Here is a 54,685-nt window from a genome sequence, read left to right on the forward strand (position 1 = left end):
ATGCGCTTGCTGCTCGACCAGCTGCCCGTCTTACTGGTGGAACAGCGACAAATTCCTTGGCCCGGCAATTCTGTTGCAGGCGTATCGCTGGCTCGCCGACAGCCGCGACGAGATGACCGGTGAGCGCCTCGACGACCTTGAAGATCCGTTCCGTCTCTATCGCTGCCACACCATCATGAACTGCGCCAATGCCTGCCCGAAGGGTCTGAGCCCGGCCAAGGCAATTGCCGAAACCAAGAAGATGATGGCGGAGCGCCAGATTTGAACGCCAAATCATGAACGATGGCATAGAGGAACCAAAGCGCGCCGAACATTTTGATGCCGAGGCATTGGATGGCGGTTGGCTGAGCTGGAACCTCAACGACCAAACCCGGTTCAACGCCTTCATCGAGCCGCTATCGGTGCGGCTTGAAGCACCGTTGCCCGATGGACGGCCGCGCGCGCGAATCCGCATGCACCCGACACGGAAGCACACCAACCTCGGCAACAATGTTCATGGCGCAGTGACGTTGGCTTTGATCGACGTCGCCTTGTTTGCCGCTTCGCACCAATTTGGTTCGCTCAACGCCGGATTCTCGGTGACGCTCGATCTGGGTACCCAATTTATCGGTGGTGGGCGCGTTGATGAACCGCTCGATGCAGTTGTCGAGCAAGTGCGCGAAACTGGCCGGCTGATTTTCCTGCGCGGCATGGTGGTGCAGGGGCCGAACGATGAACATATCGTCGCTTCTTTCTCGGGAACGATCCGCAAGGCATCCCAAGACAAGAAATGACCGGATTGCTCGCTGCCTATGACGCGCTGGTTGCTGCAGGCGAGCTGAAACCGGATCCGGACCAGGCGCGTGCTGCGGCCAAGCTGGCAGAAATCCAGCAACAACTCGAAAATGTTCCGACCAGCATCAATCCATTGAAGCGTTTGCTCGGCAAAAAACCCGAGCCTGTGCGCGGGCTCTATCTGTGGGGCGGGGTGGGTCGCGGCAAATCGATGTTGATGGACCTGTTTTTCGACAATGTCCGGTTCGACAGCAAACGCCGCGCGCATTTCCATGAGTTCATGCTCGATATCCATGCGCGGCTGAAGGTGGAGCGCGAAAAAGAAAAGGGCGATCCAATTCCGCCAGTCGTTGCGGCATTGGCGGCCGAGGCGCGCTTGCTGTGTTTCGACGAGATGGTGGTCAACAACATGGCCGATGCGGCTATCATGTCGCGGCTGTTTGTCGGGCTGTTCGATGCGGGCGTTACCGTAATCACCACATCGAACCGGCATCCAAATGATCTGTACAAGGATGGCCTCAACCGCCAGCTTTTTCTGCCTTTCATCGATTTGGTGAAGGTGCGGCTTGACGTCATGGCGCTCGATGGGCCGACCGATTATCGCCGTGACCGGCTTGGCCATGCCCGCACCTGGCTGGTGCCCAATGGCCCCGAAGCGACCAAAGAATTGTCAGAGACCTTCTTCCACCTGACCGACTATCCGCCCGAAGACCGGGCGCATGTGCCATCGGCAGAAATCGATGTTGGTACCGGGCGCACGATGCATGTCCCCAAGGCGCTGAAAGGTGTTGCGGTCTTCTCATTCAAACGCTTGTGCGCGGAAGCGCGCGGCGCCGCAGACTATCTGGCAATCGCCCGGCGATTCCACACCGTCATCATCGTCGGCATCCCAGTGCTCGGGCCGCACAACCGCAACGAGGCCGCACGTTTCGTGACGCTGATCGATGCGCTTTACGAATATAAGGTCAAACTGATCGCTGCCGCCGACGCTGCGCCTGATGAGCTATATCCGCAGGGCGATGGCCGGTTCGAATTTGAACGCACCGTATCCCGATTGATGGAAATGCAGTCAGAGGAATATCTGGCCGAAGGGCACGGTGCGCGTTAGGTTGCTGCAAAGGGAGAAAAGGATGATGAAGACCTTATCGGCAATTGGCGCAGCCTTGCTGGCCTGTGTTTCGAGCCAGGCACTTGGAGCAGAGACATCCAACCGGCAGTCAGAGCGCGACTTGTTCGCCAAGATCGTCGAAATTCCAACGGTCAAAGGCCGCACGACCGAGTTCAAGAAACTGACCGGGCTGTTGACCGCCGAATTCCGCAAGGTCGGAATTACCAATGTGGTGGTCAAGGACCATGACGGCACACAGACTTTGATCGCGCGCTGGCCCGCTTCCAAACCCAGCGGGAAGAAACCGATCCTGCTGATGGCGCATATGGATGTGGTTGAGGCCAAGGAGAGCGATTGGAAGTTTCCGCCTTTCCAGTTTCGTGAAGAGAATGGCTATTATCTCGGGCGCGGATCGAACGACAACAAAGCGGCGCTCACCGGCATCCTGATCGCCCTGCAATATCTGCGTGCAGAGGGATTTGCCCCCAGCCGCGACATCATCGTGCTGTACACCGGCGATGAAGAAACCAGCGGCGACGGTGCCCGGCGGGCAGCAACCGAGTGGCGTTCACTTATCGATGCCGAATATGCGCTCAACGGCGATGCAGGCGGCGGATCGGTTTACAAGGATGGCAGGCCCGATGTCTTTGCGATGCAGATCGCCGAGAAAACCTATGCCGATTACAAGCTGACGGCGATCAATCGCGGCGGGCACAGCAGTGCGCCCCGGCCGGACAACGCCATTTACGCCTTGGCGAATGCAATTACGGCACTGGAACACCACCGCTTTCCGCCGATGATCAACGATGCCACCCGCGCGGGTTATGAGCAAATCGCCAAACGCGATGGCGGACAGTTCGGCGAACTGGTGAAACGCTTCCTCGCCGATCCCAATGACCGGGAATCCGCCGACCTGCTCGAACAGTTTGATCCGGGCTACACCCGCACCCGCTGCGTTGCGACGATGCTGTCTGGCGGGCACGCGCCCAATGCATTGCCGCAAAAGGCCGAAGCCAATGTCAATTGCCGGATTTTCCCGGGTGTTTCGATAGAATCGGTACGCCAGCAGTTGCAGGACCTTTCGGGCCCAAACGTCTCCGTCACCGTGGTTCCCGGATCACCGACTCCTGAAACCTCTCCATCGCCGATGCGCGAGGACATATTGGAAGCCTATAAGGCGGCAGTCGCGACACGGTTCAAGGATACGCCTGTGATTCCGTTCCAGTCGGCGGGTGCAACCGATGGCGCCTTCCTGCGCGCAAACGGCATTCCGGTTTATGGCTTTAGCGGCCTGTGGGGCATAGTAGGAGAACCGGAGGGTGCACATGGGCTCAACGAACGGGTATATGCCGATGGGTTTCATGGCCAAATACCGATCTGGATGGACATGCTCAAGCGCTTGGCGGGCTAATATTCCCGCCACTAATGCTATTGCGAACTGTTATCACAAAAAGCCTTAACTATGGACTTTTATAGGGTTGCCGTAGGGTTCGAATCGGCCTAACGCGCCCCTAATTCCCTTAACGGCACGTTCCGTGCGGATGGCGCGTGCCTCAGGCCCAAAGGAAGGACACAGGTAATGGCCCGCAAGAAGATTGCGCTCATTGGCGCAGGCAATATCGGCGGCACGCTCGCCCACCTCGCAGCTCAAAAGGAATTGGGCGATATCGTCCTGTTCGACGTTGTCGAAGGCGTGCCACAGGGCAAAGCGCTCGACCTTTCGCAGTGCGGCCCGGTTGAAGGCTTTGATGCCAAAATCACCGGTTCGAACGATTACAAGGATATTGCCGGGGCCGATGTGATCATCGTCACCGCCGGTGTCGCCCGCAAGCCGGGCATGAGCCGCGACGATCTTCTCGGTATCAACCTCAAGGTGATGAAGGCTGTCGGCGAAGGCATTGCTGCCAACGCGCCGAACGCATTTGTCATCTGCATCACCAACCCGCTCGACGCGATGGTGTGGGCGCTGCGCGAATTCTCCGGCCTTCCGCACAACATGGTTGTCGGCATGGCGGGCGTTCTCGACTCTGCCCGCTTCAGCCACTTCATCGCCGATGAATTCGACGTGTCGGTGCGCGATGTGAACACCTTCGTCCTTGGCGGCCATGGCGACACGATGGTCCCTGTCGTGCGTTATTCGACGGTCAACGGCATTCCGGTGCCCGACCTCGTCAAGATGGGCCTTTCGACCCAGGAAAAGATCGACGCGATCGTCAAGCGCACCCGTGGTGGTGGTGGCGAAATCGTCGCGCTGCTCGGCACCGGCTCAGCCTTCTACGCGCCCGCAGCCAGCGGCATCGCAATGGCCGAAGCCTATCTTTCCAACCAGAAGCGCATTCTGCCCTGCGCCGCTTATGTTGATGGCCAATATGGCGTCGATGGCCTGTATGTCGGCGTCCCCGTGCTGATCGGTGCCGGCGGCGTTGAAAAGGTGATCGAAATCGAACTCGACGAAGCCGACAAGGCTGGCTTGCAGGTCTCGGTCGATGCGGTCAAGGAACTGCTGGACGCGTGCAAGGCACTGGATCCGTCGCTGAAATAAGAGGTGCGTTGCCGGTGCAAACCGGCAACTGCCATATGGCGCAGATATTTTAGGTTTGTCGGGAGCGGTTGGGATCGCCCTGTCGATTTGGAGGAATTTGAATGTCGATTTTGGTGAACAAGAACACGAAGGTCATCACCCAGGGCATGACCGGCGATACCGGTACCTTCCACACCCAGGCAGCGCTTGCCTATGGCACGCAGATGGTTGGCGGCGTTACCCCCGGCAAGGGCGGCACGACGCATATCGACCTGCCGGTGTTCGATACAGTGGCCGAGGCCGTGCACGTCACTGGCGCAGATGCCAGCGTTATCTATGTTCCGCCGCCATTCGCAGCTGACTCGATCCTTGAAGCCATCGATGCCGAAGTTCCGCTGATCGTCTGCATCACCGAAGGCATTCCGGTGCTCGACATGGTCAAGGTGAAGCGCGCACTTTCGGGCAGCAAATCGCGCCTGATCGGGCCCAACTGCCCCGGCGTCCTCACCCCCAATGAATGCAAGATCGGCATCATGCCGGGCAACATCTTCTCCAAGGGTTCGGTCGGCGTTGTCTCGCGTTCGGGCACGCTGACATATGAAGCCGTGTTCCAGACCACCAATGAAGGCCTTGGCCAGACCACTGCGGTCGGCATTGGTGGTGACCCGGTCAATGGCACCAACTTCATCGACGTGCTTGAGCTGTTCCTGGCGGACGAAGATACCAAGTCGATCATCATGATCGGCGAAATTGGTGGCGATGCAGAAGAGCAGGCCGCACAGTTCCTGATCGACGAAGCCAAGCGCGGACGCAAGAAACCGATGGCCGGCTTCATCGCCGGACGCACCGCACCTCCGGGCCGCCGCATGGGCCATGCCGGCGCGATCGTTTCGGGCGGCAAGGGTGATGCGGAATCGAAGATTGCAGCGATGGAAGCTGCAGGCATCCGCGTTGCCGCATCACCGAGCGAACTTGGCACCACGCTCGTCGAGGCGCTGAAAGGCTAAGAAAAGGGACGGCATTTTCCTCCTCCCCGGGAAAGGCAAGACCAATGGGTTTTGAAAATCATGAGTTTGAAGCGGAGCGCGGCCCCAGCTGGCAGCGCCCCAACTGGCGCTTTGGTGAAACCGACGAGCTGACCGGCGCACTCGACCCCACACAGATGGCGGTCGAGATCAAGGCGGCGGCAAAGGCAGCTGGCAAGCCGATGGCGCAGGGCGATGCGGTTGCAGCCGCGGGCGATTCGATCCGCGCGATGATGCTGGTGCGCACCTATCGTGTGCGCGGGCATCTGGCCGCCAATCTCGATCCGCTCGGTCTTTCCAAGCAGGACATCCCGGCCGACCTTGACCCGGCCTATCATGGTTTCACCGACGCCGACCTCGACCGTCAGGTCTATGTCGGCGGCACATTGGGCTTTGAATGGGTCAGTGTGCGCGAACTGGTTGCCACGCTGCGCGCAAATTACTGTGGCCCCGTTGGCCTCGAATATATGCACATCGCCGATGTAGAGGAACGGCGCTTCCTGCAGGAGCGGATGGAGGGCAGGGACGCCGCGATTTCGTTCACGCCCGAAGGCAAGAAGGCCATCCTCGCCAAGGTGATCGAGGCCGAGCAATACGAGAAGTTCCTCGCCAAGAAATATGTCGGCACCAAGCGTTTCGGCCTTGATGGTGGCGAGGCGATGATCCCCGCGCTCGAAGCAATCATCAAATATGGCGGCCATTTGGGCGTTCGCGAAATCGTCTATGGCATGCCGCATCGCGGTCGCCTCAACGTGCTCGCCAATGTGATGGCCAAGCCCTATCGCATCATCTTCCACGAATTTTCGGGCGGCTCTGCCAACCCCGAAGATGTCGGCGGGTCGGGCGATGTGAAATACCATCTCGGCACTTCAACCGACCGCGAGTTTGACGGCGTGAAGGTCCACATGTCGCTGGTTCCCAACCCGTCACACCTCGAAGCGGTGAACCCGGTGGTGCTCGGCAAGGTCCGCGCAAACCAGACGATCCGCGACGATCTTGGCAAGCACGAACAGGTGCTTCCGGTGCTGCTCCATGGCGATGCCGCCTTTGCCGGCCAGGGCATAGTCTGGGAATGCCTCGGCTTTTCGGGCATCCGCGGATACAATACCGGCGGCTGCATCCACTTCATCGTCAACAACCAGGTCGGTTTCACCACCAGCCCGCAATTTGCACGCTCCTCGCCCTATCCGAGCGATGTGGCGAAGGGCGTCCAGGCACCGATCTTCCACGTCAATGGCGACGATCCCGAAGCGGTGACCTTTGCCTGCAAGATGGCGATCGAGTTCCGCCAACGCTTCCACCGCGACATCGTGATCGACATGTGGTGCTATCGCCGCTTTGGCCACAATGAAGGCGACGAGCCCGGCTTCACCCAGCCGTTGATGTACAAGGTGATCAAGGGCAAGCCGGGCGTGAGCGAAGTCTATGCGCAGCGGCTGGTGCAGGAAGGCGTGATCGACGCCAACTGGGCCGCCGAACATGCCATGCGATTCACCCAGATCCTAGAGCAGGAGTTTGAGGCTGGCCAGACCTACAAGGCCAATGATGCCGATTGGTTTGGCGGTCGCTGGGCTGGTTTCAACAAGCCTGCCGATCCCGAAACGTCCCGCCGCAACGTGCCGACGGGCATCGCCAAGAAACTGATGGACGGCCTTGGCCGCATCCTGACGACGGTTCCCGAAGGCCATGCGCTGCACCCGACACTCGGCCGCGTGATCGATGCCAAGAAGAACATGTTCACCAGCGGTGAAAATTTCGACTGGGCAACCGGCGAAGCTCTCGCATTCGGTTCACTGTTGTCGGAAGGCTTTGGCGTCCGCCTATCAGGGCAGGATTCGGGTCGCGGTACCTTCAGCCAGCGCCATGCTGTCTGGGTGGACCAGACCAACGAGAACAAATATGTGCCGCTATCGACCGTGCCGCATGGCCGGTTCGAGGTATATGACAGCCCGCTCTCCGAGTTCGGCGTGCTCGGCTATGAATATGGCTTTGCCGGCGCCGATCCGAAAACATTGGTGATGTGGGAAGGCCAGTTTGGCGACTTCGTCAACGGCGCGCAGACCATCATCGACCAGTTCATCGCGAGCGGCGAATCCAAATGGCTGCGCGCCAACGGCCTTGTGATGCTGTTGCCGCATGGTTTCGAAGGGCAGGGACCCGAGCATAGTTCGGCGCGGCTTGAGCGCTTCCTGCAACTGTGCGCCGAAGACAATATCCAGGTCGCAAACTGCACGACCCCGGCCAATTTCTTCCACTTGCTGCGTCGCCAGATGCACCGCACCTTCCGCAAACCGCTTATCGTCATGACGCCAAAATCGCTTTTGCGTCACAAAATGGCGGTTTCGAAAGCCGAGGATTTCCTTGGCGAAAGCCACTTCATGCGCATCCTTTCGGACCCATGGGCTCCGGCAGACAAGGATGTAAAGCGCCTCGTTCTCTGCTCAGGCAAGGTTGCCTATGACCTGATGGAAGCACGCAACGCGGCAGGTGACAAGAATACCGCGATCGTCCGGCTTGAGCAGCTTTACCCCTTCCCGGGTGAACCGCTGGTCGTCCGCCTGAAGCGTATGGTGAACCTCGAAGAAGTCGTCTGGGCGCAAGAAGAGCCGCAGAATAACGGCGCTTGGTTCTTTGTCGAACCGCTGATCGAGGAGTGTCTTGCGCAAGCCAAGGTCGGCCCTGCGCGTGCACGCTATGCCGGCCGCAAGGCCAGCGCTTCGCCCGCAACCGGTCTGATGAAACGGCACCAGGCGGAGCAGGCAGCGTTGATCGCCCATGCCCTGAGCCATGGGGTGCGCGACGAAATCCGCCGCCAGCGCACCACAAAAAAGAAATAATCTCCCCCCAAAGGAGCGATGATATGAGCACCGAAGTCAAAGTCCCCACATTGGGCGAGTCGATCACCGAAGCGACGCTGGGCCAGTGGCTGAAAAAGCCGGGTGAAGCGGTTGCGGCTGACGAGCCGATTGCCAGCCTTGAAACAGACAAAGTTGCGGTTGAGGTCCCGGCCCCTGCCGCCGGCGTGATGGGCGCGCTGCTCGTCAACGAGGGCGATACTGTCAATGTGGGCGCCGTGATTGCGATGATTGAGGCGGGTTCGGGCACGACCGTTGCCGCTCCTGTTGCTGCACCGACTCCTGCCGCAGCGCCCGCACCTGTAGCGTCCACGGTTGAAGCCACGCACGCTGCCTCGGCAGACCTGACGCTTTCTCCGGCAGTCCGCCGCCTGGTGCTTGAGCTCGGAATCGATCCGACCAAGGTCAAGGGAAGCGGCAAGGATGGCCGTCTGACCAAGGAAGATGTGCTCGCCGCTGCCAAGGGCGGTGCGCCGGCGGCACCCGCCACCGCTCCTGCTGCTTCACCCGCACCTGCAGCAGCCGCAACTGGCGAACGTCGCGAAGAGCGGGTCAAGATGACGCGCCTGCGCCAGACCATAGCCAAGCGTTTGAAGGATGCGCAGAACACCGCGGCGTTGCTGACAACTTTCAACGATGTCGACATGTCGGCGGTGATGGAAGCGCGCAACCGCTACAAAGACAGCTTTGAAAAGAAGCATGGCGTGAAGCTCGGCTTCATGAGCTTCTTCGCAAAGGCCGCGTGCCTCGCTCTCAAGGATTTCCCGGCGGTCAACGCCCAGATCCAGGGCGATGAAATCATCTACCATGACTATGTCGACCTGTCGGTCGCGGTCTCGGCGCCCAATGGCCTTGTCGTTCCCGTTGTCCGCAATGTCGAACAGATGGGTTTTGCCGATATCGAAAAGGCAATTGGCGATCTGGGCAAGCGCGCCAAGGACGGCGCCCTCACCATGGAAGACATGGCGGGTGGTACCTTCACCATTTCGAATGGCGGCATTTTCGGTGGCCTGATGTCGACCCCGATCATCAACCCGCCGCAGTCAGCCGTGCTCGGCCTGCACCGCATCGAGGATCGCCCGGTCGTGCGCGATGGCCAGATCGTCATCCGTCCGATGATGTATCTCGCACTCAGCTATGACCATCGCATCATCGATGGCCGCGAAGCAGTGACCGCGCTGAAGACGATCAAGGAAGCGATCGAAGATCCCACCCGTTTGCTGATCGACCTGTAAGGAACAGACCATGGCAGATTTTGACCTGATCGTTATCGGTGCCGGCCCCGGCGGCTATGTTGCCGCGATCCGCGCAGCGCAGCTGGGCCTCAAGACCGCATGCGTCGAAAGCCGCGAAACGCTGGGTGGTACCTGCCTCAATGTCGGCTGCATCCCGTCCAAGGCGATGCTCCACGCATCCGAGCTGTACAGCGAAGCCGCCAGTGGCGCGCTCGCCAAACTCGGCGTCAAAATCGACAAGATAAGCCTCGACCTAGACACCATGCACGCCCAACGCCGCGATGCAGTGAAGGGGCTTACCGGTGGCATCGAGTTCCTGTTCAAAAAGAACAAGGTCGAATGGATCAAGGGCCATGCGGCCTTCACCTCAGCCAACGCCATTGAGGTCGCGGGCAAGAGCTATACGGCCGACAATTTCATCATCGCCACGGGTTCGTCCGTCACACCCCTGCCGGGTGTGGAAGTCGATAATGCCAAGGGCATTGTCGTCGATTCGACGGGCGCGCTGGAGCTGCCCAAGGTGCCGGACCATCTGGTCGTGATCGGCGGCGGGGTGATCGGTCTTGAACTAGGCTCGGTCTGGCGCCGTCTGGGGGCGAAGGTGACGGTGGTCGAATATCTCGACCAGATCCTGCCCGGCATGGATGGCGATGTTCGTAAGGAAGCGAACAAGATCTTCAAGAAGCAGGGTTTCGAATTCAAGCTTTCGACCAAGGTTACCGGTGTACAGGTGAAGGGCAAGAAAGCCATCTTGACTGTCGAACCCGCTGCTGGCGGTGCTGCCGAAACCATCGAAGCCGATTGCGTGTTGGTATCGATCGGGCGCAAGCCGAACACCGACGGCCTCGCACTCGACAAGGCGGGCCTTTCGGTCAACGCGCGCGAACAGATCGATATCGACCATGATTTCCGTACCTCGGTTCCCGGAATCTGGGCGGTTGGCGATGTTGTCCCCGGCCCGATGCTCGCCCACAAGGCGGAAGATGAAGGCATTGCCTGCGCGGAAAATGTCGCGGGCCTGACCGGTATCATCAACCATGACGTCATCCCTTCGGTGGTTTACACATGGCCCGAAATCGCCGGCGTTGGCCTGACCGAAGAAGCCGCCAAGGCGAAAGGCGAGGTCAAGGTTGGCAAATTCCCGATGCTCGCCAACAGCCGCGCCAAAACCAACCATGAGCCAGATGGTTTCGTAAAGGTCATCTCCGATGCTGCGACCGACCGCGTGCTCGGCGTGTGGTGCATTGCCAGCGTTGCCGGCACGATGATCGCGCAGGCCGCACAGGCGATGGAATTTGGCGCGACCTCTGAAGACATTGCCTATACCTGCCATGCGCACCCGACCCATTCGGAAGCGCTGAAGGAAGCGGCGATGGCGGTTCAAGGCAAACCGATCCACATGTAATGGAAGACGGCGTCGCCCAGATCGCCCCGGCGCTGATCGCCGCGCTCGACCTGTTTGGCATTGCCGTTTTTGCTGCGTCAGGTGCACTTGCTGCCGCCCGGTTGAAACAGACACTCGTTACTTTCGCCTTTTTCGCGCTGCTCACCGGCGTTGGTGGAGGGACTGTCCGCGACCTGTTGATTGGTGCGCCGGTTTTCTGGGTTCAGGATTGGCGCTTTCCGGCCACTTGCCTTGCGACTGCGCTGCTTGTCTGGGTTGCCCCTGTTCGCATCTGGAGCCCGCGTGCACTCGACTGGTTCGATGCCGTCGGCCTCGCCGTCTATTCGGTATTCGGTGCCTGGAAATCATTGAGCCTGGGAATCGACCTGTTGCCCGCAATGATGATGGGTGTGATTACCGCCTGTGTCGGCGGCGTGATCCGCGACATGCTCGCTGGCGTTCCTTCGATCATCCTTCGGCCTGAACTATATGTCACAGCATCGGCGTTGGCATCCGGCCTGTTTGTTGCGCTGATGGGATTTGGTACGCCCTTGGCCGCCGCAGCTTTGGTGAGCGTGATCGCTGGCTTTGGCCTGCGCGCCGCTGCTATCGCCAAAGGGTTGGCAATCCCGGCCTATAAAGGGTGACTCGATGAAATATCCCACACTCTATAAATGGCATGTCTGGCTGGGATGGCTGATTGGCGTACCGCTGATCATCTGGACGCTTTCGGGGCTGTTCATGGTCATCAGCCCGATTGAGGATGTTCGTGGTGAGCATTTGCGCACCGAACCCGCAGCGATCACGCCAGTGCAGCCAGTCGCGCCATTGCTTGAAGGGCGGGCAGTTGAGAAGCTGAGCCTTGAACAGCGTTCAACCGGCCCGGTCTGGATCATCCGTTACAAGGATGGGGGTGAACGGCGCGCCGACCCCGCAACGGGTCGTTTGCTGCCAAACCCTGGTGCGGCAGAAATCCGCGCATTGGCCGAAAGCTATTATAGCGGGAAATCACCAATCAGTTCGATCCGCCTCTATCCCGCCGAGCGCGAGCCATTGGAACTGCGCCGCGGCCGCCCGGCATGGCAAGTCGCCCTTGCCGATGACACCAATCTTTATCTCGACGCCGAAAGCGGTTCCTTGCTAGCCGTCCGCACGCCGCAGTGGCGGGTGTTCGATTTCATGTGGGGGCTGCATATCATGGACCTGCAAACGAGGGAGGATACGAGTCATCCGATCCTGATCGGATTTGCCGCGCTATCTTTGCTAAGCCTGCTAATGGCGTTCTGGCTGCTGATTGCCCGGCAAAAGCGCAAGAGCGCTTCCCGCGCACCTAGATAAACAAACGCCCGCGCCGGATTTTCTGGTCGCGGGCGAAGCAGCAACAAGGTTCGGGTCGCAGAAGCCTTATTGCATGGGGACTATGGAAGCAGACTGGTCCACCCCCCAGATCCAACGACTCGGATTTTATCGTCTTCAGACTTATCCACAAAGTAAAACCCGCACATCATGCAGCGCTGGCGCGCCATGCTTCAGGATTCAAAGGATATTATCTGGCTAAATTTCGTTAACGCCGAAGCGTGCAAAGGGTTGCAAATTAACGATTAAGCTCGATCGCCTGCGACTCGATGACCAAGGCCTTGGCCTCCTGCCGTTCGGTTTCAGCACTTGCAGGGCGCACCAAAGCAATACCCGCAATACCCAGCGCGAAGCCCCCAGCTAGGCTGAGGAACAATTCGGAACGGAAAAAGTTTATCAGTCGGGTCATTGCGAAACTTTGGTTCGAGTCGAAAATCTGGCGCCGCCGCTAGAGCAGCGCCGATACAATCTCAACCATGCAAGTGGTTAAGCAGGTCTTAACAACCTGCTGTTTGCGGTCAAACGAGTGCTGCGCACGCCGACTGGATTCGTGTGCACGCTTCGCGCAGCACTTCAGCCGAAGTTGCGTAGCTGATGCGGAAGCCCGGCGAGAGACCGAAGGCCGCGCCATGCACCGCCGCAACATTCCAATCTTCGAGGAAATAGTCGATCAGGTCGGCATCGGTTTCGATCTTCTTACCCTTCGGCGTCGTCTTACCCATCACGCCGCTGGCATCGGGATAAACATAGAAAGCGCCTTCGGGCGTCGGGCAGTTCAGCCCCGGCGCATCGTTGAGCATCGAAACGACAAGATCACGTCGTTCCTTGAACTTGGCGTTGCGTTCCTTCAGGAAATCCTGCGGGCCGTTGAGCGCAGCCGCAACCGCATATTGGCTGATCGAGCAGGGGTTGCTGGTCGATTGCGATTGCAGATCGCCCATGGCCTTGATCAGCCATTCGGGGCCACCGGCATAGCCGATACGCCAGCCGGTCATGGCATAGGCCTTGGACGCGCCATTCATGGTGAGCGTGCGGTCGTACAATTCCGGGCAGACCTGCAGCATCGTCGCAAAGGGCTGCTGCGCATACCAGATATGCTCATACATATCGTCGGTCAGCAGCATGACATGCGGATGCTTGAGCAAGACTTCGCCCAGTGCCTGAAGCTCGAGCGCAGTATAAGCGGCACCGGTCGGGTTCGACGGCGAGTTCAGGATCAGCCAGCGGGTCTTGGGCGTGATCGCAGCGTCAAGTTGCGCGGGGGTGATCTTGTACCCCTGATCGGCACCTGCCAGCAACACGACCGGCGTACCGCCTGCAAACTGGACGATGTCGGGGTAGCTCACCCAATAAGGTGCCGGGATGATAACCTCATCCCCATGGTCGACAGTGGCGACCAGCGCGTTGAACAAGGTGTGCTTGCCACCCGCATTCACAGTAATCTGCTTGGTGGTGTAGTCGATACCATTGTCCCGCTTGAACTTCGCCTGGATCGCAGCTTTCAACTCGGGGATGCCGTCCACTGCGGTGTATTTGGTCTTGCCCGAACGGATCGCTTCGATCGCCGCGTCCTTGACGAAATCGGGGGTATCGAAATCGGGTTCGCCTGCGGACAGACCAATCACATCCAGCCCGCGCGCTTTCATTTCCAAAACGCGGCCCGACATTGCGAGCGTGGGCGAGGGCGCGATGCGGCCCAGTGCGGCGGAAAGCCTGTCGATCATTTCTTATTCCCGAAGCTGTATAGGACGAAGCAAGATTGCGCGCTTGCCCCTAGAGCCAGCGTGGAAATTACGCAACCCTTCTGGCCGGAATCAGCCCACGCAAACTGTTGCCGAGGAAGAAACCCGCGTCGAGATCGGCTGGAGTCAGATCTGCCTCAATCGCGCGTCCGCTTTCCAGCAGCTCGCGGCGCAGAATTGATGGTAAAAGCCCGCGCGCAAGCGGCGGCGTCCGCAATTGACCATCGCGCTCGACAAATAGGCAAGTGAAGCTGCCTTCAGTGATTTCGCCCTGCTGATTGGTGAATAACACCTCGTCGGCACCAGCCGACTTGCGGGCAGCATCATAAAATGCGCGGTCGGTTGTCTTGTGCCGCAATCGGAAATCGCCGCTGTCAACTGGCAGGGGAACCACCGCGACGCGCCATGCCTTATCCGGCGCAACAGGCAAGGCGCCAATCTCTACCGAGAGGGTTCCGGTACGCGAGGCAAGCAAGCGTATCCGTGCATCCTGTTCCAGATGGAAAGTCGCCGCGTGGAGGCGGTTGCGCGCCTCGTGCCGATCAAATTCAAAACCCAGCGCCTGCGCGCTTGCCTTCATGCGCTCGAGATGCATTTCCAGCCGCAATATGCCCGCGGCTGTTTCAAAGCGCATCGTTTCAATCAGATCAAAATCGCGTCTTTGCACCCGCGCAAATTCCCCCTTGGCCAAGCATTCCGCCCATTCGGTTGCCGCTTCTGAATCCGCAACCACGCCTGAACCAAGCCCCAAGCTTGCCTGCTTGGTCATTTCATTCAAGTGAAATGTTCGAATGGCCACGTTGAACGCCGCATCGCCATTGGGATCGATCCTGCCGAAGGAACCGCAATAGATGCCGCGCGGCGCGGTTTCGAGTTCATCGATGATCTGCATGGCCCGGATTTTGGGCGCACCGGTAATCGAGCCGCAGGGATATATGGCACGCAGCAAATCGATGACATCTTTCCCGTCCGCCAACTCTGCGGTGACGGTCGATGTCATCTGATGCACCGTCGGATAGCTTTCGATATCGAACAGTTGCGGCACCTCGACCGATGCCGGCTTGGCAACGCGCGACAGATCGTTGCGCAGAAGATCGACAATCATCAAATTTTCTGCACGTTGTTTGGGATCGGTGCGCAGTTCATCGGCCAGGCCCGCATCGATGGCTGCGTCAGCATTTCGCAGAGCAGTTCCCTTCATCGGCTTTGCTGTCACACGGCCCGCGCGCAAAGCGAAGAATAGCTCTGGCGAAAAGGAGAGGAACCAATCCTTCCCCGTCCAGATCACGCCGCCATAGCCTGCAGCGGCGCGCGGGCGGATTGCTGCATAAAGCGCCAGCGGATTACCGGCATAGGCAGCGTGCGCCCGGAAAGTCAGGTTGGCCTGGTAGATGTCGCCTGCCTCGATGTAGTTTTCTACCGCCAAAAACGCGCGTTCATACTCTGCGCGTGCTATCGAGGGCCTGACAGGGCCGAACCAGCACCCTTCGGGGTCGGGGAGCAAGTCCGCAACATGGCCTGCCGCGATTTCCTCAAACCCGTCAAAAAGGCCAAACCACAACAGCGGGGTCGGCAATGCATGGTCGGTGAGCTGCGCTGCCAATCGCGGTTCGATGGCGAAGCCGGCTTCATAGGCCATGAAGCCTGCTGCATGCAGGCCGCCGCGTTGCGCATCCGCAACGGCATCAAGTGCCTTTTCAATCTCGCTTTGGTCATTGGCGCAGATGATCTGCCGAGGCTTGCAATATAATCGTGCCGGAGACGCATCGCTGCGCCGGGCATCGTCAAGCAAGACAAAAGGCGCAGAGCAGTCAATCATCGCGCAAGCCTATAGCGGCTTTGGCGTTTTGGAAAAGCTTTGCGGCAGGGATGGAGCGGGTGAGGGGAATCGAACCCCCGTCGTCAGCTTGGGAAGCTGCTGCTCTACCATTGAGCTACACCCGCGCGATTCGGTTGACTAGATAAGCGCGCACGGCAGCCAATGCCAGCCTGTCATGCAAGGTCTTCCGGCCGGTTGACGTTCCTGAGCGCAGCCTTGAGATCGACCTTGCGGGCGCCGATGTGTGCGGCGAAGGAATAGACCGAACGGTTTTGCGCGTCTGCCAACCATTCAAGCAGCGACGTGCGGAGCGCAACGGGCCAAAACCCGACGATGGGCAGGTCAGCGGCGATGGCGGGGCCGATTCCCAGCTGCTCTGCCAGATTTTCGGGCAAGCCGATCACATCACAGCTGCTGCTGAGCACGGCATCAAAATCATGACGCCATGCATGATCGAGTGCACCCGCCAATCCGGCCAATGGTCCAAGGCCGGGGCTTGGTAAGTCGGTCACGCTTTCGATTCCCGGCCACGCCCTTCCTGCGACCACCAATGCCTTGGCCTGCCCGCGTAGCGCGTCTGCGACATGATCTAGCAGCGGCTTACCGTCTAACAACGCACTGGCCTTGTCCGATCCAAAACGGCGCGATTGCCCGCCGGCGAGGATCGCGCCCAAAACTCTCATAAGCGCAGCCTCATTTCAGCCGATCGGCGTGCCAGGCAAGATGTTCGGCCATGAAGGTGGAGATGAAGTAGTAGCTATGATCATAGCCCGGCTGCATCCGGATGGTCGCCTTCTGCCCGGCACGGGTGCAAGCTTCCTCAAGCAAATGGGTTTTCAACTGCTCGGTGAGGAAATTGTCTGCGTCCCCCTGGTCAACCAGAAGGTCGGGTAGCCGCGCACCGCCATCGATCAAGGCGCAGGCATCATATTCCTGCCACGCCGCTTGATCCGTACCAAGGTAACCGTCGAGCGCTTTATGCCCCCATGGAACTTGCGAGGGTGCGACGATCGGGGCGAAGGCGGATGTCGAGCGGAACCGCCCGGGATTGCGCAACGAAATGGTCAGCGCGCCATGGCCGCCCATCGAATGGCCCATGATACCCTGCCGCGCCATATCCACCGGGAAGTTGCCGGCCACCAATTCCGGCAGCTCATGCTCGATATAGCTGCGCATATGGTAGTGCTCGGCGAAAGGCGGCTGTGTGGCATCTACATAAAAACCCGCACCCAAACCGAAATCATACGCACCAGCAGGATCATCGGGCACATCCTCTCCGCGAGGAGAAGTGTCGGGCGCGACAAAAATCAGGCCGAGTTCGGCACATGCCCGGCGGAACTCACCCTTTTCGGTGACATTGGCATGGGTGCAAGTCAGCCCCGAAAGATACCAGATCACAGGCAACTTTGCCCCCGGTGCGTGATCGGGCACGAAAACCGAAAAGGTCATGCGGACGCCGGTTTCGGCAGAATCATGGGCGTAGACGCCTTGCGTTCCGCCGAAGCTGCGATTGGTCGATAATGTCTCGATTGTCATGCCCCTGCCAAAGCGCGTTGTGGCAAGCAGGTCAAGCTAGTTGCTTGCGGCGATCCGCTGCGAAGGTTTGAGCACAATTTGCCCCAGATCGACCGTCGGGTTCTTGCGATCAAGCGATGCGGCGATGCTTACATCCGGCTGCACGCCAACAATGCCGGCAGCAACAGCGCTGAGGCGCATGCGATACTGGCCGTATGGCACGCTTTCGAACAGGAAGAAGCCATCATATTCGGCGCGCGTGGTCTTCACGACACGACCAGCCTTGTCGAGGAGTTCGATATCGACCCCGGTCAACGCTTTGCCGCCTTCCTTGATCAGGTAACCGCTGATTTCACCCGCCGAGACCAGCGGCAGTTCGACAATCATCGGAATACCCGGCCGCGGGGTAACCACCACACCGCTTGTAGCAGGTTGCACGAATGGATCGGGAAGGCTGCCTGCATCGATGCCGATCAGGATCGGTACATAGGGCTCAAGCCCGCCAATGACGGTCTGCCCGCGTTCATCGGTCGCTTTGCCGCGGCCACTCAACCCAGCGGTGATTTCCACTGATTTTTCAACAGGTTCATTTGGCTGCCGGATGCCATCTGCGTTCAGATCCTGGTAGACGAGTACGGCCGCCTGTCCGCTCGATGCCAGCTTTTGCGACGACATGTGGAAACCCTTGCCATGCGGGTTTGGACCCATGCTGAAGGCAACACTCAGCTGCGCGGCAACCGCACCGTCGGTCGCCCCCATCACTTGCCCCGAAAGGGCAAATTTCTCGAAATGGCGGGTATAGCCAAAAGTCGCCCGGCCACGCTTGTTGAGCGCATCATAGCCGAGTTCGGCTCGCCAATTTGCCTTTTCATCTGCACGCCATTCACCGGTGATGCGCGATTCCTTGAAACCCGTATCACCCATGATGCCAAAGCGCGCCTCGCCGCGCAGGCGCAATCCACCCACACGTCCGCTAAGCCGCAATTGTGCATCCAGCTTTGTCGGAGGGTCGCTGCCAAAGGCGAATTTCATCTGCTCCCAGATCAGATCTGTAGATGCAGTTATATTATTGATATTAAATGATAATCTTGCCTTTGCTTCAACAGAGCTATTGCCGTTAAGCCATTTGCGATAGGTCGCGCTCACGCCATAAGGCACGCTCGTCGTACCGATTTTCAGGCTGTGATCGATGGAGATTGCATGTTCGGCACGCAAACCGGCAACATATTGCTCGCTGCGGAAGCCCCCGAACAGCCAAAGCGTTTGCGCACCCACCATTGCATCGCCAAACTGGCCGAGCATCTGGCCGCGAACCGCATATCCACCATCAGTATCCGCCGCACCCGCCACTTCGACCAGTGTCGGGCCCATGGCGCGACGGATCATTGCCTCAGCATAGCTTTGACGTGCCCCTTCATAGATCGCGCTGATAACCGCGGCGCCGATTGACGTCTTGGCATCAAGCCCGCGCTCGATTCCAAAACCACCGCGTAAACCGTTATAAGGCCGATCGTCGCTGTCGCCGAAGTTGAACAGGTCGCGCCCGGCGTCCTGGACCCCGGCCCAATAATAGGTTTCCCTGGGTGGTATCGAGTTCGCGCCAACGGGTATCATCCGCACGTCGCGGCGGATCTGCCCTTGTGGTCCATAAAGCACGATCTCGATCCGGTTTTGCCCGTAAAGCAGCGGCACATCGAGGAATTCGTAACGGCCATCGCCACGGCTCTGAAAATAGCCGATTAGCTGGTCGTTGCGATAGAGTTCGGCATCCCAGCCTTCGGGAAGTTCACCGCGGAAGCTGGTGCGGTCAAAATTGTCGGGACGCGATAAAGGCCGATTGGTGACGAAAAGCCCGCGACCGGGCGTCGATTGGCTGCCCACGAACGAAGCGGGCAGGCTGACATCGCCAATTCCGAAATGCGTAGCCTTGAATGGGCCCAGCAATTCACCTTCTGCGCTTGTCCGATAGGCGCGCACGCGGAAACTTTCCGGGACGCCGCGTTCGTTGGACGTGAGGCGCGCATCGAACGATGCCCCTGCAATTTCTCCGCTGGCGAACAGGTCATAACTCGCATTGGCCTTGGCCCGGCCGTTGCTTTCGCGACTAATCCCGGTTGACGCCACGACGTCGACCGAGGGCGTGCGCCAGAAACGATAGGCATCCTTGGCCTGGGGCAGGTTGCGCAGGTCAAAGGTCGCTATCGGCCGCGATTTGGCCGCGCGCTCCTTACGCTCCTCGGCCAGTTCAAAGGGAAGTTTGCGATCTGCCTTGATCACGAGCAGGGCTTCGGAAAGCTCTGGCGCCAATGTTACATCGAGCCAACGCGACAAGGCTTTGGTGTCGACGCACCAGCCTTCCGGCGTGTCATATACGTCCGACGCGGATAGCGCCGAACTTTTGTTCATGATTTGTACTCTACCAGCTTCGCGGTCGAGGGTGAAGGTGCGGCTTTCTTCGAACAACCAGCCAGTTGCGCGGCGCGACTTTTTGTCAAGGCGGACGGGAAGGTCGAGCGCGATGATCAGATCGGCAAAATCGATGCACACGCCAGTATTGGTCTGATATCCGCGCACGCCATCACCCACACGGTAACGACCGGCTCTGACATCAAGCAGCAACTGGTCGTCGTCATTTGCTTTCCAGGCGGCCTGCGCAAATGCAGGAACCACCGGGGCCAGCAAGGCACCGGTGGCAATTGCGAGAGCAACAAAGCCCTGGCAGAATTTGGAAAGTATCGACTTCATCGTGGTTGCCGCTTGGCTCTGCGCTATCCTGCTCAGCGCACCACAGTACGAAGCTCGGCGATCAACCCGCCGCCATTTTCCGGTGACTCGTGATAGGCAATCACCACTTCGCTGCCGCGAATGGTTGCTGCCTCCGCGTCGCTCAGCGCCAGTTCCACCTTGCGCTTTTCAACCTCGGGGTAAATCGCAATGCCTTTCTGCACGATCACAGGTTGCGACTGACCGGCTTTGGTAATGCGAAACTCGCCATAGACCGATCGGTTGCCTTTTCGCGTGGCATCGATTTCCAGAACCGGGCCGTCCTCATCGCGTCCCAACCGCGCATTGGCCAACGCTGCCGTGGCGGTCAGATTGCCTTTGCGAACGATGATCGGGATTGTGATGCCATAAAGCGGGATGAGCTGGATCTTCAGGTCGTTGGCGTTGGTTTCTTCGCCGACACCCTGTGTCTTGGGTATCGCGCGAAACAGCATGTGGACGCGATATTCGCCGTCGGGAAGGCTGTCAGCCGGGTTCAGCCCGATCCGGATCGACTGCGGCTGGTTGGGCGGCAGGGTAACGCGGCGCGGCGCATAGCGCACCAGCGACAAAGCCGATTTCTCGGCATCGGTGGTTGATGCAGGATCGATATCCTCCAGCCGGCCATCCGGACCCATGCGCTTGATTTCCAACGAGATGCGATATGTCATCTCCTCGGCACCAACATTGTTGAGGATTACCTGTGTACCGCGTTTGCCATCGAGGATGACTCGTGTCGGAGCTACGAGCAGATCGCCTGCGGCATGTGCGGCACTGCCACAAACTGCCGAAATCGCGACCAACCCGCCCACAATGGCGGTCGCCAAATTCCGAAGAATTTTCATCACAATACCTGTCTTGTCTGGTCCAATTTGGAGGGCTGCCCCTCCATTTCGGACTAACAGGACATGGTTACCAAGCTGCTAACGATAGCATCGCGAGTATAGAAAAACCCCGGTAGCACTGGGCCACCGAGGTTAATCCGTGCAACAGCAGCGTAAAAGCTGCGAACTGGTCCTTATTGATATTCAGCGGTAACGTCGAAGGTACCGGTATAGGTGCCCGCTGCCTGGTTCGGGTTGAGCGAGATCGTGCCACCAACATACACGGTCTGCAACGAGGCCGAGTTGAAGGTGATGGAGCTGTTCGACAGCGTCAGGCCCGACAGTGCGATATCGGCACCAACGCCGTTCGACAGCGGGGTCGGGTTGCCGACCGAAAGCGCGATCACTTCGCCCGTGGTTGCCTGCGTTACCTGGAAGCTGGCTGGAGCACCGCCGCTGATGGCGATAACACCGGTAGCCGACGGGGTTGCGCCCGATGCAGCACCCAAAGTTACAGTGCCACCGGCAGCCGAGGCAGCGACAACGCCGAAGTTCAAGTCGGTAACAGCCGAAAGCTGGACAGCTGCAAGAACCTGGACGGTTGCGTCAGCCTGTTCAGTGGCAGCGTAAGCGGCATTCGAAACCATGCCGGTAGCGATAACTGCGCCAGCAAGCGCAAGCTTCATCTTATTGATCATGTATCTGGTCCCTTATTGCGACATATAAATTCGGAATGCCCCACTGCATTCATTGCCGCTTATGGCGGGAATTTCATAAGATCAGGCTGCAACTTATGGTTAACGCCAAACAAGGCGTTTACCGGTCAAATATTTGATATTGCGTGATTTAGCCTGTTAACTTCCTACAATTTACTTACGGAAGTAATTGTAAAACCATGAAAAAGGTTAGAACTGCTCGCCGGTTAGACGCTGGCAGAGCATGTCCAGCTGGTCGAGGCTGCGATACTCAAAGGTAACCGCTCCTGCGCCTCCAGTACCTTTATGTGCTATCTTTACCCGCAGGCCCAACAGGTCCCCCAGATGCTGTTCGACAGCACGAATATCGGCGTCACTCGCTGTCGCTTCGGTCACGCGCGGCTTCGGTGCCTTGCCCTCCTCTACACGCGACCGGCGAACAAGAGCTTCGGTTTGGCGGACGGAAAGCCCTTGCTTGACAACGACTGCGGCTAAACGCGCGCTGTCGTCGCTGCCCAGCAGCGCGCGCGCATGACCCATCGACAACTTGCCTTCGATCACCAACTCGCGAACCAGAAGCGGTAGTTCAAGAAGACGCATCATATTGGCTACATGGCTGCGCGATTTCTCGACGATTGCGGCCAACTCGCTTTGGCTGTGGCCGAAATCATCACACAGCTTGCGATAGGCTTCGGCCTCTTCGATCGGGTTTAGATCCTGACGCTGGATATTTTCAATCAGCGCAATTTCGAGCGTTTCCTCGTCCGACAGCTCGCGAACGATAGCCTTGACCTGGTGCAATTGCGCCCGCTGCGCAGCGCGCCAGCGCCGTTCACCTGCTACGATTTGATAGCCGCCGCCATGCGGGCGGACCAGAATCGGTTGGATCAGACCATGCCGTTTGAGGCTGGCGGCGAGTTCCTGGAGCGATTCCTCGCTGAAATGGCGGCGCGGCTGTGCCGGGTTGGGGTGGATGTCGGCAATTGCGATCGACACCACACCTTCGGACGATGATGAAGCCGTGCTTGAAGGCGCCTCGCCACCACCAGCCACCCGACTGGCCGAGCGATCAAGCGATACTTCGCCCAACAAGGCATCAAGCCCCCTGCCCAACCCCATTTTCTTGCGTTGCGGCTTGTCACCTTCGCTCATGCCGCCATCTCCCGTGCGGGCAACCGCGCAAGCAACTCGCGCGCGAGGTTCATATAGGCTTCGGAACCGCTGCAGCGATGATCATAAATCAAGGCCGGCAGTCCGTGGCTGGGAGCCTCGGACAAGCGAACATTGCGGGGAATAACCGTTTCGAACACCAAATTCCCAAGGCAAGAGCGAACATCTTCCGCCACCTGGTCGGTCAGGCGGTTACGCCGGTCGAACATTGTCAAAGCCACGCCCAGGATCGAGAGGGACGGATTGAAACGGTTCTGGATGCGCTCAACTGTTTGTAAAAGCTGACTTAATCCTTCTAACGCGAAAAATTCACATTGCAAGGGCACGAGGATAGAATCCGCAGCAACCAGCGCGTTGATCGTCAGCATGCCCAGCGATGGCGGACAATCGATCAGGCACACATCCCAGCGTGCCTCCTCTTCAGCCAGAGCCTTTTGAAGCTTGTGGGCGCGATCAGCATGATCAACCAGCTCGACCTCCGCACCCGACAGGTCTACGGTTGCAGGCAGGATATCGAGGCCAGGAATCATCGTTCCAGAGACGGCATCTACGAGTTTCGCATCGCCCATCAGCAGATCATAACTGCTATATTCGCGGTCTGCGGTTTTCACGCCAAGCCCGGTCGATGCGTTTCCCTGCGGGTCGAGGTCGATCAGCAGGCAGCGGCGGCCGCAGGCGGCGAGCGCGGTGGCAAGGTTAATGGCCGTCGTCGTCTTTCCGACGCCGCCTTTCTGGTTCGCTATGGCGATCCGAATCATTTCTTCCGCCGTCCTTTCGCCAACACCCTGGATTTCGCCTTTTTGGCGGAATTTGCCTGGGTTCGCGCACAGTGCCTGTCAAAATCCCTGCTTCAGGGTCGGTCACGCTAGGTTGGACCGAAAAATCAAGTTCCCATGCCTTGCGGGCTTCCTCAAGTTCATTAACCGCATTTCGACCCTTTGGCAGCAGCCATATTGTCTTATCTGTGGAAAATCGCGCGGATAAATCGAGCAATTTGGGGAGAGGTGCGAACGCACGCGCGCTAATGACCGCAAATTTCTGCGTCTCGACACGCTCAACCGGCATTCCAGCGACGTTTACGCGGGATTCGAGGCGCAACTGTGCGATGGCGCGGTTCAGATAGTCGATTCGCTTGGCGCGCGATTCGACAAGCGTGACGTGCCAGTCGCTGAGTAACGCGATAACCAATCCCGGAAAGCCCGCGCCTGAGCCAAGGTCGATCCAATTTGCAGGCTCGGATGGCGCAAATTGTAACAATTGCGCGCTGTCGACGATATGCCGCGTCCAGACATGTTCCATTGTCGAAGCCGAGATCAGGTTCTGCTGCTGCGCTTCGGCTTTGAGGAACTCGATAAAGGCTTCGAGCTTTGACCATGTTTCACGTGAAACATCGAAATGCTCTGCCAGCCATTTTTGCGCATCATCTTCGGTCATGCCGCCTGCTTGTCGCCACGGGCGCGCTTGGCATGGACGAGTATGGCGGCCAGTGCAGCCGGAGTGATACCCCTGATTCGACTAGCTGCGGCAAGTGTCTCTGGCCGTGCGCTATCGAGGCGCTCGACCATCTCGTTAGAGAGTCCAGCTATTCTTCGATAATCCAACGCGTCGGGAATACGGATCTGCTCATTTGCCGCGAGATCGCGCAGTTCGGCGGCCTGCCGGTCGACATAAGGCGCATAACGACCGTCTTGCTCAGCCTCTGCAACAACATCGGCCGACCATTCGCCTCTTGTTTCACGTGAAACAGATTCGGTGGGAATCAAGTCGAGCAGGTCGGCCAGTTGGACGTCGGGGAAACGCAACCATTCAATCAGCGCCATTTTTCCTGAATCGCGCTTCACCGGAACGCCTGCCCGGATCAACTGCTCCGCGGTTGCTGCATGCTGGATGGCGTCGAGTAACGCAGCCTTTTCGGCTGCCTTGGCTTCGAAATGCTTGCGCCGTTCAGCGCCTACAACATTTGCGGCAATGCCCAAAGGCGTCAGCCGAGTTGCGGCATTGTCCGCCCGCAGGCGGAGACGGTATTCGGCGCGCGCGGTCAGCATGCGATAGGGTTCGGTCACCCCGTGCAAGACAAGGTCATCAACCATCACGGCAATGTAGCTGTTCGATCGATCGAGTGCGGGCATTTCATGGCCGAGAATGGCACTGGCGGCGCCCATTCCTGCTACCAGCCCTTGGGCCGCCGCTTCTTCATAACCCGTGGTGCCATTGATCTGTCCGGCGCAGTATAGCCCCTCCAACTCCCTTACTTTCAATGTGCGATCGAGGGCGCGCGGATCGATATAGTCATACTCGACAGCGTAACCAGGAACCACCATCTCCACAGCTTCGAGCCCCGGCATCGAACGAACCATCGCAAGCTGCACATCGGTTGGCAACGATGTCGAGATACCATTGGGATAAATGAGGTGGCTATCCAGCCCTTCGGGCTCAAGAAAAACCTGGTGACCTTCGCGGTCACCAAAGCGGAAAATCTTGTCTTCGATCGATGGGCAATAGCGCGGCCCCTGCCCCTGAATTGCTCCGCCAAATAGCGGGGAGCGATCAAGGCCACCACGGATGATTTCATGTGTCTGCGCGTTGGTGCGGGTTATCGCGCAAAAGAGCTGCGGCACGTGGCGGGCAGGCGTCATAGCGGACATGGTCCAGCTTCCGCCATCAGATGGCTGCTCTTCCAGCACCGCCCAATTGATCGTCCGACCATCCAACCTGGGAGGTGTCCCCGTCTTCAGGCGCGCCATGGGCAAGGCCGCCCCACGAATCTGCTGCGCGAGCTTCATCGCGCTTTGCTCTCCGATCCGGCCGCCGGTCAGCCGCTCTTCCCCGCGGAACAAGGTTCCGCCCAGAAATGTGCCGGTGCACAGGATCACTGCATTGGCACCCAGTATCGTGCCATCAGCAAGCTCCAGGCCGTTGACCTTGCGTTCAGCGCCCGATGCGAAACGCATTGCGGCGGCCTCGCCTTCAATGATGGTCAGATTTTCGGTCGCTGCCACCTGCCGGTGGATCGATGCCTTGAACAACTTGCGGTCTGCCTGAATACGCGGACCCTGCACGGCCGCGCCTTTTGAGGCATTGAGCATCCGGTAATGGATCGCCGCATCATCAGCCGCGCGGGCGATCAGGCCGTCAAAGGCATCTACTTCCTTGACGAGGTGCCCCTTGCCCAACCCGCCTATGGCTGGGTTGCAAGACATTGCCCCGATTGTGTCGCGCGCGAAACTGACCAGTGCCGTGCGCACACCCATGCGGGCAGCAGCAGTGGCTGCTTCCACGCCTGCATGTCCGCCGCCGACAACGACAACGTCGAAATCTGTGTCTGCACGATTGCTCATTGTTCGCGCGCATAGCGCACCATGGGGAAAGGGTCAAAATGAGTCGGTATGTTCCACGTGGAACAGTGCCTATTTCCCGATGCAGAATCGCCCGAACAGTGCATCGAGCATATCTTCGGTGCTCGCCCTGCCGGTCAAGGCGTCGAGAGCGAGCCGGGCTTGGCGAAGTTCCTCTGCCATGATCAGCGGATCATGCGCCCTGGATGCATGTGAGAGGAAGAGCGCGGTATCGCGCAGCAAATGCCGCTGCCTTTGATTGAGCGCAAAGGCATCAGGGGGCGGAAGCATGTCGCGGGCATGTTTTACGAGAAAGGCAACAAGCTCGGGCATCCCCTGCCCGGTTCGTGCGGAAACGATAATCGCATCGGACTTTCTGGTATGGTCCGCAAGATCCGCCTTGGCTTCGATTTGGACAAGCGCCGTATGCTTTGGCGCGTCGCCTTGGGGCCCCAACCACAATAGCATGTCCGCCTCGGCCATCGCTCGTTCGGCCCGCTCCATACCGATCAGCTCGATTACATCCCCGCTTTCATCGCGCAAACCGGCTGTGTCGGTGAAAAGGAAGGGAATACCTTCCAACGATACCGGCACTTCAATGAGGTCGCGGGTCGTCCCCGCAATATCCGACACTATCGCGGCTTCGCGCGACACAAGGGCATTGAGCAAAGTGGATTTGCCGCTGTTGGGCGGACCGGCAAGCACCACACGCAAGCCGTCGCGCAACTTTTCCGCTGCCGGATAATTCAAATGCCCTGAAATGGCGTCATGAAGTTCGATGCATCCATTTGAAATATTTGAGTAATCTTGTTCTCCAACATCATCTTCATCGGAAAAATCAAGCTCGGCCTCGAGCATCGCAGCCAAGCGCAAAAGTGCCTCTCGCCATTGTTCCACTTGGGCACTGAATGCGCCGCCCGCCATGGCAGCGGCGGAGCGTCGTTGCCATTCGGTTTCGGCTGCCAAAAGGTCAGCGAGCCCTTCAGCCTCGTTGAGATCGATGCGGCCATTGGCAAAGGCCCTGCGGGTAAACTCACCTGCCTCAGCGCGGCGGAGCCCCTGGATATGGGCAAGTGCGTTTTCGATCCCGCGCACAACCGCGCGTCCGCCATGCAGATGCAATTCGGCAAGATCCTCTCCCGTGGCGGTGGCCGGGCCGGGAAAGACCAGCACCAATGCCTCGTCGAGAAGGCTGCCATTTTCCGGATCGTGCAATTTCCGCAGCGATGCCTTGCGCGCCGGGGGCAATGTTCCCGCCAGCGCCTTCACAGCATCGAACGCGCGAGGCCCGCTGATCCGCATCACCCCGATGGCCGAAGGTGGTGCGCCGCTGGACAGCGCGAAGATCGTATCAACGCTGTCCATCGTTAAACTCTATTTCTTGTCCTTGCCGGCGAGGCCGCCACCCGCAAGGCCGCCCATCAGGCCCTTAATGAAATCCATGCTTTGGTCGCCCATCGGAACCCAGTTGCGGATCATGTTCTGCACCATGTCCGGCGTCAGCCCCTTGTCGGCGACAGTCTTGAGCTTTTCGAGATAGACTTCATGAACTTCGGAAAGATCGGGCAGGCCCATCAGGCGCCGTACCTCTTCAGGAGTCGTATCGACTTCAATGTTGAATTTCATGCTACCTCCCTGCCCGCAGGCGATATTCCGGCATTGTCCGCCACACTATAGTGGCATAAGCGACAGGGGCAATTTTTTGATTTCAGGAGAATGATCATGGGCGAGATGACCAAGATTCGTGCTTTCGATGAAGACGCCATGTTCGGTGCCTATGTCGCCAAACCCGCCGGCGAAGCCAAAGCTGCGATGATCGTGATCCCCGAAATTTTCGGCGTGAATCCAGGCATCCGGCAAAAGTGCGACAAATGGGCCGAGGCTGGCTATCTGGCGGTTGCCATCGATATATTCTGGCGTTTTGCACCCGGGGTCGAACTTAATCCCGATATTGAAGAACAGCTTCAGGAAGCTTTTGGCTATTTCGGACAATATGAGCCCAATGACGGGGTGAAGGACATCGAAGCCGCCATCCACGCGATTCGCCGCGGCGAACTGGGTGCGCCCGCGGTGCAGAAAGTCGGTTGCGTCGGTTACTGCCTAGGCGGTCGCCTCGCCTATATGGCTGCGGCGCGCACCGACATCGACGCGTCGGTTGGATATTATGGCGTCATGATTGATACGATGCTCAATGAAAGCCACGCCATTGCCAACCCACTGATGCTCCACATCCCGACTGCAGACCATTTTGTCGGGCCTGAAGCGCAAGCCGCAATCCATGCCGAGCTCGACAAGCACCCCAAAGTCGTCTTGCACGACTATGTTGGTCTTGATCATGGATTTGCAGCGGAAATGGGCAATCGCCGCAATGAAGAAGGCGCGCAGCTCGCCGATTCACGAACGGTTGCGTTTTTCCACGAGCATCTTGGTTAGGCGTCAGCCGCGCGCCAACCTCATCTGCAGGTTACGCTTCACGCCTTCCCATTCGTTGGCGATTATCGAGTAAACGACCAGATCGCGTAAACGACCTTTGAGATATGCATGGTTGCGAAGAATTCCGTCTTTCTTCGCACCCAAGCGCTCAATCGCTCTTTGCGATTGGAAGTTAAAGGCATCGGTCCTGATCTGGACGCATTGGCAATTCAGCACTTCAAACGCGTGCTGAAGCAAAAGCAGCTTGGTCTCGCTGTTGATTGCGGTTCGTTGTGTCCGTTTGGCGTAGAAGGTCGCACCTATTTCCAGCCGCAGGGCATCTTCGTTCATGCGCAGATAACGGGTGGCACCAATGATTTTACCACTGGCTTTCTCGATAACGACAAACGGCATCGCCCGGCCAAAACCCTTTTCGGCCAAGGCGGTGTCGAGATAGGTTTCGATACCGTCCGCGTCAGGAACCGAAGTATAGAATAGCTCCCACAACCTGCCATCGCTCGCCGCATCGACGATTGCCGGTCCGTCGCTGCGGACCATTGGCCGCAGCAGGACATGGCGACCCTCCAGTTCCGGTTGTTCGGTCCAGAGGCTCGCCATAACCTTTAAGCTCAACCGCCGATCAACGGGGCAACAAATTTTCCAAGGCCAAGCTGCGGATCAACCCAACCGTCATAGATCATCTTGATCGCGACATAGACGATGACTGCAAGACCGATCCACGCGATCCATTTGTAACGCTCAATATATTTGGCGATGATATTGGCGGCCACACCCATCAGCGCGACCGCAAAGATCAGGCCGACGATTAGGATACCCGGATGGTCCTTTGCGGCACCGGCAACCGCCAGCACATTGTCGAGGCTCATCGAAACGTCGGCCAAGGCAACGGCCCACGCAGCACCGACAAAGCTTTTCGCCGGCTTGATACCCGAATCCTCATCGCCTTCGATTTCAGGCGAACCGGGGGAATCGGTCGCATGATCGACCGCGATATCGCGGTACATGCGCCAGGCGACCCACAGCAACAGCACCCCGCCGGCAAAGATCAGACCGACAATGCCGAGCAGCCATGTCACCATCAGTGCGAAGACGATGCGCAGTACCAAAGCCGCAATCACACCAATTGCGATCACCTTCTTGCGCTGGTCTGCCGGCAGGCCGGCCGCAAGCGCGCCAACAACGATGGCATTATCCCCCGCCAGCACGATGTCGATCATCAACACCTGCAGGAAGGCGCTGAACGCCGATGGGCTGGTGATATTGGAGAAATCCTTGACGATCGCCGCCCAGATTTCTGCAGGGCCACCCAGCGAGGGTGCAGTCGTCGCAGTAACGTGGCTGGCCAATGTGATCAGGTCTAGCATCTTGTTCCTATTTGTAGCTGTGGCGGCTCAGAAGGCAATGCGGCAACCGCCGCCTGCTTCCCATTCATCTTGCGTGGGCGGTTCCCACATCTGCTCCATAAAATCAAACATCGAACGATCAACCTGCATCGCGTAGGTCTCACCCTGCCGGATGTTGCGATCCTGTACGCGTTGCCAGCGGGTTTCGCGCGGTACATCGACAAAATGGACAATGGCATCCAGACCAGCATCGGCGCAAAGTTGCCGGAACTTTTCACGATGCTCCTTCTGGGTAAAACCCAGATCGAGCACCGCGGAAAGGCCGCGCGTCGCAGCCTGCCGCACCATCGCGAAAATCATCGCTTCGCACCGATTCACCCGCTCGATCATCCAGTCAAAACGGATCGGATCAGGTTGGTCGGGGCCGAAAAGCGGCACCATCCATTCATCGATCGAAAAGCGCAGCGCGCCCAGCTCGTCCGCCAATTTGCGGGCATAGGTTGTTTTGCCCGCACCGGTGCAGCCGACGACAAGGATAACCTTTGGCATCGGCGGAACCCTATTATTGGTTCATCGAATCGAAGAAGTCTTCGTTGGTCTTCGAATCCTTCATCTTGTCGAGCAGGAATTCCATCGCGTCGACGGTGCCCATCTGCATCAGGATACGGCGCAGCACCCACATCTTGGTGAGCTTGTCCTTCTCGACCAGCAGTTCTTCCTTGCGCGTGCCCGATTTACCGACATCGAGCGCCGGGAAGATGCGCTTGTCAGCGACCTTGCGATCAAGGACGATTTCGGAGTTACCCGTGCCTTTGAATTCCTCGAAGATCACTTCGTCCATGCGGCTACCAGTATCGATCAGCGCGGTGGCGATAATCGAGAGCGAACCGCCTTCCTCGATATTACGCGCGGCGCCGAAGAAGCGCTTAGGACGCTGCAATGCGTTAGCATCGACACCACCGGTCAACACCTTGCCCGATGAAGGGACAACGGTGTTGTAGGCGCGACCAAGGCGGGTAATCGAGTCGAGCAGGATGACGACGTCATGCTTGTGCTCCACGAGGCGCTTCGCCTTTTCGATCACCATTTCGGCGACCTGGACGTGGCGGGTTGCAGGCTCGTCAAAGGTCGAGGAGACGACCTCACCCTTCACGCTGCGCTGCATGTCGGTGACTTCCTCGGGGCGTTCGTCGATGAGCAGAACGATCAGGAAGACTTCGGGATGGTTGTCGGTAATCGCCTTGGCTATATTCTGCAGCAACACGGTTTTACCGGTACGCGGCGGCGCGACGATCAGGGCGCGCTGGCCCTTGCCCTGCGGGCTGATGATATCGATGACGCGCGCCGACTTGTCCTTGACGGTGGGATCAAGCGTATCGAGCGTTAGCTTCTGATCCGGATAAAGCGGAGTCAGGTTATCGAAATTGACCCGGTGGCGGACAGCATCGGGATCGTCGAAATTGACCTTGAGCACCTTGGTGAGCGCAAAATAACGCTCGCCATCCTTGGGCGCGCGGATTTCACCTTCAACGGTGTCGCCGGTGCGCAGGCCATATTGGCGCACCATGTTGGGCGAGACATAAATGTCGTCAGGTCCGGCGAGATAGTTTGCCTCAGGCGAACGCAGGAAGCCGAAGCTGTCCGGGAGTACCTCAATCGTGCCTTCGCCGATGATCTGCTCACCATCCTCTGCCATCTCTTTCAGGATCGCGAACATCAGATCCTGCTTGCGCAGCGTTGATGCGCCCTCAATCTCCAGCTCTTCAGCCATCGAGACGAGTTCGGCGGGTTTCTTGTTCTTGAGGTCTTTCAAATGCATGTGCGTGGTTCCGCTGGAAATTGGATTACCGGCGTAAAGAGCTGCCGGAATATATGGAAAGTTCGATGGCGCGTTGTCGTTGGAAAGAGGAATGCGCCTCACGCCCAGGACGGGCTTGGCTTTTCAATTAAGCTTTCAGGCCCGATTAGTCAATGCCGGTCAAAACGGCTTGGCGACGACGAGTATCACAATAACCGCCGCAGCAATGCCGGGAACTTCATTGAGGATGCGCAGTTTCTTGCCCTCCAATGGCCGCTCGCCTGCGGCCAGCTTCTTGGAATAACCGACCATCCAGCCATGATAGGCGGAAAGACCCAACACAGCGAGGAGCTTCAGATGGAACCAGCCTTCGCTGAACGCCCCGATATGCCAGGTGAGTAATAAACCAACGATCCAGACAATGATCATCGCCGGGTTTAGGATGATGCGAACCAACCGCCGCTCACGCTCCACCCAGCGTGACTCTTCTTCAGAACCTTGCGGGCTTTCCTGGTGGTACACAAAGAAGCGCGGAAGCATGAAAAGCCCCGCCATCCAGAAGATGACGAAAATGATGTGCGCCGATTTGAGCCAGAAATAGAGCAATGCGATGGTTTCCGTCATTCGGGAATCCGCCTTGGTTATCCCCCGCGGACCAAATTAAGCAGCTTTTCGACATGCGCAATGGGGGTGTGCTGCAAAATGCCGTGGCCGAGATTGAAAATATGCGGCCGCGATTCAAACGCCTTGAGGATATGCGCAACCGCTGACTCAAGCGCTTCCCCACCCGCCATCAGTGCCAGCGGATCAAGATTGCCCTGCACCGGAAGATTTTCGGGCAGCGAGGCATGTGCCCATAGCGGATCGACAGTTTCATCGAGGCCCAACGCATCAGGGCGTACCTCAAGGGCATAAGCAGGAAGCTTACCCCCCGCACCCTTGGGGAAACCGATGATCGGTGTATCGGGATGGCGCGCACGCAATGCGGAGACGATCGCCGCATTGGGCGCTATCACCCAGCGTTCGAATTGCGCCGGGGAGAGCGAACCGGCCCAACTGTCGAACAATTGCACCGCATCGACTCCCGCTTCGATCTGCTTTGACAGATAAGCAATGGTCGTTGCAGTTATGGCGTCAATCAGTTCGCCAAACTTCACCGGGTCTGCATAGGCAAGGCTGCGCGTCTCTGCATGGTCCTTGCTGCCCTGTCCGGCGACCATATAGGTTGCCACGGTCCAGGGGCTGCCTGCAAAACCCAGAAAGGTGGTCTCGGCGGGCAAGGCGGCTCGTACCTTGCGAACTGTCTCATAAACCGGGTTGAGGCGCTCAGGCGCAGGTACCAGCTTCTGCCAATCATGTTCGGCGAGCTTGGGTGCCAGTCGCGGGCCTTCTCCGGTTTCGAACCACAAATCTTGCCCCATGGCATGCGGGACGACGAGGATATCCGAAAACAGGATCGCGCCATCGAAACCGAAACGGCGGATCGGCTGCAATGTGATCTCGCAAGCGGCATCGCTGTCGTAGGCCAGCTCGAGGAATCCGCCCTTTTGCGCACGAAGGTCACGATATTCGGGAAGATAGCGACCAGCCTGACGCATCAGCCATATTGGCGGCACTGCAGGCTTTTCCCCTCGCAGGGCGGCGAGCAATTTTCGTACGGGCAGTTCGGTCGCCATGCAGGAATCCAATAAACAAATAATAGATATAAGGATGATGAAATATGATGCGCTGTGGGCAAGTGTGGCCCTTAGGCACATATCTATCTTTTGCCAACATATTGACTCTCCGGCCCGCTTGGATTGGCACGATTCGATTACGGCTTTCCCCGTTATTCACAGGCTGTGGAACAGGCTTTCCGGCTGTGGATGAACTGTGCCCGAATCCGAGAGAGAGTCAGGATGCATCCGGCATAAAAGCCATCCCCATTTTCATCCCTTGATTTATCCCCAAGCAGCCCACAAAGCTGTGCTTAAGGGAAAAGTCTTTTGCAAAACCGCATCCATCTCCACCTGTTATCGGACTCCACCGGTGAAACGCTGGAGAATATTGCCAAGGCGGCACTCGCGCAGTTCGACGAGGTTGATGTGGTCAAGCATTTCTGGCCGATGGTTCGGTCCGAAGCGCATCTCGAACGCATCCTTGTCGATGTCGCCGCCAATCCGGGCTTGGTGCTTTTCACCCTCGTCAATCTGGCAATGCGGCAAAAGCTGGAGGAACGGTGCCGTTCCTTGGGACTGCCCACCGTTGCCGCGCTGGATGCGGTAACCGATGCACTTTCCGGCATTTTGGGCCAACAGGCGAAGGCCCGGCCAGGGCGGCAGCACGCGCTCGACGCCGCCTATTTCGCCCGTGTCGAAGCGATCCAATATACCATCGCCCATGATGATGGGCTCAACCATCATGAGTGGGAGGAAGCTGATATCGTCCTCGCCGGTGTATCGCGCACATCGAAGACCCCGACGAGCATCTACCTTGCCAATCGAGGGTACAAGACCGCGAACATTCCGCTGGTTCCTGAATCGCCCCCACCGGCTGCGCTCTATACCTTGAAGCATCCCATGGTTGTTGGCCTTGTCACCAGCGCCGACCGTCTGGTGCAGGTTCGACGCAATCGCTTGCTCTCGCTCAACCAGGCACCCGACACGGACTATGTTGCCGAAGACAAGGTGAAAGCGGAAATCGCCTTCGCTCGCCGAATCTTTGCCGACAATGGCTGGCCGGTCATCGATGTAACACGCCGCTCGATCGAAGAGAGCGCTGCGGCGATCATCAACCTGTTCAATGAACGTAACAGCCAAGGGCAGGCCAAGATGACGGAGGGCGAATCTTGAGCCAGATCATACTTGCTTCGACAAGCAGTGCGCGAAGGCAAATTCTTGAAAATGCGGGCTTAAGCTTTGACGCTATGGCGCCGATGGTCGACGAAGAGGCGCTGAAGCTTGGGCTGGAACAGGAAAATCTTTCCCCACGCGATCTCGCCGATGCGCTGGCAGAAGCAAAGGCGCTTAAAATTTCCGCCAAGCATCCGACCGCCTTGGTTTTGGGCGCAGACCAGGTCCTGGCCATCGACGATGGACAACTGCTCAGCAAAGCGGAAAGCCCGGAGCAGGCGCGCGAGCAGCTGAAGATGTTGTCGGGCAAAAGCCACCGTTTGTTCAGCGCGCTGGTAGCCGCGGCGGCAGGCATTCCTGTTTGGCGCCATGTTGGCGTCGTCAGGCTGCTCGTCAGGCCGCTGTCCGATGAATTTATTGACGAGTATGTCGACCGGAACTGGGATCAGATCCGATATTGTGTCGGTTGTTACCAGATCGAAGGCGAAGGCGCGCAACTTTTCACGAAGATTGAGGGGGATCATTTCGACATCATGGGTATGCCGTTACTGCCGCTGCTGGCATTCTTGCGCGAACGAAAGGAAATCGCGTCATGACGTCTTTCCAACCAGGCATGGGACAGGCTTATGCCGAGGTCATTGGTGATCCGATAAAGCACAGCAAATCACCGCTTATCCACGGGTTTTGGCTCAAAAAACTGGGAATTCTGGGTGATTATCGCACGCAGCACGTCCTTGCCGAAGGTTTGGCCGACTATTTTGAAACCCGGCGGAACGATCCGAACTGGCGCGGATGCAACATCACGATTCCGCACAAAATTGCAGCGCTCGACCATGTTACCGATCCGGGCGGTATCCGTTCCTCCATAGGGGCAATCAACACCGTGTTCCGCGACGAGAAGGGAGCGCTGGTCGGCACGAACACCGATGCTGCCGGATTCTTCGCACCGATATCCGAAGATGAATGGGCGCACCGCGATGCCATTGTCGTCGGTGCCGGCGGAGCGGCGCGGGCGATTCTCTTTGCCCTGGCACAGGCCGATATCGGATCGGTGACGATATTGGCGCGCAGCCCGCTCAAGGCCGCTGCGCTGTTAAGCCATTTTGGCTTGAAAGGGCAGGTGCTCAAGATGGATGCGCCGTTACCGCCAGCCGAGCTGCTGGTGAATTCGAGTCCGCTGGGGATGACTGGCCAACCGCCACTGGAGATAGACCTGTCGCCGCTCCCAGAAAATGCGGTCGTTTATGATATTGTCTACAGTCCCCTCGAAACCCAACTTCTGGCCCAAGCCCGAAATCTTGGACTCGATACCGTTGACGGCCTCGACATGTTGATAGGCCAGGCAGCTTTTGCATTTGAACTCCTCTTTGGACAGGCACCCCCGGCAGATTGCGAAGACGAGTTACGGGCGCTGCTGCTCAAATGACCGACACACAAAAACGCCCGCTCATCATCGGCCTCACCGGATCGATCGCGATGGGAAAATCGACTGTCTCACAGATGTTTGTCGATGAGGACATCCCCCATTTCGATGCCGATGCCGCTGTTCACAAACTGCAAGGTCCTGGTGGCGCGCTGGTGGCGGAAATCGAGGCGGCCTTTCCCGGAACAACTGGTCCACACGGCGTCGACCGATTGAAACTTGGGCCGATTGTTCTTGGCGACAAGGAGAAATTGGTGCGGCTGGAGGGAATCATCCATCCAGCGGTGGGCAAGCTGCGCGCCGAATTTCTCGATGCGCATCGGGATGCGCCAATGGTCTTGTTCGATATTCCGCTACTCTTTGAAAAAGGCGGCCATCAAGGGGTCGACAAGATATTGGTGGTGTCTGCGCCCGCCGAACAGCAACGCCGCCGGGCATTGGCGCGTGAGGGAATGACAATCGAGAAGTTCGAGCACATCCTGTCGCTGCAAATGCCCGATGCGGAAAAACGCAAACGCGCCGATTTCGTCATCGATACCGGCACCAGCATCGCCGACACGCGAGAGCAAGTGCGCACACTCATTAAAAATTTGCGCGCGAGCCTTGCAGACTCAGCGAAATAGGCCGATATGAATCGATAGAATGCGCGAGATTATTTTCGACACCGAAACCACAGGTTTCGACCCGCTCACCGGAGACAGGATGGTCGAGATCGGGTGCATCGAAATGGTCGGAAGGGTGATGACCGGCGCCACCTTCCACTGTTATTTCAATCCTGAACGTGCGATGCCCCCAGCTGCTGAAGCTGTGCACGGACTTTCGGACAAATTCCTCTCCGACAAACCGCTCTTTGCGAGCCAGGCTGACGCGCTGCTCGAATTTTTGGGTGACAGCCCGCTTGTTGCACATAATGCCAGTTTCGATTTCGGCTTCCTCAATATGGAACTCGAACGGTGCGGCCGCCCAGCCATCGATATGGGCCGGATGGTTGATACCATTGCGATCGCGCGCACCCGGCACCCGGGCGCCAAACTCTCGCTCGACGCGCTGTGCACCCGCTATGGAATTGATCGCAGCCACCGCACCAAGCATGGCGCGCTGCTCGATGCCGAATTACTCGCACAGCTTTACATTGAACTGACCGGTGGGCGGCAGATCGGACTTGGCTTTGGGGATTCGCTGGCCGTCAGTGTAGAGATCGAAACGACCCGCATTTCGCTGGTCCGTACCGATCGTCCATTCCGCACGCCGCGTCCGCACCAACCTTTGCCTGAAGAACTCGAACGCCACCGCGCATTTGTTGGTACGATCAAGGATGCGCTGTGGACCGAAGAGGAGCGGCGCGCACTGGCGCCGAGTGATTGACCGCCTTCGATAAACCGAGGGCATAAACAAGGAGAAGAACCATGGATGTAAGGGTCTCGGGGCATCAGTTGGAAACCGGCGAAGCGCTGCGAACCCATGTCGAAACCCGCCTTGGGGCGATCGCCGACAAATATTTTTCCAAGGCACTCTCTGCGCAGGCGACTTTCGGGCGTGCGCCGCACGACAAATTCTCCTGCGATATCATTGTCCATGTGATGCAAGGCCTGATCCTGAAAGGCCGGGGCGAAGCATCCGACGCCCGAACCGCTTTTGATGGCGCATCCGAAAAAATCGAAAAGCAATTGCGCCGTTACATGCGCAGGCTGCAGGACAGGCATTCGCAAACCGCCCATGCCCTGCGCCAGGAAGAGGCGGCCTATACTGTATTCGATGCGGGCGACGTCGAAACGGAATCGCCTCCGCCCGAAGCCCCGGTCATCGTCGCGGAAATGAGCGTCGACATCCCTGAATCAAGCGTTTCCGATGCGGTCATGTTGATGGATTTGCGTAACACACCGGCACTGCTCTTCAAAAATGCTGGAACTGGACGCCATAATATGGTTTACCGCCGCGAAGATGGCACGATCGGGTGGGTTGAACCTAGATCCGCAACCTGAAAAGCGACCACAGTCAGAGCATATTCACTTTAGGGATCAATAATTTGAATATTGCTTCGGTGCATTTCACCGGGGCAATGGGGTAGTGTGATGATTCGTATAACAACTCGGTTGGTCGATGGCGCGATAATCGCTGACATCGAATGCGCCGATAAAAATTGCCTGCTGGATACCGTTTCAAAACTGGCGGCCCAAAATTATGGTGTTGATGCGTCTGCGGTCCACGAAGGGCTGATGGAACGTGAGCGTCTTGGGCCCACAGGATTTGGTGGCGGCACCGCGATTCCCCACTGCAAGGTCGATGGTCTTGATGCACCGGCAGGTGTTTTTGTCCGCCTCGCCAAGCCCGTGGACTATGGTGCGGTCGATGACGAGCCGGTTGATCTCGCATTTGCGCTTTTCTCACCTGTCCATGACGGGGCATCGCATCTCAAGGCTTTGGCAGAGGTGTCGCGGATGTTTCGGGACGAGGCGAGTTGCGCGCAATTGCGCGGCGCCAAGGATGCCGGGGCTTTGTTTGCCCTGTTGAGCCCGATCGAGGAGCGCGATGCTGCCTGACCGCAGCGGTCGCAGCATTCGATGATCGAGCCGCGGCTCGCCTCGCATATCATTGTTTCGGCGTTGATCCGCACAGCGGAGGCGCAGAATGCTTTTGCGGTCGTGCTTCGCAAGGGCGACCGGACTGCGGGTTCGATATTGCTGTTGAGGCGCGAAAAAGGGCAGAATCCCACCCTTTTTGAGCGTTTTCCCAGCATCGACGGTTCGCCTGTCTGGTCCGAAGTAACCATAGAAGATACTGAAAAAGAACAAAAAATTTCCGAATATTTGGAACGAAGAGTGGTTCGCGACCCCGATATCTGGATTTTGGAACTGGACGTCCCGTTTGAGCAACGGTTCACCGACATTGTTACCGCGTTGAATTGACATTGTTGCGCCGCACAATAGATGCGCGGCCAGACAGCGAAGGTTGCCCAGACGTTCTGGGGTAGGACAGGGCAAACACGCGAGTCGGAAGTGGAAGATTTGACGCCGCAATAAGCAAAGTACCAACCTGGCGTCATTGGCGACACGGCCGCACAATGAACAGTTATAATGAAATTCCTCCTCAAGACCGCACCTGCTGCGGTTGTTTCGCTCACGCTACTTGGCGGAGCTGCTTATTCGGACGCTGGTTTTGCATTCGGCGCATCCAATGGCGAAAAATTGTCGGCTCAGACGATCAGTGTTGATCCTGTAATACTTGCCGCCGACCAAGCTGAACTCAATTCGGCATCCACCGACACAGTTTCGGTAACCACCCTCGAAAATGGCGATATCGTTTTCACTCCTGGCACGGGTACGTCCGCGGCTGCCGCAGAAATCAGTTCAACGGACGATGTGGGCAAGGCCGAAAGTCTCGCCGACTTGGTTCGTGCACAAGGTGAAGCCGAAGATCTCGATGCTGAGGCGCGCTGCCTTGCCGGCGCCGTCTATTTTGAGGCCAAGGGTGAATCGCTCGAAGGCCAGTTGGCGGTTGCTCGCGTCGTTATGGCGCGCGCCAAATCCGGCCGCTTTCCCACCTCGCTTTGCGGTGTTGTTCACCAGAAAAGCCAGTTTTCCTTTATTCGCGGTGGAAAGATGCCTTCGATAAACACGAGCAGCCTGCACTGGCGCAACGCTGTCGCGATCACCCAGATCGCGCTTAACGATAGCTGGAAAAGCCCCGTTGAAGGCGCGCTGTTCTTTCATGCGCGCCATGTATCGCCCGGCTGGCGCCTGAAGCGTCTTGGTTCGATCGACAACCATATCTTCTATCGCTGATCCGATTACCCAACGGATACGCAAAGCCGTCCCGGTTTCGGGGCGGCTTATTCATTGCTCAATGGGCTTGGACAGATCGACTCCGCGATCGCGGGCGGCTTTCAGCGTTGCATCGATCAGTTGCTGCAATCCGCCATCGAGTACCTCCAGCCCTGCCGCGGTTGTCCCACCAGGGCTGGTAACGCGGCGCGCCAATTCTTCGGGGCTAGCGTCGGACGCGATGGCAAGATCAACGGCACCGTCGACCGTGGCTTTGGCAAGTGTCGCGGAAACTGCAGGGTTGAGGCCTAATGACTCGCCTGCTTTGGCCAGCGCATCGATAAACCGATAGACGAATGCAGGGCCCGATCCGGCAAGTGCGGTAACGGCATCCATCAAAACTTCTTCGTTGATCCACACCGGTGTGCCCAGTGGCGCTAGACATTTTTCGATTCCAGCGCGCAGTTGCGCATCGCCATCAGGCTCGAACAGGCCAAGCGGTGACTTGCCGAGGCTGGCCGCAAGGTTGGGCATAAGCCGTACTATCTTCCGCCCTGGAAGCGCGGATCGCAATGTTTCCACCCGCACCCCGGCCATGACCGAAATGACAATGGCGTCGCCTGCAACTATGTCAGTAAGTTCATTCGATATCTGTGGGAAGACTTGCGGTTTCACCGCGACAAGCGCGATTCTGGCTTTGGACCCTGCCATCGACGCATCAGCAAAGTGCCGGACGCCCTCTGGAAGCGCCTGCGCCATCGGGTCGACCACTATAAATGCTGCGGGATCAATTCCAGCTGCAATCCAGCCATCGAGCATCGCCCGGCCCATATTGCCGCAGCCGAAGAAGAGGAGGGGATTGTCGCGCGAGATTTCAGTCATGCACCGATCCGTGACGCAGTCGCAAATGGATGACAAGCCCGGATGGAATTTCCGTTTCGGGGGCGCCCGAATGCCGAACGGCATCGGCACGCGCGCGATTGACCAGATCGTCACCAATCGGGCCATCGACATAGACATGGTCGGCCTGACCCAGCAAACGGGCTGTGCGCAGGGTCAGTTCTTCGGGATCGGGCGATGAAAGTTCGACGAGAAAGACGCCGGAGGCTGGAGTTTGTTCGGTGGCTTCAAGCCATTCACTCACTTTGTCCGCGCTGTCCGGATCGAGCGGATCGAGAAACCCTCCGGGCGCAAGCGCGGTATCCAATTGGCGGCGTCGTGTCGGCCCGTCAGACCATCGCGCGCGCATCTGGTTGCGCGCTGATTGCAGCCTCAGGGCAAGCTCGCCGAGCCGTGCCGGTAGAATTCGTTCAATCGCCTGCCGCACCATTTTTGCGAGTCCTGCCGAGGCGCCGCCCGTCCCCACCGCGATCAGCAAGGGATCGCGGTCCACTATAGCTGGGGTGGTGAAATCACACAGTTCAGGCTGGTCGACGACATTGACCAGTCGCCCGCGTTTCTTCAGGTGGGCCGCCACAATAGCGGCTTCTTCGGTGTCTTCGATCGCGACAAATGCCAAGCGTGCTTCCGGATCGCTTTCATCAACACAAACACCGCCAGCCCGTTCGATCAGGCGTCTCTTGGCGTCGGCTGCATCGCCTTCACCAAGCAGGATGACAGGCTTGCCGCGGATCGTGACGAAAAGCGGCAGTTGGTTCATCGTTGCTCAGGCCAACCAATCGGGGACATGTTCGGCGTCGAGGATTGTTGCCGGAACGATCCTTTCGGCAACGACAGCATAGCGATCCCCGCTGACCAACACTTCGGGCACCAGCCCACGGCTGTTGTAAGTGCTCGCCATGGTTGCGCCATAGGCACCGCAGGTGCGGAACAGCGCCAGATCGCCAGCCTGAACAGTATCGATTTCGCGCGCCATCGCAAAGGTATCACCGGTTTCGCAAACCGGGCCGACGATGTTCGCGGTAAAGCGGTTGCCATCGGGCTCGACCGCTTCGAAATCATGCCAGGCATCGTAGAGCGCAGGGCGGGCAAGATCGTTCATTGCCGCATCGACGATGACGAACGGAACATTGCCCGATCCGGGTTTCACGCGAATTACTTTGGTAACAAGCACGCCGGCATTGCCGCAAATGACCCGGCCGGGTTCGAACATCAGCTGGACATTCCAGCCTTTGGTCGCGCGGGCAACCATCTCGCCATATTCATCGGGATGCGGCGGATTGTCACCTTCCTTGTAGCGCACACCAAGGCCGCCACCCAGATCGACATGGGTTATGCTGTGGCCTGAATTGCGCAGGTCGGCGATAAGCTTGCCGATCTTTCCAAAAGCGGTTTCGAGCGGTTCAAGGTTGAGCAGCTGGCTGCCGATGTGCAGCGCGACCCCGCGCATGTTGAGCCCGGGCAAAGCAGCAAGCCGCGCATAAATGCCTTGCGCCTGGTGCAGGCCCAGGCCGAATTTGTTTTCCGCCTTGCCGGTCGAAATCTTGGCGTTGGTTTGCGCGTCGACATCGGGGTTGATGCGCAGCACCGCATCCACGCGATAGCCTAGCGTTTCTGCAATGGCGGCGAGTTCGCGGCCTTCTTCTTCGGATTCAATATTGAACTGGCCGATGCCCGCCTTCAATGCAGCTAGCATCTCGTCCGCGCTTTTGCCGACGCCTGAAAACACAATGTCCTTTGCAGGCACGCCGGCGGCCAGTGCGCGATTCATCTCGCCAGCCGAAACGACATCGGCGCCATAGCCTTCACCTGCCAGCACCTTCAGCACGGCCAGATTGGGATTCGCCTTGATCGCAAAGGCGATGTGCGGGTTTTCGATTCCAGCCTTGGTCAGCGCTTCGCGAAACACCTGCGCGTGGCGCACCAGCGTTGCTTGCGAATAGACATAGACAGGCGAACCGACCTCATCGGCAATTCGCGTCAGTGGAACGTTTTCGGCGTGCATGACGCCATCAATCAGTTGGAAATGGTCCATGGGATGGATTTCAGCCGGGCTTCTTCGGATCTTGTGCGGTTGATTCCGCGGGCGCGTCGCCATTATCCGCTTCTGCGCCGGGCGCAAGGTCAAAAGGATCATCGCGGCGTCGCTCTGAACGACGCATCAGTTCATCGCTCCGTCCAGGGCGGGTCTGGACATCGGGCGTCATCAGCTCTTCCGAGCCGGGTGCCTCCGCCTGGCCATAAGCCTTGGCGGGCATGGACTGACCAGCTTTCGGCTGCAAATCGCCAACCTTGCCGCATGCCGCGAGCAGGATTGTGAATGCTGCTGTTGCCATCCATTTGCGCGTCGGCATCATGATCCGAGTTCCTTTCGGGCCGCCTCTACGGCTTCCTTTACCCGAACCGGGGACGTCCCGCCAGCGCTGGTGCGGCTGCGCACCGATCCTTCAACCGAAAAATCGGGCAGGCTGGTTCCGGCAAGCCGTGAATCTATAGTCGCAAGATCCTCTGCCGTCAGCAGTTCCAACTCGCCTCCTCGTGCCTCGCACAGCTTTACCGCGCTGCCGGTGATGTGATGTGCTTCGCGGAAGGGAATCCCATGTTCGCGCACCAGCCAGTCCGCGAGATCGGTCGCAGTCGAAAAGCCGCTGGCGGCAACCGCGCGCATCCGCGCAGCATCGAACGTGACGCTGCCTACCATTCCGGTCATCGCCGCAAGGCACAGGTCGAGCAGGTCATGCGCCTCGAACAACGGTGCTTTGTCGTCCTGCATGTCCTTGGAATAAGTAAGCGGCAAGCCCTTCATGGTGACCATCAGGCTGGTGAATGCCCCGATGATGCGACCCGCATGCCCGCGGACCAACTCGGCGGCATCGGGATTGCGCTTTTGCGGCATGATCGAACTTCCGGTCGACCAGGCATCGGGAAGTTTGACGAAACCAAAGGGCTGCGAGGCCCAAAGGATCATCTCTTCAGCAAGGCGTGAAAGGTGGATTGCCGTTTGTGCGGCGCAGGCGAGATATTCGACCGCAAAGTCGCGGTCGGATACTCCGTCCATGCTGTTGGCGGTGGGTGCGTCGAAATCGAGCGCGCGTGCAGTCGCATGCCGGTCAATCGGAAAGGATGTTCCTGCCAGAGCAGCCGAACCCAAAGGCGATTGGTTCATCCGCCGCGCGCAATCGGCGAAACGGCTGCGATCGCGCTTGGCCATTTCGTAATAGGCCATCAGATGATGTCCGAGCGTTACCGGCTGGGCGACCTGCAAATGGGTGAAGCCGGGCATGATGCTTTCCGCATGCTCGCCGGCACGCTCCACCAGAGCAGCTTGCAATCCTGCCAGCGCCTTATCGACCTCTGCACATGCGCCGCGCACCCAAAGACGGAAATCGGTGGCCACCTGGTCATTGCGTGAACGTGCGGTGTGCAGCCGCCCCGCCGCATCGCCGATCAGTTCGCGAAGGCGGCTTTCGACCTGCATATGGATGTCTTCGAGCTCGATGTGCTCGGGCACACCCTGCTCTTCATATTCGCGCTCAATGGCTTCCAGCCCGCCAAGGATGGCCTCGACATCGGCGGCATCAAGGATGCCCTGTGCGCCCAGCATTTGCGCATGTGCCTTGCTGCCAGCGATATCCTGCCGCCAAAGCCGCTTGTCGACGGGGATGGAGGCGTTTATCTCGCGCATGACATCTGCTGGGCCAGCGCCAAACCGGCCGCCCCACATGCTGCTGGAGTTTGATGTGCCGCGGGTAATGATCCTGTTCCTTCTCTTGGCCGGGCCGCTGTTTCTGGCGGCCTGCGATAGGGAAACTGCGCCATCGGGGCAAGCGGAACCCGCCACTGGCGCAGAGTCAGCCAAGCAGGGTTTTGGTCTTGAAAGCAAGAGCGGGCTGAAGGCCGAACTCAGTTACCGTTTCGCCGGGCGCCCTGCACCCGATGCCAGCTTCACGGGTGCCGATGGCCGCGAGGTATCGCTCAGCGACTTTGCCGGACGCCCGCTGCTCGTCAATTTGTGGGCAACATGGTGCGCCCCGTGCAAAGCGGAAATGCCGACTTTGGACAATCTCGCTGTGCTCGAAGAGGGTGAAGTATCGGTGATTGCGGTGTCGCAGGACTTGCAGGGGGCAAAACCGGTGCGCGCCTTTTTCGATTCGGCCCGAATCGCCAATCTGGAGCCTTATACCGATCCCGATAATGCCCTATCCTCTGCCGTGGGGGGAACGGTCGCGCTGCCGACAACGATCCTGTACAATAGTCAGGGCAAGGAAGTGTGGCGGATCATCGGCGGGGTCGAGTGGGACGATGCCGAAATAGCAAAGCTGCTCGACGAAGCAGCCTAGCGTCAGCTCACATCAGGATGGGGCGCGGCTTGGGGCAGTTGCAATTGCGGCTTGGTTGGCCTTCGGTCATCGAGCGGACCGATGGTTTGCAATTTTGCTGACGCGAGTCCGCCGATTCGCGCTGACCTTTGGATTTCAGCAAAATGGCTGCCGGTGCTTTTTTGGCATTGAATGGCGAAACGCTCAACGTGGCGTGCGCGGGGCTGCCCAAGAACGCCGCCAGCAAAGCTGCGCCAATCGCTGATTTGAAGCTGATCCCTACCATCGCCACAGAATGCGTTTCCAATGCTTGCTGCAAGATGAACGACTAAGCGAAGTCCGTCCTGGTGGGCGCTAACGGGCTCGAACCGCTGACCCTCTCGGTGTAAACGAGATGCTCTACCAACTGAGCTAAGCGCCCGCACGCAGGACAAGCGCCGCCTTTGCCAAAGCTCTGCCGGTAAGGCAAGTCATATCGGCATGATGGCCCTGTCGGCTATCGTTTCAAAATAGTCGCGCAGCTTTGCCGACATCAGGTCTGACAATTCGATATAGACGCGTCGCGCGTCGTTCGGATCCTGTCGCCGCACCAGATAGCCCGCCTCGGTCATGTTGGTGATCCAGCGCAGCGCGGTGGTTGGCGGAACGGCGGCGGCAATGCACAGGCTGGAAACCGAAACTTGCTGTCCCTCTTCCTGCGCGGCGAAAAGGTCGAGCAGGATATCCCAGCCCGGATCGGCGAATAGGTCTGCTCCCAGCAATCGGTCGCGCATGCGACGCAGCTTGATCAGCTCGCGCACATGGCGGGCTTCGAATGTTGTATTGCGACCGGTTGGCTGGATTATAGGCCGGAAACTATCCGGGCTGGCGTGCCGAAAGCCTATCGGCTTGTCCTGGACATTGTTGTTTGTATCGCGATCCTGTTCGGCAATGCGGGCCAGTGTTCGCGCGAAATCTGCCAGTTCGTTGCTGATGCGGTTGAGTGCGCCCATTTCGCCATCGCGGGCCCTCTCATGGACCAGCCTGGCCGTCACTTGGCGAAACGCCCCTGACAGGATTGGTACTGCCGGCCAATCGCCGGCCTCCACGATGAAATGGCATTCATGCTGCCATAGCATTGCATATGCTGTATCGACATAGTCCAATGGCGCCCAAACCAGGATTTCGGTTACATCGCGCTCAATATAGCTTTCAAATTCAACAGATTCTCCAAAGGCTTCCTCTGATTTGGAGCAAAAATCGACAAGCAGGAAATCGGCCCGTTCTTCGGGATTGCGAATTTGGCATCCGCATTCCGCGGCAAGGGCCGTTAAAGCGGCTCGCCGTGCGGCCGAAGGTGTAAGAATGGCTGCCGAAAATATAGACTGGTTGTTTTCAGGATATTGCATGTCGATGGTCCACATAGACAGGCCGGACATAGAGCCGACCCGTTGTTTGCCACCACCCTGACCACATTTCTCCATAATGGATTCAATTGTCCATCCCGAATCCGGCTTTGCCTTGGTGCAGGCTATCGCTAAGCAAGGCCTCATTGCGATTTCGGACCTTGATGACCGGGATGCGCCACCCATTTCAGGAGTGCGAATGTGATCAAAGGATATAAATCATGGCCCTTATCGATTTTGTTGATGGCGGGAACTGCAATGCCTGCCCTGGCTGAAGCAACAAAGCCGGCTGCCGCGCCTGTTGCGGCCAACCCGATTCTCGATCCATGGACCGGGCCCTATGATGGCGTGCCGCCATGGGACAAGGTGAAGCCTGCCGATTTCCCTGCTGCATTCGATGCGGCAATGAAACAGACCAAGGCTGAGTTTGAGGCAATCCTCACCAATCCGGCACCGGTCACGTTCGACAACACGATCAAGGCGAGCGAACTTTCGGGCGAGTCGGTAAACCGCCTTTTCGCGATTTGGGGCGTTCACAGTTCGAATCTTTCGAACCCAGAGATCCGCAAGATCCAGGCCGAATGGGAACCGAAGATCAGCGCCTTCTTCAACGAATTGCAGCTCGATGCCCGCTGGTTCCAGCGCGTGCAATATCTGCACCAGAAACGCGAAAATCTGGGGCTCGACAAGGCGCAGATGCGCCTGCTTGAGCGGACTTATGACGGCCTCGTCCGCAATGGCGCGCTGCTCAATGCCGACCAGAAGGCCAAGTTGATCGGTATCGAAACCGAAATCTCGAAGAAATTCTCCGAATTCCAGAACAAGGTGCTCGCGGATGAAGAAACTTACATCCTGCTCACCGATCCCGCCGATGTAGCGGGCCTGCCTGAAAGCTTTGTCGCTTCGTTGAAGGCGGCGGCCGAATCAAAGGGCAAGCAAGGCTGGGCCGTTGCCAACACCCGTTCGGCGATCCAGCCTTTCCTTGAAAATTCGCCGCGCCGCGATTTGCGCGAAAAGGTGTGGCGCGCGTTTGTGATGCGCGGGGACAATGGCGATGCCAATGACACCAACGCGACAATCGCCGAAATCCTGAAACTGCGCCAGCAGCGTGCCGAACTGCTCGGCTTTAAGACGCATGCGCATTATCGCATGGCCGATACGATGGCTAAAGACCCGGAAAAGGCAATGGACCTGATGATGAAGGTCTGGCCCGCTGCGGTTGCCCGGGTGAAGGAAGAGGTCGCCGACATGCAGGCGATTGCCGATAAGGAAAAAGCCGGCATCACCATCGAACCTTGGGATTACCGTTACTATGCGGAGAAGGTTCGCAAGGCGAAGTATGACCTCGACCAGAATGAGCTGAAACCTTACTTCCAGCTCGATAACATGGTCTCGGCAATGTTCGATGCCGCCGGCCGGTTGTACGGTATGAGCTTCACCGAAAATACCGGAACGGTTCCGGTTTTCGAACCCGAAGTCCGCACCTTTGAGGTGAAGCGCGATGGCAAAGTAATCGGGCTGTTCTACCTCGATAACTTCGCCCGCCCCGGCAAGCGCTCGGGCGCGTGGATGACGACCTATCGTAGCCAGAACCGCTTGACTGGCGACAACGACATCGTGCTCGCATCGAACAACAACAATTTCGTGAAAGGCGCGGGCGGCAAGCCGACGCTGATCAGCATCGACGATGCCTCGACGCTGTTCCACGAATTTGGCCACGCCATCCATTATCTCAACTACGACATCACCTGGCCGGGCCTCGGCAATACGCCGCGTGATTTTGTGGAGTTCCCCAGCCAGGTGAACGAGAACTGGTTGCTGACGCCCTATATCCTCAACACCTATGCCAAGCATGCCGAAACGGGTGAACCGATCCCGGCGGCGCTGGTTGAAAAGATCAAGGCGAGCGACACCTTCAACCAGGGCTTTGCCACGGTTGAATATCTGTCGAGCGCGATCCTCGACATGATGCTGCACAACCGCAGCGAGCCGGTCACCGATCCGCGCGCCTTTGAGAAAGAGGCGCTCGCCAAGATCGGCATGCCCAAGGAAATGGTGATGCGGCACCGCCTGCCGCAGTTCAACCACCTGTTCGCCGATGACGGCTATTCGGCAGGCTATTACAGCTACCTCTGGTCCGAAACCATGGATGCCGACACCTGGGCTGCCTTCACCGAAAAGGGTGATGTCTGGGACAAGGAAACCGCAGAGCGTTTCCGCTCGATGCTGCTTTCCACCGGCAACGAATCCGACCGTATCGAAGCCTATCGCGCCTTCCGTGGTCGCGATCCGGACGTCAAATATATCATGAAGAAGCGCGGTTTCCCGGTTCCCGGCGAAACGCAAAAGTGAATAACGAAAGGGCGGGGAAACACCCCGCCCTTTTCGATTATCGGCCTGCGATGGCAAGCCTGCCCGAAAGCGCATCCGATTTTACTTGCGCCCGCTCACAGTTGATATAAATATGATATCATATTTAAGTGGAGGGCAACATGACCGATTCGAAATCCTTGAATGCCAGCCAGGAAACGGCAGCGCGCAGTTTCAATGGCTATCTGATGCTTTTGCTGATGCTTTTGAGCGTCGGCTGGTTTGCCTGGGCGATGATGGGCATCGTCGCGGATCGGGCCGATGCCGATTTTGTCGGCATGGTTCTCAGCATCACCGTCTTTCTTTTCGTTTCGTGCGGCTTTTACATGATCCAGCCAAACCAGGGCGTCGCGCTGACATTGTTCGGGGCGTATAAAGGCACCGATCGCAACGAAGGGCTGCGCTGGATTTGGCCGTGGATCGGCAAGTCCAAGGTTTCGCTGCGTGCGAACAATCTGATCTCGGAAAAGATCAAGGTGAATGACCTACGCGGCAACCCGATCGAGATTGCGGCGCAGGTTGTCTGGCGCGTTACCGATACCGCGCAGGCGCTGTTCGACGTCGATGATTACAAAGCGTTCGTTCTCGCGCAGATCGAGGCAGCGGTACGCACCATCGGCTCGCGTTACCCCTATGACGATATCGAGCACAAAGAAGTCACGCTGCGCGGAAACCATGACGAGGTGTCGGCTGAACTGCGCACTGCGCTGATGGAACGGCTGGCGGTTGCAGGCATCACCGTGGACGAATGCGGCCTCACCCATCTTGCCTATGCGCAGGAAATTGCCGGTGCCATGCTGCGCCGCCAGCAGGCCGAAGCGGTTATTGCGGCGCGCAAGAAGCTGGTCGAGGGTGCCGTCACGATGGTGGAAATGGCGCTGCAGCAGCTCTCTGAAAAGGATGTTGTCCATCTGGATGACGAGCGCAAGGCGGCGATGGTATCCAACCTGATGGTGGTGCTGTGCGGAGAGCGCGACACCCAGCCTGTCGTGAATACCGGCACGCTGTATCAATGAGCTGAACCATGGCCGCGCCGCCCAAGAAAGCCTTCCCGCTCCGCCTCGATCCCGCCTTGTACGCGGCGATCGAGCGGGCGGCTGCGGCCGACTTTCGAAGCGTGAATGCCGAGATTGAAGTGCTCCTACGCGAAGCACTCGACCGGCGCGGGGTAAAGGTTGGCGTGACCGAAGCACCGCGTCGCGGTCGACCGCCTGTGAAAGAAGGCTCTGGCTACGAATAGCAATCGGCCCTCAAAAGGAGTTTTGAAATGCTACACTTGTTTTTCGACAAACAACCCTGGTTCCGTGCCAAACGCTATGGTTATGGCGCAGGGTTGCCTATGAAATGGCAGGGTTGGGTGCTGATGCTCGCGCATATCGCACTCATAATGGGGCTCGGCATCAGCATCGGTGATCGACCCGAAGTGGCGTTACCGCTGCTGCTGCTTGCAGGCTTTGCGCCGCTTCCCATCTATGCCGCAAAGACCGAGGGCGGCTGGCGTTGGCGCTGGGGTGACTAGGCCGCCCCCAATTTCGCCCAAGCCAGATTGGCATATTCGCACAGCAACGGCCGGGTATCACGCGGGTCGATAATATCTTCGACATTGAACTTTTCGGCCGTGCGGAAGGGGGAGGTTACGGCATTGAGCCGCGCCTTGATCTCTTCCAGTTTTGCCGCCGGATCATCCGCTGCCGCAATCTCCGATTTGTACGCCGCTTCCAGCCCGCCCGCGATCGGCAGGCTGCCCCAATCGCCTGATGGCCAAGCGAAACGATATTGGAAGCGTTCGCCATTCGACATCGCGCTGCCGGCAATGCCATAGGCGCGGCGGACAATGACCGAGGCCCAGGGTACTGTCGCCTTGTACACCGCGTTCATCGCTTCAACGCCATAGCGAATTGTGCCGGTACGCTCTGCCTCCAGCCCGACCATGAAGCCGGGATTGTCGACCAGATGGACGACGGGCAATTTGAACTGCTCTGCCGTTTCGACAAAGCGCTTCACCTTCTGGCTCGTCAGCGCCTCCCACGATCCGCCCAGATAAGTCGGATCGCTGGCGAGCACTGCAACAGGCCAGCCATCGAGCCGCGCAAAGGCCGTGATTGCTGCCCGCCCCCAACGGCGACCCATTTCGAACACGCTGCCTTTGTCAAACACCGACGCCATAACGGCGCGCATCGAATAGACTTGCTTGTCTTCACGCGGAACGATTGAGAGTAGCTTTTCATCGCGGCGATCAACCGGATCGTGCGGCGCCGTGCGCGCAGCGAACTTGCCTACGGATGATGGCAGATAGGATAGGAAGGCGCGGGCATAGGCAAAGGCCTCGTCCTCGCTAGCCACTTCCTCATCGACCACGCCGTTGCGGGCATGAATTTCGCTGCCGCCCAATTCTTCCTTCGACAGTTCATCGCCAATCTGCGCCGCAACCACTGGCCCGGCGGCGAAGAGCTGGCTTAGGCCTTTCACCATGATCGAATAATGGCTGGCGACCGTGCGCGCCGCGCCCATCCCCGCCGTCGGGCCGAGGGCAAGAGCGACCACGGGGACCGTTTCCAGATTCTTGATGATGTCTTCCCAGCTCGGCGTCACCGGCACATAGGTGTAGCCGGTATCCTCAAGCGTCTTGACCGAGCCACCACCACCCGTGCCATCAATCATGCGGATCAGCGGCAGGCCCATAGTGTGCGCCATCTTTTCGCACTGCACGAATTTGCGGTGCAGCGCTGCATCGGCTGCCCCGCCGCGGACGGTGAAGTCATCCGCGCTGGCGACAACGGGGCGGCCATCAATCCGGCCGCGACCAAAAATGAAATTGGATGGGCTGAATTCGGCGAGGTCGCCATGTTCATCATAGCTGCCTTTGCCGGCAATCTTTCCGATCTCGCGAAAGCTATCCGGATCAAGCAGTCGCTTCAACCGTTCGCGCGCGTCGAGCTTGCCCTGCCCGTGCTGCCTTGCGAGCTTCTCCTCGCCCCCCATTTTCTCCGCCAGCGCTTCACGCTCGCGCAGATGCTCGATCTCTCTCTCCCAGCTCATGCGATTCGCATAGCGGGTAAAAGGCGGGCGCTGCAAGCGCGCCCGCCAGTTGTTTTCATTTGAAGTTGAGTTGGCGCAGCAGGAATGAACCCATCACCGTGCGATATTTGGCGCGGTCGCCCGATGCGGCCTCCATTTGCGCGTCGGTCTGCTTCATGAATTCGCGATAGGCCGTGGCGCGTTTTTCCTCTTCAGCGGCATCTGGCAAGGTCGAGAAGGATGTCACCAGATAGATGTCCGGCTCTCCCGGGCGCGCATGGACATTGGCCAGCACCTGATAGCCAGTGATCCAACCCTTGGATTTGGCAAATTCCTGGTTCTTCCGCCATGTATTGGCGAGGAATGTTGCATATTCGAATCCACCGCCATCGCTGACGTCGATCATGCCGACATCTTCATAATCACCTGGCGTGAAAGGCGAATTTTGCGCTGCAGCTGGCGAAGCAGCAGACAGCACAAAGGGAGCGGCGACGAGCGCCGCAAACATCAATTTACGCATGACTTTCCTCCTCTTATGTGCCCCGAAATACGGAGCCCCCACCTTGTCGCCATTCGGGCGACCCAAATATCCGGTTGAGGACAAGGAGCGCGGACGCTGCGCCTATTGTAAACCAGAGTCAAATGTAAAATACACCTATTAACAAAGGCATAGGCTTAAAGTTTGGGCGCTGGGCCGGGCGCTTTGAGAGGTGAAGCTCCGCATTGCCCCGCGCGGCAAGCCGCCCTATATCGCATCGCATGTCTTCCGTACGCCCTTGGCGCGACATCGCGCGACGCAAATCCCGCCAGATCATGGTCGGTAAAGTGCCCGTTGGGGGTGATGCCCCGATTTCGGTGCAGACCATGACGAACACGCTGACCTCGGATGCCAAGGCGACGATCGACCAGATTCGCCGCTGTGAAGATGCGGGCGTAGACATCATCCGCGTATCCTGCCCCGATGTCGAAAGCACCGCCGCACTCAAGCAGATTGTTCGCGCGGCGCGTGTGCCGGTCGTTGCCGACATTCATTTCCATTATAAGCGGGCACTTGAGGCCGCGGATGCGGGTGCGGCGTGCCTGCGCATCAACCCCGGCAACATCGGCAGCGCCGAACGGGTGAACGAAGTCGTCAACGCGGCCAAGGCCAATGGCTGTGCGATCCGCATCGGCGTGAATGCCGGCAGTTTGGAGAAAGACCTTCTCGAAAAATATGGCGAACCCTGCCCCGAGGCGCTCATTGAATCTGCTCTCGACCATATCAAGCTGCTGCAGGATCGCGATTTTCACGAATACAAGGTCGCAGTGAAGGCGTCCGACGTGTTCCTCGCGGTATCGGCCTATATGGGCCTCGCCGAAGCGGTCGATTGCCCACTCCATCTGGGTATCACCGAAGCAGGCGGGCTAATCGGCGGAACGGTGAAGTCGGCGCTCGGCATCGGCAACCTTCTCTGGGCCGGGATTGGTGACACCATCCGCGTCAGCCTCTCGGCAGAGCCCGAAGAGGAAGTGCGCGTCGGCTATGAAATCCTGAAGACGCTCGGCCTGCGTACCCGCGGCGTCCGCGTTGTCTCCTGCCCATCCTGCGCGCGGCAGGGCTTTGATGTTATCCGCACGGTGCAGAAACTCGAAGACGCGCTCCAGCATATCAAGACGCCGATGTCGCTTTCGGTGCTTGGCTGCGTGGTCAACGGCCCGGGCGAAGCGCGCGAGACCGATATCGGCATTACCGGCGGCGGTAATGGCAAGCATATGGTCTATCTCTCGGGCGTTACCGATCACCATGTCGAGGATGCCGACATGATCGGCCACATCGTCAAACTGGTCGAAGCCAAGGCTGCCGAGATCGAAGCCGGCACCGCAGTCAGCATGGATACGCTGCACGGCAAGGCTGCCTGAGCGCGGCCGGGGGCAGGGCAATGCCGACACGCCAAGGGCTGCCGCCCATGCACTTGCTGCTGGCGGTGGCCATCATGGCGGTGTGGGGCACGAACTTTGTCGTCATCAAATTTGCGCTGGAGCATCTGCCGCCGCTGACCTTGGCACTGCTGCGGTTCACGCTCGCTTTTTTCCCTCTCGCCTTCATCCTGCCCAGGCCAAAGGTCGGCTGGGCCAACCTTGCCGCTTATGGCGTGCTGATCGGGGCAGGGCAGTTCGGCATTTTGTTCACCGCGATGCGGGCGGACATCACCCCCGGCCTTGCTTCGCTGGTGGTGCAGACGCAGGTCTTTTTCACAATCTTTCTCTCGATGCGGCTGACGGGCGAAAAGGTCGGGCTGTATCAGCTCGTCGCGCTTTTGCTGGCGAGTAGCGGGCTTGCGGTAATCGCCTTCCATACCGATGGCAGCGCAACGCCGCTGGGCCTTGGACTGGTGCTGCTGGCGGCGTTCAGCTGGTCGAGCGGGAATATGGTCGCACGGCAGGCGGCGCCACAGAATATGCTCGCCTATGTCGTATGGTCGAGCATCTTTGCCGTGCCTCCTCTGTTGCTGTTCGCGCTGCTGCTTGAAGGGCCGCAGGCAATGCTTGCCGGAATGGAGGCTGCCGATGCCGCAACTTGGGCTGCGGTGCTCTGGCAATCGGTTGGCAACACCATGTTCGGCTATGCGGCCTGGGGCTGGCTGCTCAACCGCCACCCCGCCGGGGTTGTGGCGCCGATGGCGCTGATGGTGCCGGTTTTCGGAATGGGTGCATCGGCGCTGCTGCTGGGTGAGCCGTTGCAATCGTGGAAGTTGATCGCTTTCGCTTTGGTAATGGCGGGGCTTTCGGTGGGCATGCTATGGCCGCGGATCAGACAGGGAATGGGAAAATGACGCTTTCGATACGATCTGCCCGCGCAGAGGACATACCCCTCATCGCGCAATTCATCCGCGACCTCGCGGAATATGAACGGTTGGCGCACGAGGTGCGTTTTGACGAGGCGGTGCTGCAGGCAAAATTGTTTGGCCCGCGCCCTTATGCCGAGGTGCTGATTGGTGAGATT

The 54,685-nt window shown here is 58.5% G+C and carries 59 protein-coding genes and 2 tRNA genes (2 of these 61 only partly in view); 31 read left to right on the forward strand and 30 right to left on the reverse strand.

The window, feature by feature from the left end; translation table 11 throughout:
• The 11 genes from ACFSAG_RS04695 to ACFSAG_RS04745 form a co-directional block, all read left to right on the forward strand.
• Positions 1–265, forward strand: partial view of a succinate dehydrogenase iron-sulfur subunit gene (locus ACFSAG_RS04695; protein ID WP_374611837.1) — the 3' end only. The gene continues 515 nt to the left of window position 1, outside the view; only the last 265 of its 780 coding nucleotides appear in the window; the start codon falls outside the window, past its left edge; the stop codon is at positions 263–265.
• A gap of 10 nt (positions 266–275) precedes the next feature.
• Complete coding sequence (locus tag ACFSAG_RS04700; protein ID WP_381511839.1) at positions 276–773, forward strand: PaaI family thioesterase; 498 nt, start codon at positions 276–278, stop codon at positions 771–773.
• Positions 770–1,882 carry a cell division protein ZapE gene (gene zapE / locus ACFSAG_RS04705; RefSeq protein ID WP_381511842.1) on the forward strand — a complete coding sequence of 371 codons (1,113 nt, stop codon included), beginning with the start codon at positions 770–772 and terminating at the stop codon, positions 1,880–1,882. Before ACFSAG_RS04700 ends, zapE begins: the two co-directional genes overlap by 4 nt.
• 22 nt (positions 1,883–1,904) lie before the next feature.
• Entirely contained in the window at positions 1,905–3,293 is a 1,389-nt protein-coding gene (locus ACFSAG_RS04710; protein ID WP_381511845.1) for a M20/M25/M40 family metallo-hydrolase, read from the forward strand.
• A gap of 168 nt (positions 3,294–3,461) precedes the next feature.
• The gene (gene mdh / locus ACFSAG_RS04715; RefSeq protein WP_374611845.1) at positions 3,462–4,424 is read left to right on the forward strand and encodes a malate dehydrogenase; all 963 of its coding nucleotides are present in this window, start codon (positions 3,462–3,464) and stop codon (positions 4,422–4,424) included.
• Positions 4,425–4,525: 101 nt separating this feature from the next.
• Positions 4,526–5,410, forward strand: a complete 885-nt coding sequence (gene sucD / locus ACFSAG_RS04720; protein WP_381511849.1) for a succinate--CoA ligase subunit alpha — start codon at positions 4,526–4,528, stop codon at positions 5,408–5,410.
• Between the two features lie 44 nt (positions 5,411–5,454).
• Positions 5,455–8,265, forward strand: a complete 2,811-nt coding sequence (locus tag ACFSAG_RS04725) for a 2-oxoglutarate dehydrogenase E1 component (protein WP_381511852.1) — start codon at positions 5,455–5,457, stop codon at positions 8,263–8,265.
• Between the two features lie 23 nt (positions 8,266–8,288).
• On the forward strand, positions 8,289–9,518 hold the full coding sequence (gene odhB / locus ACFSAG_RS04730) for a 2-oxoglutarate dehydrogenase complex dihydrolipoyllysine-residue succinyltransferase (protein WP_381511855.1): 1,230 nt from the start codon (positions 8,289–8,291) through the stop codon (positions 9,516–9,518).
• A 10-nt stretch (positions 9,519–9,528) separates the two neighbouring features.
• Positions 9,529–10,923, forward strand: coding sequence for a dihydrolipoyl dehydrogenase (gene lpdA / locus ACFSAG_RS04735; RefSeq protein WP_381511858.1), 1,395 nt, complete (start codon positions 9,529–9,531; stop codon positions 10,921–10,923).
• Complete coding sequence (locus ACFSAG_RS04740; protein ID WP_381511860.1) at positions 10,923–11,549, forward strand: trimeric intracellular cation channel family protein; 627 nt, start codon at positions 10,923–10,925, stop codon at positions 11,547–11,549. The genes lpdA and ACFSAG_RS04740 overlap by 1 nt, the downstream gene beginning before the upstream one ends.
• 4 nt (positions 11,550–11,553) lie before the next feature.
• Positions 11,554–12,240, forward strand: coding sequence for a PepSY domain-containing protein (locus ACFSAG_RS04745; protein ID WP_381511862.1), 687 nt, complete (start codon positions 11,554–11,556; stop codon positions 12,238–12,240).
• A 256-nt stretch (positions 12,241–12,496) separates the two neighbouring features.
• On the opposite strand, the gene ACFSAG_RS04750 is transcribed toward ACFSAG_RS04745, so the two are convergent.
• From ACFSAG_RS04750 to ACFSAG_RS04820, 15 genes are all read right to left on the reverse strand, one after another.
• Positions 12,497–12,667 carry a hypothetical protein gene (locus ACFSAG_RS04750; protein WP_374611858.1) on the reverse strand — a complete coding sequence of 57 codons (171 nt, stop codon included), beginning with the start codon at positions 12,665–12,667 and terminating at the stop codon, positions 12,497–12,499.
• A 109-nt stretch (positions 12,668–12,776) separates the two neighbouring features.
• Positions 12,777–13,979: a pyridoxal phosphate-dependent aminotransferase gene (locus ACFSAG_RS04755; protein WP_374612143.1), complete on the reverse strand. Its 1,203-nt coding sequence runs from the start codon at positions 13,977–13,979 to the stop codon at positions 12,777–12,779.
• A 70-nt stretch (positions 13,980–14,049) separates the two neighbouring features.
• Positions 14,050–15,819: an aminodeoxychorismate synthase component I gene (gene pabB / locus ACFSAG_RS04760; RefSeq protein WP_381511867.1), complete on the reverse strand. Its 1,770-nt coding sequence runs from the start codon at positions 15,817–15,819 to the stop codon at positions 14,050–14,052.
• Between the two features lie 51 nt (positions 15,820–15,870).
• Positions 15,871–15,944, reverse strand: a tRNA-Gly gene (locus ACFSAG_RS04765).
• A 48-nt stretch (positions 15,945–15,992) separates the two neighbouring features.
• On the reverse strand, positions 15,993–16,502 hold the full coding sequence (gene mobA / locus ACFSAG_RS04770) for a molybdenum cofactor guanylyltransferase (protein ID WP_381511869.1): 510 nt from the start codon (positions 16,500–16,502) through the stop codon (positions 15,993–15,995).
• 10 nt (positions 16,503–16,512) lie between these two features.
• Entirely contained in the window at positions 16,513–17,355 is an 843-nt protein-coding gene (fghA, locus tag ACFSAG_RS04775; protein WP_381511872.1) for an S-formylglutathione hydrolase, read from the reverse strand.
• A 36-nt stretch (positions 17,356–17,391) separates the two neighbouring features.
• Complete coding sequence (locus ACFSAG_RS04780; protein ID WP_381511875.1) at positions 17,392–20,079, reverse strand: MSCRAMM family protein; 2,688 nt, start codon at positions 20,077–20,079, stop codon at positions 17,392–17,394.
• A 32-nt stretch (positions 20,080–20,111) separates the two neighbouring features.
• Positions 20,112–20,942: a fimbrial biogenesis chaperone gene (locus ACFSAG_RS04785; RefSeq protein WP_374611868.1), complete on the reverse strand. Its 831-nt coding sequence runs from the start codon at positions 20,940–20,942 to the stop codon at positions 20,112–20,114.
• A 173-nt stretch (positions 20,943–21,115) separates the two neighbouring features.
• Positions 21,116–21,619 carry a DUF4402 domain-containing protein gene (locus ACFSAG_RS04790; protein WP_374611870.1) on the reverse strand — a complete coding sequence of 168 codons (504 nt, stop codon included), beginning with the start codon at positions 21,617–21,619 and terminating at the stop codon, positions 21,116–21,118.
• Between the two features lie 207 nt (positions 21,620–21,826).
• The gene (locus ACFSAG_RS04795; RefSeq protein WP_381511880.1) at positions 21,827–22,768 is read right to left on the reverse strand and encodes a ParB/RepB/Spo0J family partition protein; all 942 of its coding nucleotides are present in this window, start codon (positions 22,766–22,768) and stop codon (positions 21,827–21,829) included.
• A complete protein-coding gene (locus ACFSAG_RS04800) occupies positions 22,765–23,544 on the reverse strand; it encodes a ParA family protein (protein WP_374611873.1) in 780 nt (259 codons plus the stop codon). Before ACFSAG_RS04800 ends, ACFSAG_RS04795 begins: the two co-directional genes overlap by 4 nt.
• Positions 23,483–24,220 carry a 16S rRNA (guanine(527)-N(7))-methyltransferase RsmG gene (gene rsmG / locus ACFSAG_RS04805; RefSeq protein WP_381511884.1) on the reverse strand — a complete coding sequence of 246 codons (738 nt, stop codon included), beginning with the start codon at positions 24,218–24,220 and terminating at the stop codon, positions 23,483–23,485. Before rsmG ends, ACFSAG_RS04800 begins: the two co-directional genes overlap by 62 nt.
• Positions 24,217–26,124, reverse strand: coding sequence for a tRNA uridine-5-carboxymethylaminomethyl(34) synthesis enzyme MnmG (gene mnmG, locus ACFSAG_RS04810; protein ID WP_381511887.1), 1,908 nt, complete (start codon positions 26,122–26,124; stop codon positions 24,217–24,219). The genes rsmG and mnmG overlap by 4 nt, the downstream gene beginning before the upstream one ends.
• 69 nt (positions 26,125–26,193) lie before the next feature.
• Positions 26,194–27,486 carry a tRNA uridine-5-carboxymethylaminomethyl(34) synthesis GTPase MnmE gene (gene mnmE / locus ACFSAG_RS04815; protein ID WP_381511890.1) on the reverse strand — a complete coding sequence of 431 codons (1,293 nt, stop codon included), beginning with the start codon at positions 27,484–27,486 and terminating at the stop codon, positions 26,194–26,196.
• Positions 27,487–27,495: 9 nt separating this feature from the next.
• The gene (locus tag ACFSAG_RS04820; protein ID WP_381511893.1) at positions 27,496–27,747 is read right to left on the reverse strand and encodes a DUF6489 family protein; all 252 of its coding nucleotides are present in this window, start codon (positions 27,745–27,747) and stop codon (positions 27,496–27,498) included.
• Positions 27,748–27,843: 96 nt separating this feature from the next.
• Between ACFSAG_RS04820 and ACFSAG_RS04825 the strand changes: the two genes are divergently transcribed.
• Positions 27,844–28,554, forward strand: coding sequence for a dienelactone hydrolase family protein (locus ACFSAG_RS04825; RefSeq protein WP_381511896.1), 711 nt, complete (start codon positions 27,844–27,846; stop codon positions 28,552–28,554).
• 3 nt (positions 28,555–28,557) lie between these two features.
• Here ACFSAG_RS04825 and ACFSAG_RS04830 read toward each other — a convergent pair whose 3' ends face one another.
• The 6 genes from ACFSAG_RS04830 to hemE all read right to left on the reverse strand — a co-directional run bounded on the left by ACFSAG_RS04830 (position 28,558) and on the right by hemE (position 33,371).
• A complete protein-coding gene (locus ACFSAG_RS04830) occupies positions 28,558–29,166 on the reverse strand; it encodes a GNAT family N-acetyltransferase (RefSeq protein WP_381511899.1) in 609 nt (202 codons plus the stop codon).
• Positions 29,163–29,918, reverse strand: a complete 756-nt coding sequence (locus ACFSAG_RS04835) for a TerC family protein (protein WP_381511902.1) — start codon at positions 29,916–29,918, stop codon at positions 29,163–29,165. Before ACFSAG_RS04835 ends, ACFSAG_RS04830 begins: the two co-directional genes overlap by 4 nt.
• A 27-nt stretch (positions 29,919–29,945) precedes the next feature.
• Positions 29,946–30,446 carry a P-loop nucleotide/nucleoside kinase family protein gene (locus ACFSAG_RS04840; protein WP_374611889.1) on the reverse strand — a complete coding sequence of 167 codons (501 nt, stop codon included), beginning with the start codon at positions 30,444–30,446 and terminating at the stop codon, positions 29,946–29,948.
• A 13-nt stretch (positions 30,447–30,459) separates the two neighbouring features.
• Positions 30,460–31,716: a transcription termination factor Rho gene (rho, locus tag ACFSAG_RS04845; protein ID WP_324333012.1), complete on the reverse strand. Its 1,257-nt coding sequence runs from the start codon at positions 31,714–31,716 to the stop codon at positions 30,460–30,462.
• A gap of 159 nt (positions 31,717–31,875) precedes the next feature.
• On the reverse strand, positions 31,876–32,319 hold the full coding sequence (locus ACFSAG_RS04850) for a CopD family protein (protein ID WP_374611893.1): 444 nt from the start codon (positions 32,317–32,319) through the stop codon (positions 31,876–31,878).
• 17 nt (positions 32,320–32,336) lie between these two features.
• A complete protein-coding gene (hemE, locus tag ACFSAG_RS04855; RefSeq protein ID WP_381511907.1) occupies positions 32,337–33,371 on the reverse strand; it encodes a uroporphyrinogen decarboxylase in 1,035 nt (344 codons plus the stop codon).
• Between the two features lie 309 nt (positions 33,372–33,680).
• Here hemE and ACFSAG_RS04860 point away from each other — a divergent pair, with 309 nt between their 5' ends.
• The 9 genes from ACFSAG_RS04860 to ACFSAG_RS04900 all read left to right on the forward strand — a co-directional run bounded on the left by ACFSAG_RS04860 (position 33,681) and on the right by ACFSAG_RS04900 (position 39,731).
• Positions 33,681–34,526, forward strand: a complete 846-nt coding sequence (locus tag ACFSAG_RS04860) for a pyruvate, water dikinase regulatory protein (RefSeq protein WP_381511910.1) — start codon at positions 33,681–33,683, stop codon at positions 34,524–34,526.
• Positions 34,523–35,122: a Maf family protein gene (locus ACFSAG_RS04865; RefSeq protein ID WP_381511913.1), complete on the forward strand. Its 600-nt coding sequence runs from the start codon at positions 34,523–34,525 to the stop codon at positions 35,120–35,122. Before ACFSAG_RS04860 ends, ACFSAG_RS04865 begins: the two co-directional genes overlap by 4 nt.
• On the forward strand, positions 35,119–35,952 hold the full coding sequence (locus ACFSAG_RS04870; protein WP_381511916.1) for a shikimate dehydrogenase family protein: 834 nt from the start codon (positions 35,119–35,121) through the stop codon (positions 35,950–35,952). The genes ACFSAG_RS04865 and ACFSAG_RS04870 overlap by 4 nt, the downstream gene beginning before the upstream one ends.
• Positions 35,949–36,572, forward strand: a complete 624-nt coding sequence (gene coaE, locus ACFSAG_RS04875) for a dephospho-CoA kinase (RefSeq protein WP_381511919.1) — start codon at positions 35,949–35,951, stop codon at positions 36,570–36,572. Before ACFSAG_RS04870 ends, coaE begins: the two co-directional genes overlap by 4 nt.
• A gap of 19 nt (positions 36,573–36,591) precedes the next feature.
• Positions 36,592–37,314: a DNA polymerase III subunit epsilon gene (dnaQ, locus tag ACFSAG_RS04880; RefSeq protein WP_381511922.1), complete on the forward strand. Its 723-nt coding sequence runs from the start codon at positions 36,592–36,594 to the stop codon at positions 37,312–37,314.
• Positions 37,315–37,355: 41 nt separating this feature from the next.
• The gene (gene hpf, locus ACFSAG_RS04885) at positions 37,356–37,931 is read left to right on the forward strand and encodes a ribosome hibernation-promoting factor, HPF/YfiA family (RefSeq protein WP_374611906.1); all 576 of its coding nucleotides are present in this window, start codon (positions 37,356–37,358) and stop codon (positions 37,929–37,931) included.
• A gap of 90 nt (positions 37,932–38,021) precedes the next feature.
• Positions 38,022–38,489: a PTS sugar transporter subunit IIA gene (locus ACFSAG_RS04890; RefSeq protein WP_374611908.1), complete on the forward strand. Its 468-nt coding sequence runs from the start codon at positions 38,022–38,024 to the stop codon at positions 38,487–38,489.
• Between the two features lie 21 nt (positions 38,490–38,510).
• Positions 38,511–38,855: a DUF1491 family protein gene (locus tag ACFSAG_RS04895; RefSeq protein WP_381511928.1), complete on the forward strand. Its 345-nt coding sequence runs from the start codon at positions 38,511–38,513 to the stop codon at positions 38,853–38,855.
• 168 nt (positions 38,856–39,023) lie between these two features.
• Positions 39,024–39,731 carry a cell wall hydrolase gene (locus ACFSAG_RS04900; RefSeq protein WP_374611910.1) on the forward strand — a complete coding sequence of 236 codons (708 nt, stop codon included), beginning with the start codon at positions 39,024–39,026 and terminating at the stop codon, positions 39,729–39,731.
• 51 nt (positions 39,732–39,782) lie between these two features.
• On the opposite strand, the gene proC is transcribed toward ACFSAG_RS04900, so the two are convergent.
• From proC to argH, 5 genes are read right to left on the reverse strand one after another with little or no spacing between them, the layout of a single operon-like run.
• Positions 39,783–40,592 (reverse strand): pyrroline-5-carboxylate reductase, encoded by an 810-nt coding sequence (proC, locus tag ACFSAG_RS04905; protein ID WP_381511931.1) that lies wholly within the window; start codon positions 40,590–40,592, stop codon positions 39,783–39,785.
• Positions 40,585–41,370, reverse strand: a complete 786-nt coding sequence (locus ACFSAG_RS04910) for a precorrin-2 dehydrogenase/sirohydrochlorin ferrochelatase family protein (RefSeq protein ID WP_381511934.1) — start codon at positions 41,368–41,370, stop codon at positions 40,585–40,587. The genes proC and ACFSAG_RS04910 overlap by 8 nt, the downstream gene beginning before the upstream one ends.
• A 6-nt stretch (positions 41,371–41,376) precedes the next feature.
• The gene (lysA, locus tag ACFSAG_RS04915; RefSeq protein WP_381511937.1) at positions 41,377–42,645 is read right to left on the reverse strand and encodes a diaminopimelate decarboxylase; all 1,269 of its coding nucleotides are present in this window, start codon (positions 42,643–42,645) and stop codon (positions 41,377–41,379) included.
• A gap of 10 nt (positions 42,646–42,655) precedes the next feature.
• On the reverse strand, positions 42,656–42,967 hold the full coding sequence (locus tag ACFSAG_RS04920; RefSeq protein ID WP_381511940.1) for a hypothetical protein: 312 nt from the start codon (positions 42,965–42,967) through the stop codon (positions 42,656–42,658).
• Positions 42,964–44,334, reverse strand: a complete 1,371-nt coding sequence (argH, locus tag ACFSAG_RS04925; protein ID WP_381511943.1) for an argininosuccinate lyase — start codon at positions 44,332–44,334, stop codon at positions 42,964–42,966. Before argH ends, ACFSAG_RS04920 begins: the two co-directional genes overlap by 4 nt.
• On the opposite strand from argH, the gene ACFSAG_RS04930 reads away from it, so the two are divergent.
• On the forward strand, positions 44,294–44,950 hold the full coding sequence (locus ACFSAG_RS04930) for a TlpA family protein disulfide reductase (RefSeq protein WP_381511946.1): 657 nt from the start codon (positions 44,294–44,296) through the stop codon (positions 44,948–44,950). The two genes, argH and ACFSAG_RS04930, sit on opposite strands and share 41 nt — an antisense overlap.
• 143 nt (positions 44,951–45,093) lie before the next feature.
• Positions 45,094–45,261 (forward strand): hypothetical protein, encoded by a 168-nt coding sequence (locus ACFSAG_RS04935; protein ID WP_381511949.1) that lies wholly within the window; start codon positions 45,094–45,096, stop codon positions 45,259–45,261.
• 13 nt (positions 45,262–45,274) lie between these two features.
• Here ACFSAG_RS04935 and ACFSAG_RS04940 read toward each other — a convergent pair.
• Positions 45,275–45,350, reverse strand: a tRNA-Val gene (locus ACFSAG_RS04940).
• A 49-nt stretch (positions 45,351–45,399) separates the two neighbouring features.
• The gene (locus ACFSAG_RS04945) at positions 45,400–46,347 is read right to left on the reverse strand and encodes a hypothetical protein (protein WP_381511952.1); all 948 of its coding nucleotides are present in this window, start codon (positions 46,345–46,347) and stop codon (positions 45,400–45,402) included.
• A 46-nt stretch (positions 46,348–46,393) separates the two neighbouring features.
• Between ACFSAG_RS04945 and ACFSAG_RS04950 the strand changes: the two genes are divergently transcribed.
• The 5 genes from ACFSAG_RS04950 to ACFSAG_RS04970 all read left to right on the forward strand — a co-directional run bounded on the left by ACFSAG_RS04950 (position 46,394) and on the right by ACFSAG_RS04970 (position 50,203).
• Entirely contained in the window at positions 46,394–46,519 is a 126-nt protein-coding gene (locus ACFSAG_RS04950) for a hypothetical protein (protein WP_381511954.1), read from the forward strand.
• A gap of 53 nt (positions 46,520–46,572) precedes the next feature.
• Positions 46,573–48,666, forward strand: coding sequence for a M3 family metallopeptidase (locus tag ACFSAG_RS04955; protein ID WP_381511957.1), 2,094 nt, complete (start codon positions 46,573–46,575; stop codon positions 48,664–48,666).
• 140 nt (positions 48,667–48,806) lie between these two features.
• Entirely contained in the window at positions 48,807–49,700 is an 894-nt protein-coding gene (locus ACFSAG_RS04960) for an SPFH domain-containing protein (RefSeq protein WP_381511958.1), read from the forward strand.
• Between the two features lie 8 nt (positions 49,701–49,708).
• Positions 49,709–49,924, forward strand: a complete 216-nt coding sequence (locus ACFSAG_RS04965) for a type II toxin-antitoxin system antitoxin (RefSeq protein WP_381511961.1) — start codon at positions 49,709–49,711, stop codon at positions 49,922–49,924.
• Positions 49,925–49,951: 27 nt separating this feature from the next.
• Positions 49,952–50,203, forward strand: a complete 252-nt coding sequence (locus ACFSAG_RS04970; RefSeq protein ID WP_381511964.1) for a hypothetical protein — start codon at positions 49,952–49,954, stop codon at positions 50,201–50,203.
• Here the strand turns inward: ACFSAG_RS04970 and ACFSAG_RS04975 are convergent.
• Positions 50,200–51,723: an acyl-CoA carboxylase subunit beta gene (locus ACFSAG_RS04975; protein ID WP_381511966.1), complete on the reverse strand. Its 1,524-nt coding sequence runs from the start codon at positions 51,721–51,723 to the stop codon at positions 50,200–50,202. The two genes, ACFSAG_RS04970 and ACFSAG_RS04975, sit on opposite strands and share 4 nt — an antisense overlap.
• A 55-nt stretch (positions 51,724–51,778) precedes the next feature.
• The gene (locus ACFSAG_RS04980) at positions 51,779–52,222 is read right to left on the reverse strand and encodes a hypothetical protein (protein ID WP_374611935.1); all 444 of its coding nucleotides are present in this window, start codon (positions 52,220–52,222) and stop codon (positions 51,779–51,781) included.
• Positions 52,223–52,461: 239 nt separating this feature from the next.
• Between ACFSAG_RS04980 and ispG the strand changes: the two genes are divergently transcribed.
• The 3 genes in view from ispG to ACFSAG_RS04995 are tightly spaced (at most 20 nt apart) and all read left to right on the forward strand, a layout consistent with a single transcriptional unit that may run on beyond the window.
• Positions 52,462–53,601, forward strand: coding sequence for a flavodoxin-dependent (E)-4-hydroxy-3-methylbut-2-enyl-diphosphate synthase (gene ispG / locus ACFSAG_RS04985; RefSeq protein WP_381511970.1), 1,140 nt, complete (start codon positions 52,462–52,464; stop codon positions 53,599–53,601).
• Positions 53,602–53,621: 20 nt separating this feature from the next.
• Positions 53,622–54,515: an EamA family transporter gene (locus tag ACFSAG_RS04990; protein WP_381511973.1), complete on the forward strand. Its 894-nt coding sequence runs from the start codon at positions 53,622–53,624 to the stop codon at positions 54,513–54,515.
• Positions 54,512–54,685: the beginning of a GNAT family N-acetyltransferase gene (locus ACFSAG_RS04995; protein WP_381511976.1), read on the forward strand. The gene runs 309 nt beyond the window's last position; 174 of the gene's 483 nt are visible here — the first part of the coding sequence; its start codon is at positions 54,512–54,514; the stop codon falls past the right edge of the window. Before ACFSAG_RS04990 ends, ACFSAG_RS04995 begins: the two co-directional genes overlap by 4 nt.

This window comes from Sphingorhabdus buctiana, assembly GCF_042680825.1.
In the GTDB taxonomy this organism is placed as follows: Bacteria; Pseudomonadota; Alphaproteobacteria; order Sphingomonadales; family Sphingomonadaceae; genus Sphingorhabdus_B; species Sphingorhabdus_B buctiana.

What these genes read in the sequence shown, in the direction of transcription:
- ACFSAG_RS04890 (WP_374611908.1), top strand. Translation starts at nt 38,022, where the DNA reads ATGATTCGTATAACAACTCGGTTGGTCGATGGCGCGATAATCGCTGAC.
- ACFSAG_RS04990 (WP_381511973.1), top strand. Translation starts at nt 53,622, where the DNA reads ATGCCGACACGCCAAGGGCTGCCGCCCATGCACTTGCTGCTGGCGGTG.
- ACFSAG_RS04790 (WP_374611870.1), bottom strand. Translation starts at nt 21,619, where the DNA reads ATGATCAATAAGATGAAGCTTGCGCTTGCTGGCGCAGTTATCGCTACC.
- odhB (WP_381511855.1), top strand. Translation starts at nt 8,289, where the DNA reads ATGAGCACCGAAGTCAAAGTCCCCACATTGGGCGAGTCGATCACCGAA.
- ACFSAG_RS04700 (WP_381511839.1), top strand. Translation starts at nt 276, where the DNA reads ATGAACGATGGCATAGAGGAACCAAAGCGCGCCGAACATTTTGATGCC.
- ACFSAG_RS04780 (WP_381511875.1), bottom strand. Translation starts at nt 20,079, where the DNA reads ATGAAGTCGATACTTTCCAAATTCTGCCAGGGCTTTGTTGCTCTCGCA.
- ACFSAG_RS04965 (WP_381511961.1), top strand. Translation starts at nt 49,709, where the DNA reads ATGGCCGCGCCGCCCAAGAAAGCCTTCCCGCTCCGCCTCGATCCCGCC.
- ACFSAG_RS04910 (WP_381511934.1), bottom strand. Translation starts at nt 41,370, where the DNA reads ATGAACCAACTGCCGCTTTTCGTCACGATCCGCGGCAAGCCTGTCATC.
- ACFSAG_RS04785 (WP_374611868.1), bottom strand. Translation starts at nt 20,942, where the DNA reads ATGAAAATTCTTCGGAATTTGGCGACCGCCATTGTGGGCGGGTTGGTC.
- ACFSAG_RS04740 (WP_381511860.1), top strand. Translation starts at nt 10,923, where the DNA reads ATGGAAGACGGCGTCGCCCAGATCGCCCCGGCGCTGATCGCCGCGCTC.
- ACFSAG_RS04870 (WP_381511916.1), top strand. Translation starts at nt 35,119, where the DNA reads ATGACGTCTTTCCAACCAGGCATGGGACAGGCTTATGCCGAGGTCATT.
- hpf (WP_374611906.1), top strand. Translation starts at nt 37,356, where the DNA reads ATGGATGTAAGGGTCTCGGGGCATCAGTTGGAAACCGGCGAAGCGCTG.
- mnmE (WP_381511890.1), bottom strand. Translation starts at nt 27,486, where the DNA reads ATGGACAGCGTTGATACGATCTTCGCGCTGTCCAGCGGCGCACCACCT.
- coaE (WP_381511919.1), top strand. Translation starts at nt 35,949, where the DNA reads ATGACCGACACACAAAAACGCCCGCTCATCATCGGCCTCACCGGATCG.
- hemE (WP_381511907.1), bottom strand. Translation starts at nt 33,371, where the DNA reads ATGGCGACCGAACTGCCCGTACGAAAATTGCTCGCCGCCCTGCGAGGG.
- mdh (WP_374611845.1), top strand. Translation starts at nt 3,462, where the DNA reads ATGGCCCGCAAGAAGATTGCGCTCATTGGCGCAGGCAATATCGGCGGC.
- rho (WP_324333012.1), bottom strand. Translation starts at nt 31,716, where the DNA reads ATGCATTTGAAAGACCTCAAGAACAAGAAACCCGCCGAACTCGTCTCG.
- mnmG (WP_381511887.1), bottom strand. Translation starts at nt 26,124, where the DNA reads ATGAGCAATCGTGCAGACACAGATTTCGACGTTGTCGTTGTCGGCGGC.
- fghA (WP_381511872.1), bottom strand. Translation starts at nt 17,355, where the DNA reads ATGACAATCGAGACATTATCGACCAATCGCAGCTTCGGCGGAACGCAA.
- ACFSAG_RS04750 (WP_374611858.1), bottom strand. Translation starts at nt 12,667, where the DNA reads ATGACCCGACTGATAAACTTTTTCCGTTCCGAATTGTTCCTCAGCCTA.
- ACFSAG_RS04840 (WP_374611889.1), bottom strand. Translation starts at nt 30,446, where the DNA reads ATGCCAAAGGTTATCCTTGTCGTCGGCTGCACCGGTGCGGGCAAAACA.
- ACFSAG_RS04935 (WP_381511949.1), top strand. Translation starts at nt 45,094, where the DNA reads ATGGCTGCCGGTGCTTTTTTGGCATTGAATGGCGAAACGCTCAACGTG.
- ACFSAG_RS04895 (WP_381511928.1), top strand. Translation starts at nt 38,511, where the DNA reads ATGATCGAGCCGCGGCTCGCCTCGCATATCATTGTTTCGGCGTTGATC.
- lysA (WP_381511937.1), bottom strand. Translation starts at nt 42,645, where the DNA reads ATGGACCATTTCCAACTGATTGATGGCGTCATGCACGCCGAAAACGTT.
- ACFSAG_RS04920 (WP_381511940.1), bottom strand. Translation starts at nt 42,967, where the DNA reads ATGATGCCGACGCGCAAATGGATGGCAACAGCAGCATTCACAATCCTG.
- ACFSAG_RS04825 (WP_381511896.1), top strand. Translation starts at nt 27,844, where the DNA reads ATGGGCGAGATGACCAAGATTCGTGCTTTCGATGAAGACGCCATGTTC.
- ACFSAG_RS04945 (WP_381511952.1), bottom strand. Translation starts at nt 46,347, where the DNA reads ATGTCCGGCCTGTCTATGTGGACCATCGACATGCAATATCCTGAAAAC.
- ACFSAG_RS04725 (WP_381511852.1), top strand. Translation starts at nt 5,455, where the DNA reads ATGGGTTTTGAAAATCATGAGTTTGAAGCGGAGCGCGGCCCCAGCTGG.
- ACFSAG_RS04835 (WP_381511902.1), bottom strand. Translation starts at nt 29,918, where the DNA reads ATGCTAGACCTGATCACATTGGCCAGCCACGTTACTGCGACGACTGCA.
- ACFSAG_RS04975 (WP_381511966.1), bottom strand. Translation starts at nt 51,723, where the DNA reads ATGAGCTGGGAGAGAGAGATCGAGCATCTGCGCGAGCGTGAAGCGCTG.
- ACFSAG_RS04900 (WP_374611910.1), top strand. Translation starts at nt 39,024, where the DNA reads ATGAAATTCCTCCTCAAGACCGCACCTGCTGCGGTTGTTTCGCTCACG.
- ACFSAG_RS04710 (WP_381511845.1), top strand. Translation starts at nt 1,905, where the DNA reads ATGATGAAGACCTTATCGGCAATTGGCGCAGCCTTGCTGGCCTGTGTT.
- zapE (WP_381511842.1), top strand. Translation starts at nt 770, where the DNA reads ATGACCGGATTGCTCGCTGCCTATGACGCGCTGGTTGCTGCAGGCGAG.
- ispG (WP_381511970.1), top strand. Translation starts at nt 52,462, where the DNA reads ATGTCTTCCGTACGCCCTTGGCGCGACATCGCGCGACGCAAATCCCGC.
- ACFSAG_RS04930 (WP_381511946.1), top strand. Translation starts at nt 44,294, where the DNA reads ATGACATCTGCTGGGCCAGCGCCAAACCGGCCGCCCCACATGCTGCTG.
- dnaQ (WP_381511922.1), top strand. Translation starts at nt 36,592, where the DNA reads ATGCGCGAGATTATTTTCGACACCGAAACCACAGGTTTCGACCCGCTC.
- sucD (WP_381511849.1), top strand. Translation starts at nt 4,526, where the DNA reads ATGTCGATTTTGGTGAACAAGAACACGAAGGTCATCACCCAGGGCATG.
- ACFSAG_RS04850 (WP_374611893.1), bottom strand. Translation starts at nt 32,319, where the DNA reads ATGACGGAAACCATCGCATTGCTCTATTTCTGGCTCAAATCGGCGCAC.
- ACFSAG_RS04960 (WP_381511958.1), top strand. Translation starts at nt 48,807, where the DNA reads ATGACCGATTCGAAATCCTTGAATGCCAGCCAGGAAACGGCAGCGCGC.
- ACFSAG_RS04800 (WP_374611873.1), bottom strand. Translation starts at nt 23,544, where the DNA reads ATGATTCGGATCGCCATAGCGAACCAGAAAGGCGGCGTCGGAAAGACG.
- proC (WP_381511931.1), bottom strand. Translation starts at nt 40,592, where the DNA reads ATGACTGAAATCTCGCGCGACAATCCCCTCCTCTTCTTCGGCTGCGGC.
- ACFSAG_RS04820 (WP_381511893.1), bottom strand. Translation starts at nt 27,747, where the DNA reads ATGAAATTCAACATTGAAGTCGATACGACTCCTGAAGAGGTACGGCGC.
- ACFSAG_RS04955 (WP_381511957.1), top strand. Translation starts at nt 46,573, where the DNA reads ATGCCTGCCCTGGCTGAAGCAACAAAGCCGGCTGCCGCGCCTGTTGCG.
- ACFSAG_RS04745 (WP_381511862.1), top strand. Translation starts at nt 11,554, where the DNA reads ATGAAATATCCCACACTCTATAAATGGCATGTCTGGCTGGGATGGCTG.
- lpdA (WP_381511858.1), top strand. Translation starts at nt 9,529, where the DNA reads ATGGCAGATTTTGACCTGATCGTTATCGGTGCCGGCCCCGGCGGCTAT.
- ACFSAG_RS04970 (WP_381511964.1), top strand. Translation starts at nt 49,952, where the DNA reads ATGCTACACTTGTTTTTCGACAAACAACCCTGGTTCCGTGCCAAACGC.
- rsmG (WP_381511884.1), bottom strand. Translation starts at nt 24,220, where the DNA reads ATGACCGAAGATGATGCGCAAAAATGGCTGGCAGAGCATTTCGATGTT.
- ACFSAG_RS04795 (WP_381511880.1), bottom strand. Translation starts at nt 22,768, where the DNA reads ATGAGCGAAGGTGACAAGCCGCAACGCAAGAAAATGGGGTTGGGCAGG.
- pabB (WP_381511867.1), bottom strand. Translation starts at nt 15,819, where the DNA reads ATGATTGACTGCTCTGCGCCTTTTGTCTTGCTTGACGATGCCCGGCGC.
- mobA (WP_381511869.1), bottom strand. Translation starts at nt 16,502, where the DNA reads ATGAGAGTTTTGGGCGCGATCCTCGCCGGCGGGCAATCGCGCCGTTTT.
- argH (WP_381511943.1), bottom strand. Translation starts at nt 44,334, where the DNA reads ATGTGGGGCGGCCGGTTTGGCGCTGGCCCAGCAGATGTCATGCGCGAG.
- ACFSAG_RS04980 (WP_374611935.1), bottom strand. Translation starts at nt 52,222, where the DNA reads ATGCGTAAATTGATGTTTGCGGCGCTCGTCGCCGCTCCCTTTGTGCTG.
- ACFSAG_RS04950 (WP_381511954.1), top strand. Translation starts at nt 46,394, where the DNA reads ATGGATTCAATTGTCCATCCCGAATCCGGCTTTGCCTTGGTGCAGGCT.